General features: G+C 62.1%; 56 protein-coding genes (1 of these 56 cut by a window edge). 17 read left to right on the top strand and 39 right to left on the bottom strand.

What is annotated here, in order from left to right:
* Positions 1-81: the final stretch of a hypothetical protein gene (locus AQS8620_RS15585; protein ID WP_085837946.1), read on the top strand. The gene continues 951 nt to the left of window position 1, outside the view; 81 of the gene's 1,032 nt are visible here — the last part of the coding sequence; the start codon falls outside the window, past its left edge; it ends in the stop codon at positions 79-81.
* A 75-nt stretch (positions 82-156) separates the two neighbouring features.
* Here AQS8620_RS15585 and AQS8620_RS16950 read toward each other — a convergent pair whose 3' ends face one another.
* The 5 genes from AQS8620_RS16950 to AQS8620_RS15555 all read right to left on the bottom strand — a co-directional run bounded on the left by AQS8620_RS16950 (position 157) and on the right by AQS8620_RS15555 (position 5,296).
* Positions 157-1,524: an SPOR domain-containing protein gene (locus AQS8620_RS16950; RefSeq protein WP_143267560.1), complete on the bottom strand. Its 1,368-nt coding sequence runs from the start codon at positions 1,522-1,524 to the stop codon at positions 157-159.
* A gap of 110 nt (positions 1,525-1,634) precedes the next feature.
* Positions 1,635-2,267 (bottom strand): uracil phosphoribosyltransferase, encoded by a 633-nt coding sequence (gene upp / locus AQS8620_RS15570; RefSeq protein ID WP_085837943.1) that lies wholly within the window; start codon positions 2,265-2,267, stop codon positions 1,635-1,637.
* Positions 2,268-2,286: 19 nt separating this feature from the next.
* Positions 2,287-3,531, bottom strand: coding sequence for a phosphopentomutase (locus AQS8620_RS15565; protein ID WP_085837942.1), 1,245 nt, complete (start codon positions 3,529-3,531; stop codon positions 2,287-2,289).
* Positions 3,528-4,865, bottom strand: coding sequence for a thymidine phosphorylase (locus AQS8620_RS15560; RefSeq protein ID WP_085837941.1), 1,338 nt, complete (start codon positions 4,863-4,865; stop codon positions 3,528-3,530). The genes AQS8620_RS15565 and AQS8620_RS15560 overlap by 4 nt, the downstream gene beginning before the upstream one ends.
* A gap of 2 nt (positions 4,866-4,867) precedes the next feature.
* A complete protein-coding gene (locus AQS8620_RS15555) occupies positions 4,868-5,296 on the bottom strand; it encodes a cytidine deaminase (protein ID WP_085837940.1) in 429 nt (142 codons plus the stop codon).
* A 359-nt stretch (positions 5,297-5,655) separates the two neighbouring features.
* Here AQS8620_RS15555 and AQS8620_RS15550 point away from each other — a divergent pair, with 359 nt between their 5' ends.
* The 3 genes from AQS8620_RS15550 to AQS8620_RS15540 all read left to right on the top strand — a co-directional run bounded on the left by AQS8620_RS15550 (position 5,656) and on the right by AQS8620_RS15540 (position 11,270).
* Complete coding sequence (locus tag AQS8620_RS15550) at positions 5,656-7,920, top strand: NADP-dependent malic enzyme (protein WP_306345912.1); 2,265 nt, start codon at positions 5,656-5,658, stop codon at positions 7,918-7,920.
* A gap of 402 nt (positions 7,921-8,322) precedes the next feature.
* Positions 8,323-9,882, top strand: coding sequence for a hybrid sensor histidine kinase/response regulator (locus tag AQS8620_RS15545; RefSeq protein ID WP_159453266.1), 1,560 nt, complete (start codon positions 8,323-8,325; stop codon positions 9,880-9,882).
* On the top strand, positions 9,879-11,270 hold the full coding sequence (locus tag AQS8620_RS15540; protein WP_085837937.1) for a sigma-54-dependent transcriptional regulator: 1,392 nt from the start codon (positions 9,879-9,881) through the stop codon (positions 11,268-11,270). The genes AQS8620_RS15545 and AQS8620_RS15540 overlap by 4 nt, the downstream gene beginning before the upstream one ends.
* A gap of 70 nt (positions 11,271-11,340) precedes the next feature.
* On the opposite strand, the gene AQS8620_RS15535 is transcribed toward AQS8620_RS15540, so the two are convergent.
* Positions 11,341-12,105: an NAD kinase gene (locus AQS8620_RS15535; RefSeq protein ID WP_085837936.1), complete on the bottom strand. Its 765-nt coding sequence runs from the start codon at positions 12,103-12,105 to the stop codon at positions 11,341-11,343.
* Positions 12,106-12,318: 213 nt separating this feature from the next.
* On the opposite strand from AQS8620_RS15535, the gene glyA reads away from it, so the two are divergent.
* From glyA to AQS8620_RS15520, 3 genes are all read left to right on the top strand, one after another.
* Entirely contained in the window at positions 12,319-13,611 is a 1,293-nt protein-coding gene (glyA, locus tag AQS8620_RS15530) for a serine hydroxymethyltransferase (RefSeq protein WP_085837935.1), read from the top strand.
* An 81-nt stretch (positions 13,612-13,692) separates the two neighbouring features.
* Positions 13,693-14,487, top strand: a complete 795-nt coding sequence (locus AQS8620_RS15525; protein ID WP_085837934.1) for an alpha/beta fold hydrolase — start codon at positions 13,693-13,695, stop codon at positions 14,485-14,487.
* Positions 14,488-14,549: 62 nt separating this feature from the next.
* A complete protein-coding gene (locus AQS8620_RS15520) occupies positions 14,550-14,687 on the top strand; it encodes an entericidin A/B family lipoprotein (RefSeq protein ID WP_085837933.1) in 138 nt (45 codons plus the stop codon).
* 117 nt (positions 14,688-14,804) lie between these two features.
* Here AQS8620_RS15520 and lepA read toward each other — a convergent pair whose 3' ends face one another.
* Complete coding sequence (lepA, locus tag AQS8620_RS15515) at positions 14,805-16,604, bottom strand: translation elongation factor 4 (protein WP_085837932.1); 1,800 nt, start codon at positions 16,602-16,604, stop codon at positions 14,805-14,807.
* A gap of 341 nt (positions 16,605-16,945) precedes the next feature.
* Between lepA and AQS8620_RS15510 the strand changes: the two genes are divergently transcribed.
* Positions 16,946-17,272, top strand: coding sequence for a hypothetical protein (locus tag AQS8620_RS15510; protein WP_234990520.1), 327 nt, complete (start codon positions 16,946-16,948; stop codon positions 17,270-17,272).
* On the opposite strand, the gene AQS8620_RS15505 is transcribed toward AQS8620_RS15510, so the two are convergent.
* Positions 17,273-17,734: a low molecular weight protein-tyrosine-phosphatase gene (locus tag AQS8620_RS15505; protein ID WP_085837931.1), complete on the bottom strand. Its 462-nt coding sequence runs from the start codon at positions 17,732-17,734 to the stop codon at positions 17,273-17,275.
* Between the two features lie 232 nt (positions 17,735-17,966).
* On the opposite strand from AQS8620_RS15505, the gene AQS8620_RS15500 reads away from it, so the two are divergent.
* Entirely contained in the window at positions 17,967-18,671 is a 705-nt protein-coding gene (locus AQS8620_RS15500; RefSeq protein WP_085837989.1) for an NAD-dependent deacylase, read from the top strand.
* Here AQS8620_RS15500 and AQS8620_RS15495 read toward each other — a convergent pair.
* The 5 genes from AQS8620_RS15495 to meaB all read right to left on the bottom strand — a co-directional run bounded on the left by AQS8620_RS15495 (position 18,668) and on the right by meaB (position 21,971).
* The gene (locus AQS8620_RS15495) at positions 18,668-19,219 is read right to left on the bottom strand and encodes a 2OG-Fe(II) oxygenase (protein ID WP_085837988.1); all 552 of its coding nucleotides are present in this window, start codon (positions 19,217-19,219) and stop codon (positions 18,668-18,670) included. The two genes, AQS8620_RS15500 and AQS8620_RS15495, sit on opposite strands and share 4 nt — an antisense overlap.
* A 142-nt stretch (positions 19,220-19,361) precedes the next feature.
* A complete protein-coding gene (locus AQS8620_RS15490) occupies positions 19,362-19,925 on the bottom strand; it encodes a copper chaperone PCu(A)C (RefSeq protein ID WP_085837930.1) in 564 nt (187 codons plus the stop codon).
* A 44-nt stretch (positions 19,926-19,969) separates the two neighbouring features.
* Complete coding sequence (locus AQS8620_RS15485) at positions 19,970-20,392, bottom strand: hypothetical protein (RefSeq protein WP_234990519.1); 423 nt, start codon at positions 20,390-20,392, stop codon at positions 19,970-19,972.
* 75 nt (positions 20,393-20,467) lie between these two features.
* Complete coding sequence (gene rpmB, locus AQS8620_RS15480) at positions 20,468-20,758, bottom strand: 50S ribosomal protein L28 (protein ID WP_085837929.1); 291 nt, start codon at positions 20,756-20,758, stop codon at positions 20,468-20,470.
* A gap of 148 nt (positions 20,759-20,906) precedes the next feature.
* On the bottom strand, positions 20,907-21,971 hold the full coding sequence (gene meaB / locus AQS8620_RS15475) for a methylmalonyl Co-A mutase-associated GTPase MeaB (RefSeq protein WP_085837928.1): 1,065 nt from the start codon (positions 21,969-21,971) through the stop codon (positions 20,907-20,909).
* Positions 21,972-22,134: 163 nt separating this feature from the next.
* Between meaB and hrpB the strand changes: the two genes are divergently transcribed.
* The gene (hrpB, locus tag AQS8620_RS15470; RefSeq protein ID WP_085837986.1) at positions 22,135-24,549 is read left to right on the top strand and encodes an ATP-dependent helicase HrpB; all 2,415 of its coding nucleotides are present in this window, start codon (positions 22,135-22,137) and stop codon (positions 24,547-24,549) included.
* A gap of 81 nt (positions 24,550-24,630) precedes the next feature.
* Here hrpB and gnd read toward each other — a convergent pair whose 3' ends face one another.
* Positions 24,631-26,055: an NADP-dependent phosphogluconate dehydrogenase gene (gnd, locus tag AQS8620_RS15465; protein WP_085837927.1), complete on the bottom strand. Its 1,425-nt coding sequence runs from the start codon at positions 26,053-26,055 to the stop codon at positions 24,631-24,633.
* A 159-nt stretch (positions 26,056-26,214) separates the two neighbouring features.
* On the opposite strand from gnd, the gene AQS8620_RS15460 reads away from it, so the two are divergent.
* Both AQS8620_RS15460 and AQS8620_RS15455 read left to right on the top strand, forming a co-directional pair.
* The gene (locus tag AQS8620_RS15460) at positions 26,215-26,694 is read left to right on the top strand and encodes an NUDIX hydrolase (RefSeq protein WP_085837926.1); all 480 of its coding nucleotides are present in this window, start codon (positions 26,215-26,217) and stop codon (positions 26,692-26,694) included.
* 279 nt (positions 26,695-26,973) lie between these two features.
* The gene (locus tag AQS8620_RS15455) at positions 26,974-28,449 is read left to right on the top strand and encodes an inorganic phosphate transporter (protein ID WP_085837925.1); all 1,476 of its coding nucleotides are present in this window, start codon (positions 26,974-26,976) and stop codon (positions 28,447-28,449) included.
* An 87-nt stretch (positions 28,450-28,536) separates the two neighbouring features.
* Here AQS8620_RS15455 and argF read toward each other — a convergent pair whose 3' ends face one another.
* The 4 genes from argF to AQS8620_RS15435 all read right to left on the bottom strand — a co-directional run bounded on the left by argF (position 28,537) and on the right by AQS8620_RS15435 (position 32,818).
* Positions 28,537-29,463: an ornithine carbamoyltransferase gene (gene argF / locus AQS8620_RS15450; protein ID WP_085837924.1), complete on the bottom strand. Its 927-nt coding sequence runs from the start codon at positions 29,461-29,463 to the stop codon at positions 28,537-28,539.
* A gap of 65 nt (positions 29,464-29,528) precedes the next feature.
* Positions 29,529-30,710: an aspartate aminotransferase family protein gene (locus tag AQS8620_RS15445; protein ID WP_085837923.1), complete on the bottom strand. Its 1,182-nt coding sequence runs from the start codon at positions 30,708-30,710 to the stop codon at positions 29,529-29,531.
* A gap of 262 nt (positions 30,711-30,972) precedes the next feature.
* On the bottom strand, positions 30,973-31,914 hold the full coding sequence (locus AQS8620_RS15440; RefSeq protein ID WP_085837922.1) for an AEC family transporter: 942 nt from the start codon (positions 31,912-31,914) through the stop codon (positions 30,973-30,975).
* 118 nt (positions 31,915-32,032) lie between these two features.
* Positions 32,033-32,818 carry an ABC transporter permease gene (locus AQS8620_RS15435; protein ID WP_085837985.1) on the bottom strand — a complete coding sequence of 262 codons (786 nt, stop codon included), beginning with the start codon at positions 32,816-32,818 and terminating at the stop codon, positions 32,033-32,035.
* A 301-nt stretch (positions 32,819-33,119) separates the two neighbouring features.
* Here AQS8620_RS15435 and AQS8620_RS15430 point away from each other — a divergent pair, with 301 nt between their 5' ends.
* The 3 genes from AQS8620_RS15430 to AQS8620_RS15420 all read left to right on the top strand — a co-directional run bounded on the left by AQS8620_RS15430 (position 33,120) and on the right by AQS8620_RS15420 (position 35,581).
* Entirely contained in the window at positions 33,120-33,737 is a 618-nt protein-coding gene (locus tag AQS8620_RS15430) for a GcrA family cell cycle regulator (RefSeq protein WP_085837921.1), read from the top strand.
* A gap of 159 nt (positions 33,738-33,896) precedes the next feature.
* Positions 33,897-34,823: an ABC transporter ATP-binding protein gene (locus AQS8620_RS15425; RefSeq protein ID WP_085837984.1), complete on the top strand. Its 927-nt coding sequence runs from the start codon at positions 33,897-33,899 to the stop codon at positions 34,821-34,823.
* Positions 34,820-35,581: an ABC transporter permease gene (locus AQS8620_RS15420; RefSeq protein ID WP_085837920.1), complete on the top strand. Its 762-nt coding sequence runs from the start codon at positions 34,820-34,822 to the stop codon at positions 35,579-35,581. The genes AQS8620_RS15425 and AQS8620_RS15420 overlap by 4 nt, the downstream gene beginning before the upstream one ends.
* Here the strand turns inward: AQS8620_RS15420 and AQS8620_RS15415 are convergent, their stop codons facing one another.
* The 15 genes from AQS8620_RS15415 to hemP all read right to left on the bottom strand — a co-directional run bounded on the left by AQS8620_RS15415 (position 35,582) and on the right by hemP (position 48,295).
* Positions 35,582-36,019, bottom strand: coding sequence for a molybdenum cofactor biosynthesis protein MoaE (locus AQS8620_RS15415; protein ID WP_085837919.1), 438 nt, complete (start codon positions 36,017-36,019; stop codon positions 35,582-35,584).
* A gap of 1 nt (position 36,020) precedes the next feature.
* Positions 36,021-36,266, bottom strand: a complete 246-nt coding sequence (gene moaD / locus AQS8620_RS15410; RefSeq protein ID WP_085837983.1) for a molybdopterin converting factor subunit 1 — start codon at positions 36,264-36,266, stop codon at positions 36,021-36,023.
* Positions 36,267-36,268: 2 nt separating this feature from the next.
* Complete coding sequence (pgsA, locus tag AQS8620_RS15405; protein ID WP_085837918.1) at positions 36,269-36,829, bottom strand: CDP-diacylglycerol--glycerol-3-phosphate 3-phosphatidyltransferase; 561 nt, start codon at positions 36,827-36,829, stop codon at positions 36,269-36,271.
* Between the two features lie 9 nt (positions 36,830-36,838).
* On the bottom strand, positions 36,839-38,767 hold the full coding sequence (gene uvrC, locus AQS8620_RS15400; protein WP_234990518.1) for an excinuclease ABC subunit UvrC: 1,929 nt from the start codon (positions 38,765-38,767) through the stop codon (positions 36,839-36,841).
* A gap of 325 nt (positions 38,768-39,092) precedes the next feature.
* On the bottom strand, positions 39,093-39,893 hold the full coding sequence (locus tag AQS8620_RS15395) for an SDR family oxidoreductase (protein WP_085837916.1): 801 nt from the start codon (positions 39,891-39,893) through the stop codon (positions 39,093-39,095).
* A gap of 10 nt (positions 39,894-39,903) precedes the next feature.
* Positions 39,904-40,869, bottom strand: a complete 966-nt coding sequence (locus tag AQS8620_RS15390) for a calcium/sodium antiporter (RefSeq protein ID WP_085837915.1) — start codon at positions 40,867-40,869, stop codon at positions 39,904-39,906.
* A gap of 185 nt (positions 40,870-41,054) precedes the next feature.
* Positions 41,055-41,891: a S49 family peptidase gene (locus tag AQS8620_RS15385; RefSeq protein WP_085837914.1), complete on the bottom strand. Its 837-nt coding sequence runs from the start codon at positions 41,889-41,891 to the stop codon at positions 41,055-41,057.
* A gap of 100 nt (positions 41,892-41,991) precedes the next feature.
* Positions 41,992-43,074 (bottom strand): DUF1513 domain-containing protein, encoded by a 1,083-nt coding sequence (locus AQS8620_RS15380; protein ID WP_085837982.1) that lies wholly within the window; start codon positions 43,072-43,074, stop codon positions 41,992-41,994.
* A 10-nt stretch (positions 43,075-43,084) separates the two neighbouring features.
* Entirely contained in the window at positions 43,085-44,095 is a 1,011-nt protein-coding gene (locus AQS8620_RS15375; RefSeq protein ID WP_085837913.1) for an imelysin family protein, read from the bottom strand.
* Positions 44,092-45,603, bottom strand: coding sequence for a di-heme oxidoreductase family protein (locus AQS8620_RS15370; RefSeq protein WP_370737898.1), 1,512 nt, complete (start codon positions 45,601-45,603; stop codon positions 44,092-44,094). Before AQS8620_RS15370 ends, AQS8620_RS15375 begins: the two co-directional genes overlap by 4 nt.
* Before the next feature lie 22 nt (positions 45,604-45,625).
* Positions 45,626-46,111, bottom strand: coding sequence for a bacterioferritin (gene bfr, locus AQS8620_RS15365; RefSeq protein ID WP_085837912.1), 486 nt, complete (start codon positions 46,109-46,111; stop codon positions 45,626-45,628).
* Entirely contained in the window at positions 46,086-46,355 is a 270-nt protein-coding gene (locus AQS8620_RS15360; RefSeq protein WP_085837911.1) for a (2Fe-2S)-binding protein, read from the bottom strand. Before AQS8620_RS15360 ends, bfr begins: the two co-directional genes overlap by 26 nt.
* A 21-nt stretch (positions 46,356-46,376) precedes the next feature.
* Positions 46,377-47,636 (bottom strand): imelysin family protein, encoded by a 1,260-nt coding sequence (locus AQS8620_RS15355; protein WP_085837910.1) that lies wholly within the window; start codon positions 47,634-47,636, stop codon positions 46,377-46,379.
* Positions 47,637-47,675: 39 nt separating this feature from the next.
* Complete coding sequence (locus AQS8620_RS15350) at positions 47,676-48,137, bottom strand: hypothetical protein (protein WP_085837909.1); 462 nt, start codon at positions 48,135-48,137, stop codon at positions 47,676-47,678.
* Positions 48,134-48,295: a hemin uptake protein HemP gene (gene hemP / locus AQS8620_RS15345; RefSeq protein WP_085837908.1), complete on the bottom strand. Its 162-nt coding sequence runs from the start codon at positions 48,293-48,295 to the stop codon at positions 48,134-48,136. The genes AQS8620_RS15350 and hemP overlap by 4 nt, the downstream gene beginning before the upstream one ends.
* Before the next feature lie 286 nt (positions 48,296-48,581).
* Here hemP and acuR point away from each other — a divergent pair, with 286 nt between their 5' ends.
* Together acuR and acuI are read left to right on the top strand one after the other, a co-directional pair.
* Positions 48,582-49,226 carry an acrylate utilization transcriptional regulator AcuR gene (gene acuR / locus AQS8620_RS15340; protein ID WP_085837907.1) on the top strand — a complete coding sequence of 215 codons (645 nt, stop codon included), beginning with the start codon at positions 48,582-48,584 and terminating at the stop codon, positions 49,224-49,226.
* 1 nt (position 49,227) lies between these two features.
* Positions 49,228-50,220 (top strand): acrylyl-CoA reductase (NADPH), encoded by a 993-nt coding sequence (gene acuI / locus AQS8620_RS15335; protein ID WP_085837906.1) that lies wholly within the window; start codon positions 49,228-49,230, stop codon positions 50,218-50,220.
* Here acuI and AQS8620_RS15330 read toward each other — a convergent pair.
* The 6 genes from AQS8620_RS15330 to AQS8620_RS15305 all read right to left on the bottom strand — a co-directional run bounded on the left by AQS8620_RS15330 (position 50,217) and on the right by AQS8620_RS15305 (position 55,369).
* Positions 50,217-50,966, bottom strand: coding sequence for an anti-sigma factor (locus AQS8620_RS15330; RefSeq protein WP_085837905.1), 750 nt, complete (start codon positions 50,964-50,966; stop codon positions 50,217-50,219). The genes acuI and AQS8620_RS15330 overlap by 4 nt on opposite strands.
* A complete protein-coding gene (locus tag AQS8620_RS15325) occupies positions 50,963-51,427 on the bottom strand; it encodes a sigma-70 family RNA polymerase sigma factor (protein ID WP_085837980.1) in 465 nt (154 codons plus the stop codon). The genes AQS8620_RS15330 and AQS8620_RS15325 overlap by 4 nt, the downstream gene beginning before the upstream one ends.
* A 287-nt stretch (positions 51,428-51,714) precedes the next feature.
* Positions 51,715-52,515, bottom strand: a complete 801-nt coding sequence (locus tag AQS8620_RS15320) for a DUF4394 domain-containing protein (protein WP_085837904.1) — start codon at positions 52,513-52,515, stop codon at positions 51,715-51,717.
* 341 nt (positions 52,516-52,856) lie between these two features.
* Positions 52,857-53,864, bottom strand: coding sequence for a Hint domain-containing protein (locus AQS8620_RS15315; protein ID WP_159453265.1), 1,008 nt, complete (start codon positions 53,862-53,864; stop codon positions 52,857-52,859).
* Positions 53,865-54,396: 532 nt separating this feature from the next.
* Entirely contained in the window at positions 54,397-54,876 is a 480-nt protein-coding gene (locus tag AQS8620_RS15310; protein WP_143267558.1) for a hypothetical protein, read from the bottom strand.
* Positions 54,877-54,928: 52 nt separating this feature from the next.
* Complete coding sequence (locus AQS8620_RS15305) at positions 54,929-55,369, bottom strand: SMI1/KNR4 family protein (RefSeq protein ID WP_085837901.1); 441 nt, start codon at positions 55,367-55,369, stop codon at positions 54,929-54,931.
* Positions 55,370-55,792: the final 423 nt, after the last annotated feature.

The raw sequence follows: 55,792 nt of genomic DNA, 5'->3' as shown, positions 1-55,792 counted from the left end.
GACCCGATGCAGGGCAAAGACACAACCCCCTTGCTGGCCGATGGCGATTGGGTCGCGTTGCAAGGGATCTGTGGCGGCTAAGCCAGAGCTGCGCTGCGCATTAAAAAAGCCCCGCACAGGTTTCTGGCGGGGCTTTTTTGTGAGTAAACTCGGCTGTCAGCGCCGCGTGAAAGCGTCCGAAAACCCGGCGGCGCGCGCGCGGGCCAAAGCCGATTGGACCGCTACGGGGTCCGCAAACGGCCCCGCGAGCACAACTTTCAACGCGCGCCCCTTGCCCGTCGACGATGCGGTCGACACCGGCAGGCCCATGGCTTGCAGGCGGGCAACCGTCGCACTGGCGTTTTGCGGCACACCGAAGGTGCCAACCTGAACAAAACGGTGTCCCGCCCCAAGCGCAGGCGTTGCTGCAATCGCAGCGCGCGGCGCAGTCACCCGCACGGGCGCAACGCTTTTGCTCGAGACAGTCACCGAGGCAAGCGTCTGCTCTTCGTAGCTGGTGTAGGGAAAGGTGAGGCCCGGATAGAGGTTGCCCACCACCTGCCCCGTGGCACGGTCGATCAGCTGATGGGGCACATCATTGGTCCAGCGCAACGCCATTTGCGCATCCCCCGCCGCCGTGCGGGGGCCACGCGCAGGGTTCAACCGGTCGTCATCAAAGGTCGGGCGGTAGCCTGCGGGAATTTTCGGCTTTTGGACGGCGGGCGCGCGATAGGCGCTGGCCCCGTTTGCGACTGTCGCAACCGTTGTGCCCTGCGGCACAGCGACCACTGTGGGCTGCTGGCTGGTGGTGACGACGCCGCGATTGGCGGTCTGCAAAGTCCGCCCCGCTGGCATGGTTTGGCGTCCGTAATCCGACGGGTGTACCGCTTGCGGGCCACAGCGCACCGCGAGGCGCGAGGTCATGTATTGGGCCGACTCCGCCGACAATCCGCTACAGCTTGCGCTGGCCGCAGGCGCCGCAAGGCGCGTCGGAACGCTTACCTGCGGGGTGCGCACCGGTGCGGGCGTGGTCACGGGCGCAGGCACAACGCGCGGGGACAAGGCCACGTCGCGCGGCGGGGCCGTCACGGCAATGGGCGCAGGCACAGCAGCAGGCGCAACCGCAGGCGCGAAGGGCGTCACAGCGATGGGCGCGATCTTGGCGGTTTGAACGGGCGCAGGCGCGGCCACCACGGGTACGGGCGCCGCGGTTGCGGGCGCATCCGCGATCACCGGCAAAGTTTCCGCGACGGGGGCATCGAAGGTTGGCACGAAATTGCACAGCAAACTGCGGTCGCGGCTGACGCGCGGCACCCAGTTTACAGTCGTCCCATAGCCTGCCCGCACAAAGGCGCAGCCGCGGCTGTCGACGTATTGTGTTCCCTTGTAGGAACTGGGCGGGAATTCCGCCGGCTCGCCGCCGCTGGACAACTTCCCAGCGGCCAAAGCCGGGGCCGGCGCGCCGAACGACGCGCAAACTGCGATGGTCACCGCCGCGAAAACGGATTTCCAGCCCTGTTTTCGGGCCAGTTCTACTGCCTGCATTTCGTGCCTCTACACAAATTATTGTGTCCGAGGATAACGCAGCTACCCTCGGTTGCAAAGAACAATGTGGCAGGAATGGGGCAGCAAAGCGGCCTGCGCAGGGCAGTTGGCTATTTTGTGCCGAACATCCGATCCCCCGCGTCGCCCAATCCGGGCACGATGTATCCCTTTTCGTTGAGGCAATCGTCGAGCGCCGCCGTCACGATGGGCACATCGGGATGCACCTCTTTCATCTTTGCCACCCCCTCGGGCGAGGCGAGCAGGCAGAGAAAGCGGATGTTGGTCGCCCCTGCCTCCTTGAGTTTGGTGATGGCTGCCGCCGAGGAATTTCCGGTCGCCAGCATCGGGTCCACGGCGATGACAAGGCGGTCTTCAAGCGCCTCGGGGACTTTGAAATAATATTCCACCGGTTCCAGCGTTTCTTCATCGCGGTAAAGGCCGACAAATCCGACGCGCGCCGAAGGGATCAGTTCCAACACCCCGTCAAGCAACCCGTTGCCCGCGCGCAGGATCGAAATCAGCGCCAGTTTCTTGCCCGCCAGCGTCGGGGCATCCATCGGCTGCATCGGCGTCTCGATCCGTTTGGTGGTCATGTCGAGACCACGGGTGATCTCATAGGCAAGCAACTGGGAAATCTCGCGCAAGAGTTGGCGAAACACCGCCGTCGGCGTGTCACGGTCGCGCATGATGGTCAGTTTGTGCTGCACAAGCGGGTGTTTCACCACAGTCAGATGGTCAAGCATGTCGGGGCCTCTTGGGTCATTATTTTGCATTTTCGGGGGATGGCGCGGACAGAAACGAGCGCCCGTTGCCCTGCGCCGGCACGTTGAGATGCGCCGCGATCGACGCGGCAATATCGACGAAGGCCACGGGACCGACCGCCTGCGCCCCGACGCCAAAGCCCAAAACCGGCACCCGCTCGCGGGTGTGATCCGTGCCGTGCCACGTCGGGTCGTTGCCGTGATCGGCGGTGAACAGGAACAAATCGTCAGGGCGGGCGTGCTGGAACAGGCGCGGCAGCGCCGCGTCGAACCATTCCAGATGCCGCGCATAGCCGGACACATCGCGCCGGTGCCCGTACAGGCTGTCAAATTCAACGAAATTGGCAAAGACCAGCGCGCCGTCTTGCGCGGTGCGCGCCGCTTGCACAAGATGATCGAACAATTGCGCATCGCTGCCTTTGACGCAGTCGTCAATTCCCTGCATCGAGAAAATATCGCCAATCTTGCCAATGGCATGCACAGCTCGGCCCGCCCCATGCACCCAGTCGCACAGCGTCGGACTGGGCGGCATCATCGCGTAGTCGTGACGATTGGCCGTGCGCTTGAAGCCGCGCTGCGCATCGCCCACAAAGGGGCGCGCGATCACCCGCCCGATGTTGCGCGCGTGCAATTCGGGGGCGAGGTCTTCACAAAGCGTCAACAGGCGCGCAAGGCCAAAGGTTTCCTCATGTGCCGCGATCTGGAACACGCTGTCCACCGAGGTATAGCAGATCGGCCAACCGCAGCGCATGTGCTCCTCGGCGAGGCTTTCGATGATATTCGTCCCCGACGCATGGCAATTGCCCAAAGTCCCGCCCGCGCCGCACAGCTGCGCAACCCGCGCCTGCAACTCCGGCGAAAACGCGGGGTCTTCTTTGGGAAAATACCCCCAGTCAAAGGGCACCGGCACACCGGCGAGTTCCCAATGGCCCGAGGGGGTATCCTTGCCGTTGGACACTTCTTGTGCGACGCCGAACAGACCCGCAGGCGCCGCCCCGCGCGCGCCCAGATCCGGCGCGCTGCCCGTGGTCAGGGCGATCGCCGCACCCAGGCCCAGCGCATCCAGATTCGGCATGTGCAGCGGGCCGCTGCGCCCCGCGTTGGCGCCCCCCGTAGCGCAGGCCTGCGCGATATGCGCCAGGGTATTGGCCCCCGTATCGGGGCGTCCGTCGTTGAAAAAAGCGGCCGCATCCGGCGCACCGCCAAGACCGACAGAATCCAGAACGATCAAAAATGCGCGGCTCATGCGGTGATCCGTTCGTAAACCAGCGGCGGTTCGTTGACGGGGCGCTCGCCGATCACCACCGCCCTGCGGATCGCGGCTTCGGCAGCATCTGCCTGAGCGTCACTGCGCGCGTGAATGAGGCACATCGGCACATCGGGATTCACAGAATCGCCTAACATACAGACCTGCGACAGCCCCACAGCGGGGTCGATTTTATCGCCGTCCTTCAGGCGGCCGCCCCCCAGATGCACGACGACATTCCCCAGGGCTTCGCAATCCATTTCAACGACATAGCCATTTTTGGGCGCGCAGACATCGCGCACGACCGGAGCCGAAGGCAAGCGGTCGCGCCAGCGATCCACGAAATCCACAGGACCACCCAAAGCGCCCACCATGACGCCGAACCGTTCGGCTGCCCGCCCGTCGGCCAGCACATCGCGAATGTCCCATGCCGCCTCATCTGCCGTGGGCGCAAGCCCCGCCGAGACCATCAATTCGCCGCCCAGCGCGCAGGTCAGATCGCACAGCGCGGAGTCCACTTCGCCGCTGGTCAGCGCTTCCATCACTTCCATGATCTCAAGCGCATTGCCCAGCGCGCCGCAGCACGGCTGGTTCATATCGGTGATCAGCGCGGAGGTTTTGCACCCCGCTCCCTGCGCCGTGCGCACCAGAGCGCGCGCCAGAGCGCGGGCGTCGTCCTTGGTCTTCATGAAGGCACCCGAACCGCATTTTACATCCAGCACCAACGCTTCCAAACCGGCAGCGAGCTTTTTGGACAGGATCGACGCGGTGATCAGATCGAGGCTTTCAACCGTCCCCGTCACGTCGCGGATCGCATAGAGCCGCTTGTCCGCAGGGGCGATGCGCCCTGTCGCCGAAACGATGGCGCAGCCGGCGCGGGTGGTGATGTCGCGAAATTTATGGGCATCCACTTCGGTGCGCAGACCGGGAATGGATTCGAGTTTGTCCAATGTGCCGCCCGTGTGACCCAGCCCGCGCCCCGAGACCATCGGCACGTAACAGCCCAGCGCCGCCAGCGCCGGAGCCAGCAGCAAGGACACGCTGTCACCGACGCCGCCGGTGGAATGTTTGTCGATGGCCGGTCCGGGCAGATCCCAATGCAACACATCGCCGCTGTCGCGCATTGCCGTGGTCAAATCGACCCGCGCGCTTTCCGACAGCCCGTTCAAAAACACCGCCATGGCAAAGGCCGCAGCCTGGGCGTCACTGACGCCGCCATCCGCAAGGCCCTGCGAAAACTGCGCCAGCGCGCCTGCGTCGGGTTCGACACTGTCGCGCAGTTTGGCAATCAACGCGCGCGGGTCAAAGCCCGCCGATGATGCGCCCCCCGCCATGGTCACAGCTCCAGGTGGTCGGCGGTAAAGGCGCCGGGCAACAACTCGCCCATCGTCATCACCAGATCGCGGCCCTGCGTCGTGGTCATGGTGACTTTGACATCGGGCGTGGAAAACTCTTTGAGTTTCTGGCGACAGCCGCCACAGGGCGTGACCGGAAGCGGGCTTTGGGCGATCACGCAGACTTCGGCAATCTGCGTTTCGCCGGCGGCAATCATTGCAGCAATCGCCCCCGCTTCGGCGCAGGTGCCTTCGGGGTAGGCAACGTTTTCGACATTCACGCCGGTGAACACCGCGCCGCTGGTCGTGCGCAAGGCCGCACCGACCTGAAACCTGGAATAGGGCGCATAGGCCCGGGGACGGATGGCCGTGGCGGCCTCGCGCAGGTAGCGCGTCAGATCTTCGGGGGAGGGATCGGCGGAGTGGCTCATCGTTTGGCGCGGTCTCGCTAGAATTTTATCATTCGGTCCAGATTGCGCCGCAGGCCCTGCGGTTGCAAGCGCCTTGCGCGGATAGCAGCCGGTCCTTGGCCTTTGGCAGGAGCATTTGGGACAGCTTTGCCTCCGAACGCTGTCGAAAAGGGCAGATGCTGCATTGCAGAGGGCGATATCACTTGAAATCCAGCCCCAGAAGGGCTTGAACCCCAGAAGGAGAGACCCGACCGCAATAAGTAGTTTAACGCTGAACAATCTCCAAGGAGACAGCCGTGCCCACCGACCGGACAGACGAGACCACCACCGCTTCCGCCACGCATTCGACCGAAGACCGGTCCGAGGACCGTCAGGCCCAACTGCGCCGCGCTGCGCTGCGCTATCACGAGGAGCCCAAGCCGGGCAAACTCGAGATCCGCGCGACCAAGCCGCTGGCCAACGGGCGCGACCTCAGCCTTGCCTATTCTCCCGGCGTTGCCGAGGCCTGTCTGGAAATCAAGGCCGACCCTGCCACCGCCTCGCGCTACACCTCGCGCGGCAATCTGGTCGCCGTGGTATCGAACGGCTCGGCCGTTCTGGGGCTTGGCAACATCGGGGCGATTGCCTCCAAACCGGTGATGGAAGGCAAAGCCGTCCTGTTCAAGAAATTCGCCAATATCGACTGTTTTGACATCGAGGTGAACGAAGCCGACCCCTACAAGCTGGCCGATATCGTCTGCGCGCTGGAACCGACCTTTGGCGCGATCAACCTGGAAGACATCAAAGCGCCCGAATGCTTTATCGTTGAACAACTGTGCCGCGAACGGATGAATATCCCTGTTTTCCATGACGATCAGCACGGTACGGCCATCGTTGTGGGGGCTGCCGCCACCAATGCGCTGCGGGTCGCGGGCAAGAATTTTGCGGATATCAAAGTGGTCTCGACCGGTGGCGGGGCTGCTGGCATCGCCTGCCTCAACATGCTTCTAAAGCTGGGCGTCAAACGTGAAAATGTGTGGCTTTGTGATATCGAGGGGCTCGTGCACAGCGAGCGCACCGACCTCAACCCGCAAAAGGCCGATTACGCACAGGTGTCCGATCTGCGCACCGTGGGCGACGTGATCGCGGGCGCTGACCTGTTCCTCGGCCTCTCCGGTCCCGGCGTGCTCAAGCCCGAAATGGTCGCCAAGATGGCGCCGCAGCCGATCATTTTTGCACTGGCCAACCCCACGCCGGAAATCACCCCCGAAGAGGTCAAAAAGGTCTCGCCCGACGCGATCATGGCCACGGGGCGCTCGGATTACCCCAACCAGGTCAACAACGTGCTGTGTTTCCCCTTCATCTTTCGCGGGGCGCTCGACGTGGGGGCGACCGAGATCAACGACGAGATGAAAATCGCCTGCATCGAAGGCATCGCGGCCCTCGCACGCGCCACGACCTCTGCCGAAGCCGCCGCGGCCTATCAGGGCGAGCAGCTTACCTTTGGCGCGGAATATCTGATCCCCAAACCCTTTGATCCGCGGCTCATGGGGGTCGTTGCGACCGCCGTGGCCAAAGCGGCGATGGCAAGCGGGGTCGCCACCCGCCCCCTCGACGACATCGCGGGCTACAAAGCCAAGCTCGACGGCTCGGTGTTCAAATCCGCCCTGCTGATGAAACCGGTTTTTGCCGCCGCCAACCAGGCCGAACGGCGCATCGTCTTTGCCGAAGGCGAGGACGAGCGCGTGCTGCGTGCAGCCTCCGCGATGATCGAGGAAACCACCGACAAGCCGATCCTGATCGGCCGCCCCGAGGTGATCGCGGTGCGCGCCGAGCGCTCGGGTCTGCAAATCCGCCCCGGTGTGGACTTTGAAATCGTGAACCCCGAAAGCGATGCGCGCTATCGTCAATATTGGTCCGAATACCATAAAATCATGGCGCGCCGCGGTGTGACGCCGGATCTGGCAAAGGCCATCCTGCGCACCAACACGACAGCCATTGCGGCAATCATGGTGCATCTGGGCCATGCCGACAGCATGATCTGTGGCACATTCGGTCAGTATCTGTGGCACCTCAACTACATCAGCCAGGTGCTGGGCGCACCGCAGGGCACGCAGGGGCTACACCCGATCGGCGCGCTGTCGTTGATGATCCTCGAAGACGGGCCGCTGTTCATCGCAGACACCCATGTGCACCCCGAACCCACGGCACAGCAAATCGCCGAAAGCTGCATCGCGGCGGCGCGCCACGTGCGGCGCTTTGGGCTGGAGCCGCAGGTGGCGATCTGTTCGCATTCGCAGTTCGGCAACCTCGATTGCGCGTCGGGGCGCGTCACCCGCGCAGCGATGGAGATTCTCGACAGCGCCCCGCGCAACTTTGCCTATGAAGGCGAAATGCACATCGACAGCGCGCTTTCGGTGGACACCCGCGAGCGGATTTTCCCCGACTCGCGCCTTGCGGGTCCCGCGAATGTTCTGGTGTTCGCCAATTCCGACGCGGCCTCTGGCGTGCGCAACATCCTCAAGACCAAAGGCATGGGGCTTGAGGTCGGTCCGATCCTGATGGGCATGGGCAACCGGGCCCATATCGTGACGCCCTCGATCACGTCGCGTGGATTGTTGAACATGTCGGCCATCGCGGGAACCCCCGTCGCGCATTACGGATAAGCGCAGCGATCTGAAACGATCTTTTCCAAGCGGGCGGCAGGACACTGTCGCCCGTTGTCATATTTGCGGCATGTCCCGACAGCAGGCTCGACGACTGGACCCTAAGGACTGGCCTCTAAAGGCTGGCCCCTAACGACTGGCCATACCGTCAAACCCTGCCATTACCCCAAGATCGCGCAACAGTCCCAAGATCACATTCCCACTCATGCATGACAAACGATGGACAGCCCGCGCCCCATACGACAGCATCGGCTAAAGTTTTAGGCATCTTGGCCTGTTGCCTTAATTTTGGTGCGATAAAAGGTAAACATATAGTTAAGACCAGCCGCCCTGCGCGGCGTGATGCCCGTACGCGCGCGCAGAGCCCCTGCGTGCGCAGAAGACAGAGTAGTAGGATTACCATTGACCCAAGGCGAGGATATCGGCGCAGCTCTGCAGACCACGGACACAGGCCGCTTCACATTGTTGGCGCATGACATTCGCTCGGCGATGACGGATGTCATCATGGGCCTGCGGTTTTTCCATAGCGAAGACACAACCGTCCGCGGCATGAGCGAGGTTACCCGCCTGCGCATGACATCGGAACATCTGGCGCGGTTGCTTGAGGAAGCCCTGTTTCTCGTGGTCGGGGAAAAACTTGACGGCCCGGAACTGAGCGACCCGATCCCCTTGCGCGAAATGGTTGAAAACATGGGGCTTCGGTGGCGAAAACTGGCCAAATCGGCGGGCTGCTGCCTGACTGTTGCCATTGCCGATGACCTACCCGAACACGCGGTGATCGACCGTCTGGAGGTCGAACGCATTCTGTCCAATTTCCTCGCCAATGCGATCCGCCACGGCGGCCCGGGTCAGGTGACCCTCTTTGCGCAGGCCTCGCCGGAGGGGATCGAACTGGGCGTGCGCGACAAAGGTCCAGGCTTTCCCAAGGACCTGATGTCGCGCCTCGCCGCCCTGCCCGAGCCGATTGCACTTGGCGTCGGTGAGCCCGGGTCGGGATTTGGCTTGCGGATCGTGCGCGAAATGGCGGCGCGGATGGGTGCGAAACTGGACCTGTTCAACCGCCCCGAAGGCGGCGGTGAGGCCCGTCTGACCGTGCCAAACCGAATCCCTGCCTCGACGGAGTCGGAACAATCCGCCGATCCTTCGCAGCATCGTCTTGACGGGCTGCGCATTCTGATTGCCGATGATATCGAAACAAACCGTTTCATGATGGCCGAGATCATTCGCGAATTGGGGGGGGATTGTGTCCTTGTTGGCGACGGTCTGGCGGCGCTTGAAGCGCTGGAAGACGAAAAATTCGACCTCGCCATTCTCGATATGGAAATGCCTCTGTTCACCGGACTCGAGGTTATTCGCTTTTTGCGAGGCCGCGAGGGGCCGGTTGCCCAGACACCGATCATTGCCCTGTCGGCCTATATTTTTGCGCCCAACCGGCAGGCGATCATGCAGGCAGGCGCGCAAGCCATTCTTTCCAAACCGATCCTCTCGACGCTGCGGCTGTGGGAAACCATTCAGGCCGCGCTTGGGCGGGGGTATCAGTCCGACCCCCAAGGCCGTCCCTCGCCCCTGCCCTTTCCGGAAAAACCGGTTAAAATCGACGATCCGATGACCGCCCAGCGCCGCGCGCGCCTCAACAAGCTGGCCAGCCGCCTCACGCCCGAAAGCCGCGCAACCTTTCTCGAACGCCTCGAAAGTGATCTCTCCAGCGCCGCTGAAGCCCTCAACGAAGCCCTCGCGCGCGGCGACAACAAAGCGGTCGCGCGCGTCGCGCATGTCCTCTCGAGCCTGTTTGGCACCTGCGCAACCGATGCAGAACGCGAAAACGCGCAGCGACTTTTGCAAGACGCAAATGTCAGAAATATCACGGAAATTATTGCTCTCGGTCGTTCTGTGGGACAGAATACACAGGCGCTGGTTGAATTTGTTAAAGCCATTCGCCTCGAGAATAGTGACTGCATATGATTGCCAACCAGATCCTCGTCGTTGAAGACACAGCCTCTCTCCAGACGCTCTATTGCGCGCTTCTCGAGAGCGTCGGTCACCACCCCGTGGCTGTTGGTTCCCTGTCGCAAGCGCGCGCGGTTTTGCAAAACGGCGCACCGCCGATCGTTTTGTTGGATCTGCTGTTGCCTGACGGTGACGGGCTTGATCTTTTGGCCGAGTTGGTCGCACAGGCGCCGGCGACGAAGGTTATCGTGATCACGGCCAACGGGTCTGTCGACAAGGCGGTCGAGGCGATGCGCATCGGGGCCTTCGACTTTCTGCTCAAGCCGATTGATCCGGCGAACCTTGTCAAGGCCGTGACCAATGCCCGCTCGGAACGCCACCAACATCTGCGCGCCACCCCCACGGCTTTGCCGCTGGGCGGGTTCATCGGCTCCTCACCGGTGATGCAGCAGGTCTACAGCACGATCCGCGCGGTTGCGGGGTCGATGGCGACCGTGTTTGTCACCGGCGAAAGCGGTGCGGGCAAAGAAATCGCCGCCGAGGCGATCCACGCCCTGTCCAGCCAGTCCGACGGCCCGTTTGTGCCGCTCAATTGCGGCGCGATCCCCTCGGGGTTTCTGGAATCCGAAGTGTTCGGCCATGTGGCGGGGGCCTTTCCCGCGGCCATCAGCGACAAACGCGGGGCCGCCGAAGACGCCGATGGCGGCACCCTGTTCCTCGATGAGGTCTGTGAGATGGACCTTGGCCTGCAGGCGCGGTTCTTGCGGTTTTTGCAGACCTCGACCGTGACGCCGCTGGGGGCCGCCGAGGGCAAGCGCATCACGACGCGCATCATCTGCGCCACCTCGCGCGACCCGCTGGAAGAGGTCCGCGCAGGGCGGTTGCGCGCCGATCTGTACTACCGGCTTCACGTCGTGCCTCTGCATCTGCCGCCCCTGCGCGACCGCGGCCACGATGTGGTCGAGATCGCCGAGGCAATGCTGTCACGGTTTGCGACCCGCGAAGGGCGGTCTTTTCGCGCCCTCGACGACGAGGTCAAGCAGCTGTTCTTGAACTACAGCTGGCCCGGGAATGTGCGCCAACTGCTCAATGTTCTGTGGAATGTCGTGGTGCTGAACGACGGCCCTGTGGTGACCCGCGCCACCTTGCCGCCGAATTTTCTGGATACGGGCGGTGACATGACCTTTGGCGGCACGGGTCAGGTTGCGACCCACCAACCGCTGGCCGATATCGAAGCCTTTGCGGGCATGACGCTGGCCGAAATCGAACGCATTGCAATTGAAGCGACCATCGAGCGCGAGGGTGGATCGGTTCCCCAGGCAGCGCGGGTTTTGGACGTGTCGCCCTCGACGCTGTATCGTAAACTCGAAGCTTGGGGTCGGCCTGCAAGGCCGCGCAAATAAGCCCCTGCAAGGCCGCGAAAGTAACCCCCCGCAAGGCCGCGCCAATACCTGCAAGGCCGCGCGGCCCGCGTTAGACAAATTGTTCGCGGATCAGCCGTTCCTCAAGCCCGTGGCCGGGGTCGAACAAAATGCGATGGCGCACATTTTCATCCGATGACACCTCCACCGCCGCGACGGCGGGCACGGAGTTGCGGCTGTCCGCATCCGCCATCACGGGGCGCTTTTCTGCGTCGAGCACATCAAAGCGTACCGTTGCCGCTTTGGGCAACAAGGCCCCGCGCCAGCGTCGGGGGCGAAACGCCGCCATCGCCGTCAGCGCCAACACGTCCGAGCCGATCGGTAAAATCGGGCCGTGCGAGGAATAGTTGTAGGCGGTCGATCCCGCAGGTGTCGCCACCAGCGCCCCGTCACAGACCAATTCATCCATCCGCACCCGCCCGTCGACGGACACGCGCAGCTTGGCCGCCTGAGATCCCGCACGCAGCAGGGCGACTTCGTTGATGGCCAGCGCTTCGTGCTGGACACCGTGAATGTCGATCGCACGCATCACCAGCGGGTTGATGACTTCTTCCTCTGCGTCAGACAGACGCGCGTCCAGATCATATTCGGAAAACTCGTTCATCAAAAAACCGATGGTGCCACAGTTCATCCCGTAGACCGGCGCGCTCAGCCCTTGGGTCGCATGCAGCGCCTGCAACATAAAGCCGTCCCCGCCAAGGGCGACGATCACATCGGCTTGGCCCTGTTCGACCTGTCCGTAGCGTTCCACCAAGCGCTCCAGCGCGCGCTGCGCGATCTCGCTTTCGCTGGCCGCAAATGAAATCCTGACGCTCACAGAGATGCCTCCCAAACTGTCGATTTTTCGACCTTCACCTTGCCTAACAAAGCGCGGCGCGAAGTTCACGCGGTTTATCCCCGCTTGGCGATGCGATTTTGTGCGATTGCGCCTGCGTTCAAGATGATTATGCAGCGAAATAGGGTTTTGCGCGCCCGTCACATTGGGTAAACAGCGCGCAAGACTTCACCCCTGCTGCCAAGGGAGCACACCATGACCGACGTCCGCGATTCCGGCTTTTTCACCCAAGCGCTGTCCGAGCGCGACCCCGAGCTGTACGGCTCGATCACCCAAGAACTCGGCCGCCAGCGCCACGAGATCGAATTGATCGCCTCCGAGAACATCGTCTCGGCCGCCGTCATGCAAGCCCAAGGGTCGGTTCTGACCAACAAATATGCCGAAGGCTATCCGGGCAAGCGCTACTACGGCGGCTGCCAATTCGTCGATATCGCGGAAAATTTGGCGATTGAGCGCGCCAAGGAATTGTTCGGTTGCGCGTTTGCCAACGTCCAGCCCAACTCCGGCTCGCAGGCCAACCAGGGCGTGTTCCAGGCGCTGATCCAGCCCGGTGACACCATTTTGGGCATGTCGCTGGATGCCGGCGGCCACCTCACCCATGGTGCCAAACCCAACCAGTCGGGAAAATGGTTCAACGCCGTGCAATACGGTGTGCGCAAGCAAGACAGCCGTATCGACTACGACCAGATCCAGGAACTCGCGACCGAGCATCAGCCCAAGCTGATCGTCGCCGGTGGCTCCGCGATCCCGCGTCAGGTGGATTTCGCCAAAATGCGCGAAATCGCGGACTCCGTGGGCGCGTACCTCATGGTCGATATGGCGCATTTTGCCGGTCTCGTGGCGGGCGGCGAACATCCCTCGCCCTTCCCGCACGCGGATGTGGTGACCACCACCACCCACAAAACCCTGCGCGGCCCGCGCGGCGGCATGATCCTGACCAACCGCGAAGACATCGCGAAAAAGGTCAATTCCGCGATCTTCCCCGGCATTCAGGGCGGCCCCCTGATGCATGTGATCGCCGCCAAAGCCGTTGCCTTCGGCGAGGCCCTGCGCCCCGAATTCAAAGCCTACGCCAAACAGGTGATCCTCAACGCCCAGGCGCTTGCGGACCAGTTGATGAAAGGCGGGCTTGATATCGTGACCGGCGGCACCGACACCCACGTCATGCTGGTTGACCTGCGCCCCAAAGGCGTCAAAGGCAATGCCACCGAAAAGGCGCTGGAACGCGCGCAGATCACCTGCAACAAAAACGGCATCCCCTTTGACCCCGAAAAGCCCTTTGTGACCTCCGGTGTGCGCCTTGGTACCCCTGCGGGCACCACCCGTGGCTTTAGCGAAGCCGAATTCCGCCAGATCGGCGACTGGATCGTCGAAGTGGTCGATGGCCTTGCCGCCAACGGTGAAGAGGGTAACGCCGAGGTCGAAGCCGCCGTCGCCAAAAAGGTCGACGCGCTGTGCGAAAAATTCCCGCTTTACCCGAACCTGTAATCGGGCTTTCCTAAGACAAGGGAAGGGGCCTGCGGGCCCCTTTCGTGTTTTTCGATTTCGTTCCAACAGGATACCGCGCGCATGCTGAATTTCGTGACCTATGGCACCGACACGGGCGAGCCACCGCTTTTGATCGTCCACGGGCTGTTCGGCTCGGCGCGCAACCTGGGTGTGGTGGCCAAACGTCTGTCGGACGAGCGGCTGGTGATCGCGGTCGACCAACGCAACCACGGCGACAGTTTCCGCGCGCCGACCCAAAGCTACGCCGATATGGCGGGCGATGTGGCCGAGGTGCTGGAAGCCCAGGGCGCGGCCGCGCGCCCCTTTCACGTGATGGGCCACTCAATGGGCGGCAAAGCGGCGATGATGCTGGCGCTGACGCGACCTGACCTGTTGAAATCACTGGTCGTCGCCGATATCGCCCCCGTCGCCTATGAGCACTCCAACGTGCCGCTGGTCGATGCAATGAAAAAGCTGGACCTATCCAAAATCACCCGCCGCTCGCAAGCCGACGAGATGCTGGCCGAGGATGTTCTGGACGATGGCGTGCGGGCATTTTTGCTGCAAAGTCTGGATATCAAGGGGCAGAAATGGCTCCTGAACCTCGACGTTCTGCGCGCCGAGATGCCCAAGATCGTCGGCTGGCCCGAGGACGTCCGCGGCACGTTTGACGGCCCCGCTTTCTTTCTCTCCGGCGCACAGAGTACCTATGTGCTGCCCGAATATCGCCCCGTGATCAAAGGGCTGTTCCCCAAGGCCCGTTTTGCCAAGATCGAGGGCACGGGGCATTGGCTGCATGCCGAAAAGCCGCGTGAATTCGAGGGGGCGATCAGGGCCTACATCGGCGCGGTAGACGAGCTGCGCCACAGCCTCTAACGAGGCGGGAACCGCTTGCGATGCGCTGCGTTGATCTTCCAACGCACCACGGAGGATTTCCCATGACCCGTTTGATCATTCTTTGCACCGCCCTTCTGGGCCTCGCCGCCTGCGAAACCATCGAGGGCGCCGGACAAGACCTGTCCAATGCCGGCCAGACCATCAGCCAGGAAAGCCGCGAAGTCCAATCGGGCATGTGAGTTTGAACGGCTGCGAGAAACAGAAAAAAAACGGGGCCTGCGTGGCCCCGCTTTTGGTCCTAGAACATTCCGGCTGTCGAGCCTCGCTCAGCGCCATGATACCCCGTCTATACGGGATCAATCATCCATCTTCAGCGCGTTGATGAAGGCTTCTTGCGGGATTTCGACTTTCCCGAATTGGCGCATCTTTTTCTTACCCGCTTTCTGCTTTTCAAGCAGTTTCTTCTTACGGGTCGCATCGCCGCCGTAGCATTTGGCTGTCACGTCCTTGCGCAGGGCGGCCAGTGTTTCGCGGGCGATCACCTTGCCGCCGATGGCCGCCTGGATCGGAATTTTGAACATGTGGCGCGGGATCAGGTCCTTGAGCTTTTCGCACATGGCGCGCCCGCGCGACTCGGCGCGTTCGCGGTGGACCATGGTTGACAGCGCATCGACCGGCTCGTCGTTCACAAGGATCTGCATTTTCACGAGGTTATCCTCGCGGTAGCCGATCATCTGGTAATCGAAAGAGGCATAGCCCTTGGTCACCGATTTCAACCGGTCGTAGAAATCGAACACCACTTCGTTGAGCGGCAGGTCATAGACCACCATCGCGCGCGAACCGGCGTAGGTGAGGTCCATCTGGATGCCGCGACGGTCCTGGCACAGCTTCAAAACGTCACCGAGATAATCGTCGGGCACCATGATCGTGGCCTTGATGCGCGGCTCTTCGATGTGGTCGACATAGGTCAGATCGGGCATATCCGCAGGGTTGTGCAGATCCTCGACCGAGCCGTCTTTCATGTGCAATTTGTAGATCACCGAGGGCGCGGTGGTGATCAGATCGATGTCATATTCGCGCTCAAGGCGATCGCGGATCACCTCGAGGTGCAACAGCCCAAGGAAGCCGCAGCGAAAGCCAAAGCCCAGCGCGGCGGAGGTTTCCATTTCCGAACTGAAGGAGGCATCGTTGAGCGACAGTTTTTCGATCGCCGTGCGCAGGTCTTCAAAATCGGCGGCATCGACGGGGAACAGCCCGCAAAACACCACCGGAATCGAGGGTTTAAAGCCCGGCAGGGCCTCTGCGCAGGGCTTTTTCTCGTGGGTGATCGTGTCCCCCACTTTCGTATCGCGCACCTGTTTGATCGAGGCGGTGAAGATCCCGATCTCCCCCGGGCCCAATTCCGCGATATCGACCATTTGCGGTTTGAGGACGGACAATTTATCGACGCCGTAAGCCGCGCCGGTCTTCATCATCTTGATCTTGTCGCCTTTTTTGATCACGCCATCCATGACGCGGATCAAAACGACAACGCCGAGATAGCTGTCATACCAGCTGTCGACCAGCATCGCCTTAAGCGGCTTGTCGCGATCGCCCGTGGGCGCGGGCAGGCGTTTGACAATGGCTTCCAGCACATCGGGAATGCCAAGGCCGGTCTTGGCCGAAATTTCGATGGATTCCGACGCGTCGATGCCGATCACGTCTTCGATATTGGCTTTGACCTGCTCCGGTTCGGATGCAGGCAGGTCGATCTTGTTCAGCACAGGGACGATTTCGTGATCCGCGTCAATCGCCTGATACACGTTGGCCAGCGTCTGCGCCTCGACGCCCTGGGTGGCGTCCACGACCAACAAGGACCCCTCGACCGCGCGCATGGAGCGCGAGACCTCATAGGCGAAATCGACGTGGCCGGGGGTGTCGATGAGGTTCAGAATATAGGTTTGACCATCCTGCGCAGGATATTCGATGCGCACGGAGTTGGCCTTGATGGTGATGCCGCGCTCGCGTTCGATATCCATCGAATCGAGCATCTGCGCCTTCATATCCCGCTCGGCCACGGTGCCGGTCAATTGGATCAACCGGTCGGCAAGCGTGGATTTCCCGTGGTCGATATGCGCCACGATGGAAAAATTGCGGATATTTTTGAGGTCGGTCATCTGGCTCGGCCCATCTGCTGAATGAGCCTGTGTCTATGGGGCGGAATGCGCGGTTTTGCAAGAGGGAGCGGGGGTTGAGCCCCCTGCGCGACGGGCAACGCGCACCGCATTTCGGGGTCAGCGGCGCGGGCATGTGGCAAAAAACGGCGCAAGCGGGCGTTCTGCCTCGCTGCTATGTGATCTTTAATTGATCATTTACCCTCTTTTTGTCATCCTAGCCCTGTTTTGACCCTGCGCAGCGAAGAGTGCGATGGCAAAAAACACGGGGTGGCAACGTCCGCCCCTGAACGGATGGGACCCGAGATAAAAACAACCGGCAGAGCACCGGAACGAGGCAAAACATGATCAAAACTTTCGTAAAATCCACCCTGATCGCAGGCGTTCTTGTCAGCGGCATCGGGTTTTCTCCGATTGCCACAGCAGAGGCTGGCGCCATTGAACGCGCCTGCATGAGCTCGGGACGCTCCAAAGCGTCCAACGCCTTGTGCGGCTGCATCCAGCGCGTCGCCGATCAGCATCTGACCAATTCCGATCAGCGCATGGCAGCGAAATTTTTTCGCAACCCGCAAAAAGCCCAAGACATTCGCCAATCCGACCGCAGCTCGCATGAGACCTTCTGGCGCAAATACAAGGTCTTTGGCACGGCAGCGCAAAACTCCTGCGGCTGATCAGGCACAGTCGCGGCCCAGCGCCGCGATAAGCCCCGTCACGGCGGTTTCGATCAAGGTGATCGCCTCGTCAAAGCGGCGTGTGTAATAGGGGTCCGGAACGGCGCGCACGCCCAGTTGCGGCGCGTAGGCCATCAGCAATTGTAGCTCTGCGCGACAGGCCGCAGGGCGCATCCCTTCCAGCGCGCGCAGGTTTTCGTCATCCATCGCGAGGATCAGGTCGAAGTGATCGAAATCGTCGCGGCGAAACTGGCGCGCGCGCAGATCGTCCATCAGGTAGCCCCGCGCACTGGCCGCTGCGCGCATCGGTGCATAGGGGCGCTCGCCCACATGCCAGCTTCCGGTGCCCGCGCTCGCGACGGTCATCGTCAGACCGCGTGCCTGTATCGCCTGCTCGAACACGACCTGCGCCGTGGGCGAGCGGCAAATATTGCCCAGACAGACGAAAAGAACCGCCCTCATGCCGGACCTCCACAGCGGGCAACGCAGGTCCCGTATCCCCGTCCACATCGGGCACTCCTGCCCCGAACTGTCTGCTTCATACGCTGTGCCCCCAGTGACACCGATGCGGGAATTTGACACGACGCCCCGCGCATTCTCTGGCTGAATGTTCAAAGCGCTGGCGCGCAATGGCGATTTCAAGGCAGTCTTGCAGCAAGAAAAAGGTGCGCAGGCGGCGCAAATGAGGCTTTTCATGGTTAATCATCGACGCATTGTTGCGCTTACCGGCGCTGGTATCTCCGCTGAAAGCGGATTGTCCACGTTTCGCGCCGCCGATGGCCTGTGGGAGGACCATCGCATCGAAGATGTGGCGACTCCGGCCGCATTTGCCCGCGATCCCGCCCTGGTCCACCGCTTTTACAACGCCCGCCGCGCGGCCAGCGATGCAGCAAAGCCAAACCCGGCACATGTCGCCTTGGCCGCGCTGCAAACTGCGCTGGCACGCGCGGGCGGCGCCCTGACGCTTGTGACCCAAAACGTCGATGACCTGCACCGGCGGGCGGGGGCTGAGGTAATCCACATGCACGGCAGTCTGGGTCGGTTGAAATGCGCGGCCTGTGAAACGACATGGCCTCACAGCGGACCAAGTGACCCCAAGGCCCCCTGCCCGAACTGTGCCCGGCCCGCCACGCGCCCCGACATCGTCTGGTTCGGGGAAATGCCCTATCACATGGAGGCGATTTTTGCCGCGATCGGGCAGGCCGATCTTTTCGTGTCCATCGGCACCTCCGGCACGGTCTATCCGGCGGCGGGCTTTGTGGCGATGGCGCGCGAGGCCGGGGCCGCGACACTGGAATTGAACCTCGCGCGCTCACACGGGGTCTTCGAGACCTGCCGCCAAGGCCCTGCAAGTGTTCTGGTGCCCGAGTGGTGCGCGCAGATCAACGCCCAGCTTTAGCGAAACAGCGGCCCATGCGCCCAGGTCGTCAGCGAATAGCGCTCGCCCTGCGTCACGGGCGTCACCCGGTGCAACACAAAGGACGGAAATAACGTCGCCGTGCCACGCGCCGTCTGCGCGGTTTGCGTATGGCTGGCAGGCCAGAGTTCCAACGCGCCGCCCGCATAGCTGTCAGGGTCGGACAGTTGCACCACCAGCGTCAGCTTGCGCTTGGCGGCAAACGCCCCGTCACCGATGTCGCTATGCCAGATGAAATGCCCCTCGCGGTCGGCGCCGTAGCGCGCGATCTGCGGGCTTTCGCCGAACTCGGTGAGGGCAAAGTCGAAATGGCTGCGGTTGGCTTGAGCCACCACGTCGATGATCCGCGTCATCACCCAGTCAGTGCCCGCGCGTTCGTCAAGCCATGCCAGATCGGCCCGCCGGTAATTGTGGTCTGTCTGGCCTTTGGTGAGGCCGGCATCGCGCAGCTCATCCTCATGCGCGAGGGCGATGATGGCATCGCATTCGGCGGACGAAAAGGCGGCAGGGAACGTGAAGACGCTGTGCATCAGGGACTCGATTGTCTGAAAGGGGCAGCGCGTGTCAGGCGCCGAATACGGGTTGCTTTGCGCAGCAAATTGCCCCTTTGGCAAGAAAAAAGGCGAGTAGGCTCTTGCCCCTCGCCTTTTCATATCCCGAGCAACAGGGCGTTTAGTGCGTGTGCCCTGCCCCGCCCTGTTCCGTGTCGCTGTGATCCATCGCGCCATCATCCATCGCCCCGTGATCCATCGCCCCGTGATCCATCGCGCCGTGGCCCATGTCAGCCGCCGGTGCGCTGCCCACAGGCGCATCAAGCCTGACGGGAACCTCGACGACCACATCGCCCGCCTGCTCGAAGGTCAAGGTTACGGTGACGATGTCGCCCTCTGCCACGCGGCGATCAAGGCCAAGGAACATGACGTGATCGCCGCCACGGGCCAGTTCGTGGCGCGCTTGTGGCGCAACGGCAAAGCCGTCTTCGACCTCCAGCATCCGCATGACGCCATTGTCACCCGCAAGATGGGTGTGCAGTTCGACGCGGCTCGACAGATCGGAGCGCGCGGCGATCAGCCGGTCCGCTGTCTCGCCGGTGTTGTGCAAGACCATAAAGGCAGCGCCGGAGGTCGCCATCGCACCGGAGGTCCGGAAATAGGGGTTTTCAACGACGATATCGGCAAAAGCGGGCAAGGCGATGCAGGCCAGAGCCGCCGCCAGAAGGGGAAATTTGAGGGACATCTGTCCTCTCCTTTTAGGTGATTTCAACAAAGGGTCGCTGGAAATCACGCAAAAGGTGGCGCGCGGGCCGCGGGGATCGGCAGGGCACGCGGCGTTGCGTGCAGCGCCATGTCGATCGCCACAAGCCTCTGCGCGCGCGCCGCTTTTTGAGGCAATTGCCAGAGAGGCAAAAGCCCCGCGATCAGGCTTAGGGCGCAGTCAGGGCAGATGTGAATCCGCCCCAGCGGCGCACCGTTTTCATCAACGACGACCGTCACCGGCCCCGTGCCGGTACACAGCACAATCGCACCGGAGGCCGCGCGCATCTGGCCACGCGCCTGCGCCATCGCACTGGCGGTCAACACCAGAGTGAAACAGAGGGCCAAAGCCGAAAGGGGGCGCAGGATGCGGATCATGGGGCGAAGAATTAGCGCAAGCCAGCGCAACGCAAAAGAGGCAATCGGCCCGCGCGCAAGAATGGCGGGCACGGACGACAAAACCCCGCATGCAAAGGCAAGCGGGGTTCTATCCGTCGAAAGAGGCGCAAAGCCCCGCAGTGTGGCTTAGGCCGCTGCGGTTTGAGCTTTGGCGATGTCTTTCTTGATTTTCAGCGCGTTCGCCGACAGCTCTTCGTCTTTCGCTTTCGCGAGGAAGGCGTCGAGGCCACCGCGGTGATCCACGGTGCGCAGAGCGGATGCGGAGATCTTCAGTTTGAAGGTCCGGCCGAGCGCGTCGGAAATCAGGGACACATCGTTCAGGTTCGGCAAGAACCGACGACGGGTTTTGTTGTTAGCATGGCTGACATTGTTGCCAGTCATCGGACCTTTACCGGTCAATTCGCAACGGCGCGACATGGTCTCGCTCCTTGTTTCAAGATCATCGTAGGGTGTGCCCGAATGGCGTTCCCTAGAGGATGGGCTAAAAAGATGAAGGGCGCGGCGAGGCCGAGCCCTGAATTTCGTCCGCTGTCCATAGGGGGGATTCAGCAAGCCGTCAAGCGATTCACCCGATACCCGTCGTAAAATCGTCATTCTTGGGGCCATCGTGCTGCGGTGTCGGCCCATCCTGCGCCCGATGGACCGCCGGATGCAGCAGCGCCAAGGCGGATTGGACCGCAAGCGCGGGTGTGGTCGTCCCGCTTGCCACAGAATCGCCCAGCCGCGCCACCGCATCGCGCACCGGCCCTGCCTGCGTCAGCTGCGCCAAAAGCGCAAGGCGCAGCTCCTCCATAAACCAGTGGCGGTTCTGGTTGGCGCGGGTCCGTGCCCAATGCCCCTGCGCGCGCCGCCAGTCGGCAAGCGTCCCCATCTCGGCCCAGGCCTGCGCCAGCCCGTCCTCTTGCAGCGCCGAAATCGCCAGCGCCTTGGGAAATCCGTCAGGATCTTGCGGGCGTTTGCGCAGCAATCGCAGCGCCGCGGCATAATCGGCGCGGGTCCGGTTCGCCGCCGCTTTCAGATCGCCATCCGCCTTGTTGACCAAAATGAGGTCCGCCATCTCCATAATGCCGCGCTTGACGCCCTGAAGTTCGTCTCCCCCCGCCGGCGCAAGCAACAGAACGAACAGGTCCGACATTTCGGACACCACGGTTTCGGATTGCCCCACCCCAACGGTTTCGATCAACACAACATCAAACCCCGCCGCTTCACAGAGCGCCACGGCTTCGCGCGTGCGCCGCGCCACACCGCCCAGTTCGGTTTGCGACGGCGAGGGCCGGATGAACGCGCCAGCTTCGCGGCTCAGCAACTCCATGCGCGTCTTGTCGCCCAAAATCGAGCCGCCCGACCGCGCCGACGAAGGATCGACCGCCAGCACCGCCACCTTCAGCCCCTCGCGCACCAACGCCATGCCGAAACTTTCGATGAAGGTCGATTTCCCGACCCCCGGCGTGCCCGAAAGCCCGATGCGCAACGCCTCACGCGGCGAGGCTTGCGCGGCTTTTAGCGCCTCCAGCAGCGCGGCGGCCTGCACACGATGATCGGCGCGCGCGCTTTCGACCAACGTGATCGCCTTGGACAAAGCGCGGCGCTGACCGTCCAGAATGCCATCGCAGAGGGTCTTGGTATCCATAAGTCATCCTTTGGCTGCGGGATGTGCCCTTGATGCCTGATCCGCGCGCACCCTGTCCAGCGCGGCTTTGGGCGCACGGAATGCTGCGTGTTTTCTTGCAAAAAACCTGCATCACACCGCGCAGGCGCTTTTCAGCATCGCCGCCCTGCGCGATAAGACAGCCATGAGATTACCGATCGAAGCCGTGCTGGACGATGTCGTTGCAGCCGTCAAAACCCACGGGCGCTGCGTGCTCATGGCGCCCCCCGGTGCGGGCAAGACCACCCGCGTGCCACTGGCGCTTTTGCCAGCCGTACAGGGGCGCATCCTGATGCTCGAGCCGCGCCGTCTGGCCGCGCGCGCCGCCGCCGAACGCATGGCCGCCACCTTGGGCGAACCTGTGGGCCAAACGGTTGGCTACCGGATGCGCGGCGCGGCCAAAGTGTCCAAAGACACGCGGATCGAGGTCGTGACCGAGGGGATCCTCACGCGCATAATCCAGTCTGACCCCGAACTGGCGGGCATCGGCTGCGTGATTTTCGACGAATTTCACGAACGCTCGCTCAATGCCGATCTGGGCCTTGCGCTGGTCTGGGAGGTGCGCGGCGCGCTGCGCGACGATCTGGCCGTCGTGGTGATGTCGGCAACGCTCGACGCCGGACCTGTGTCGGCGCTACTCGACGCGGCCCCCGTTGTCATCAGCGAGGGCCGCGCCTTTGATGTCGAAACCCGCTGGCTCGACACCCCGACCCCCAAAACCACGCGCCTCGAACAGGCGGTGGCCGATCTGGTGCTCTGCGCGCTTGACGAGGCCGGAGGCTCCGCTTTGGTCTTTCTTCCCGGAGAGGGAGAAATCCGGCGCACCCAAGCCCTGCTCAGCGGACGCCTGCCCGCCGACTGCGTGCTGCGCCCCCTTTTCGGCGCCATGGACTTTGCCGCGCAGCGCGCCGCGATTGCCCCCTGCGAAACGGGACGCAAAGTCGTCCTGGCCACCGCCATCGCAGAAACCTCCCTGACCATCGAAGACGTGCGCATCGTCGTCGACGCGGGCCGCGCACGTCGCGCGCGCTTTGACGCAGGCTCGGGCATGTCGCGTCTGGTCACAGAAAGAGTGTCCAAAGCCGAAGCCGAACAACGCCGCGGCCGCGCAGGTCGCGTCGCCGCTGGCACCTGCTTTCGCCTCTGGACCAAAGGCGAGGAAGGCGCGCTCGCGGGTTTCCCGCCCGTGGAAATCGAAACCGCCGACCTGACCGGATTCGCGCTGGACCTCGCGCAGTGGGGCGCGCGCGAAGACGAACTGGCACTGCTGACCCCGCCCCACGCGGGGGCCCTCGCCGAAGCCCGCAGCCTGCTTGTCAGTCTCGGTGCCCTCACGCCAGAAGGGCGGATCAGCGATCACGGCAGAGCGCTCGCCGCGCTCCCCACCCACCCGCGACTGGGCCACATGCTGAGCGTGGCAGGCGCGCAAGCGGCCCCCCTCGCCGCCCTGCTCGGCGAACGCGACATCCTGCGCGGCGCGGGCAGTGACCTGGACCTGCGCCTGCGTGCGGTGCACACGCAGGACCGCGCGGCAGATCGCGCCGGACTCGAGCGCATTCGCCAGGAGGCAAAACGCCTGCGCAAAGGGCTGGCGCAAACCGCACCGCTGTCAACGGGCGCGATGCTGGCGCTGGCCTATCCCGACCGCATCGGCTTGCGCCGCAAAGGCGATGATCCGCGCTATATTCTGTCGGGCGGCAAAGGCGCCGCTCTTGACGCCCAAGACGCGCTGGCGGGACAGCGCCTGATCGTCGTCGCCGACACCGACGGCCATCCGCGCGAAGCCCGTGTGCGCATGGCCGCGCCAATCACCGAGGCCGAAATCCGAACGCTTTTCGAGTCGCAGATCGCATGGCAACCGGTCTGCGAATGGTCCAAACGCGAGGGCCGCGTGGTCGCGCGCAAACGTGAAACCTTCGGCGCGCTGGTGCTGGATGACCGCACCTGGCCGGATGCGCCGAAAACCGAAATCGCGCGCGCCGCCCTCGACGGCATTCGCCAGATCGGCCTGCCCTGGTCGGAGAGCGCCCGCCGCTTTGCCGCCCGCGTCACCCTGATGCGCGGCACAGGCATAGCCTTTCCCGACATGAGCGACACCGCCCTCATGGCCGATCTGGACTGGCTTCTTCCCTACCTCAAAGGCGCAAAATCCGAAGCCGCCCTACGGGCCCTCGACATCACCCAAGCGCTGCACAGCCTTCTCGACTGGTCCCAAACCCAAACGCTGGAGCGCGACGTCCCCGCGCAATTCACCACCCCGATGGGGCGCCAAGTGCCCATCGATTACTCCGGCGACGCCCCCGAAATCACCGTCCGCCTGCAAGAAATGTTCGGCACCACCCGTCACCCAAGCGTGGGCCCCAACCGCGTGCCGCTGAAAGTCACCCTGACCTCTCCGGCCCAAAAGCCGCTTCAGGTGACAATGGATATTCCCACCTTCTGGAAAACCTCCTACACCGACGTGCGCAAGGATATGCGCGGGCGCTATCCCCGCCACCCCTGGCCCGAAGACCCGAGCGTCGCCGACCCGACCCTGCGCGCAAAACCGCGCGGCACCTGAGGGTTTCTTTCGGATAAAAATACCCAAAAGAAAACGGCCCGCAGATTTCGCTGCGGGCCGTTTTGGTGATGATGATCCGGATCAGAAGCTTTTCAGACCGGAGCCCCACGGGCCGTGGTGGTGGTCTTTGCCGTCCACACGATCAAACCCGTGCGCCCCGAAGAAATCGCGCTGCGCTTGCACCAGATCGGTCGTGCCACGGCCTTTGCGCATCGTGTCAAAAAACGCCAGCGCCGCAGAGAACGCCGGCATCGGCTGACCTTTGAGCGCCGCCGCCGCCACAACGCGGCGCAACGCGCCCGAGGCGTCTTTCATCTTTTCGGCAAAGCCATCGGCAAAGATCAACTGGCCGTTTGGCAGACCTGCGCGCGCCGCAGAGGCCATTTCATCCAGCATCGACGAGCGGATGATGCAGCCCGCGCGCCATACTTCGGCGCAGCGGCCCAGATCGAGGTTCCAGTCATATTCTTTGGAGGCGGCATCAAGCAGCGCGAACCCTTGGGAATAGGCGATGATTTTTGCCGCCAGAAGCGCCTGTTCGAGATCGGCGTCGAGAATGGCATGGGCACCGCCCTGCACCTCGAGACCCGCATAGATCTTTTCGCCCGCCTCGCGCGCCTCTTTCGCCGCAGACCAACCGCGCGCACCAACGGCCGCTTCGATGGTCATCGGGCTTTCGCCCAGCGTCAGCGCCTCGATCGCTGTCCAGCGACCCGTGCCCTTTTGCCCGGCCTTATCGACGATCATATCGACCATCGGCCCACCGGAAATCGGATCGCTCGCCTGCAGCACATGGGCGGAAATCTCGACAAGGTAGGAGGCCAGCGGCCCTGCGTTCCATTCCTCGAACAGCTTGCCAATGTCGCCCGCCGAGCGGCCATCCATGTCGCGCAGGATGCCGTAGACTTCGGCAATCATCTGCATGTCAGCATATTCGATGCCGTTATGCACGGTCTTGACGAAATGACCCGCGCCATCGGTGCCAAGGTGATCGGCGCAGGGGCTATCTTGATACTTTGCCGAGATCGCTTCAATGATGTCGCGAATGACCTCGAAAGACGCCGGATCGCCGCCGACCATGATGGCCGGACCGTGGCGCGCGCCTTCTTCACCGCCCGAGACACCCATGCCGATAAAGTTCAGCCCTTCTTCTTTCAGGGCAGCTTCGCGACGACGGGTGTCGTGGAAATTCGCGTTGCCCGCGTCGATGATCATGTCGCCTTTTTCAAGGTAGGGCTTGAGGCTGTCGATCACGCTGTCTACCGGCGCACCGGCCTGGACCATGATGATGATCGCGCGCGGCGTTGTCAGCGAAGCACAGAGCGTCTCGACCTCGTGGCAGGGCGTCAGCTGGTCGGCCAGCGCGCCCGCATCGGCCATAAAGTCGTCCGTATGCGACGTTGTACGGTTGTAAACCGCAATCGGAAACCCGTTTTCCGCAATATTCAGGGCAAGGTTCGCCCCCATGACACCAAGGCCGACAAGGCCGATACGTGCTTTGCTCATGCAACTTCCCCTTTGCAATGTTAGCGCCATAGGTGCCTTCAAATTGACCGATGTTCAACCCGTGAGCGCATGCTGCTGTTGAAAACTTGATTTTAACGATTAGTTAAGTCATTAAGGTTTACCTAAAAACAAGAAACGATTTAGACAGGTTCCGGTTCGATGTCACCGCTTCTCAAAGCCGCGTGGAATGACGTGGTCACCCCGCTCTTTCGCCGCCCGCCCATGGTGCAGGTGGCTGCGCTGTGCTGGCGCGAACGCAAGGGCGGGATCGAAGTGGACGGCGACAGCCGCGAGATTCTGCTGATCACCTCGCGCGAAACCAAACGCTGGATTCTGCCCAAAGGCTGGCCGATCGACGGCAAGAACCTTGCGCAGGCCGCCGCTCAGGAAGCCTGGGAAGAGGGCGGCGTGCGCCCCGCGAAAGTCGCCACCCGTCCTGCGGGGCAGTTTCGCTATTTCAAAACCCTGGGGTCCGGCGCGCAGGCCCAGGTGGACACGATGGTGTTTCTGATCGAAGTGGACGAGGTCCATCGCGACTTCCCCGAAGCCCTCGAGCGCAGCAGCAAATGGGTCTCGCCCGCCCGCGCCGCCCAGATGGTCGGCGAAGCGGATCTCAAAGACATCCTGCGCGACTTTTGAGCCGCCCGAAGGCGCAACGGCCTGAACCGACCTGCACCGGCCTGCGCATTTCACAAAATCTTTACCGCGTTTTCATCTGCCTGGCGCAGAGTGTCCGCCTGCACAGCTCACGCAATGTCAGACTTGAATGCGTCGGTCTGATCCGGTAGCTGGCTGGGTAAATGTAACAATTTGATGACGTTTTTGTAACACACCCTGTCGCGCGCCGCTGGATGGCACGCGGCCTGCCGTTTCAAAAACATCCCGCTCGGGCGGACAGGACGGCAGGAGAGACCGACGGTGCAACAATCCGACGACTACAAATGGAAGACGCTTGATCGCGATCTGGGCCGGATTTCGCAAGTGGAATACGCCACGCAATATGTTGCGCGCCCGATGGTCGGGCTTGGCATCGCGCTGGCGTTTATCGTGCTGGCCGCCTTGGGCGCGATGCTGGTATTCGGCTCGGAACCCGGATCGCTGGTAGTTGTCGCTGCGGCCGCCTTTGGCGCCTATATGGCCATCAACATCGGTGCCAATGACGTGGCCAACAACATGGGGCCCGCGGTGGGCGCCAAAGCGCTGACCATGGGCGGGGCGATTGTCATCGCCGCTCTGTGCGAAAGTGCGGGCGCGCTTTTGGCCGGTGGCGATGTTGTGTCCACCATTTCCAAGGGCATCATCGACCCTGCGGCCATGGCCGACACCCAAACCTTTATCTGGGCGATGATGGCCGCTCTGGTGTCCTCGGCGCTTTGGGTGAACCTTGCGACCTGGGTCGGCGCGCCGGTTTCCACCACCCATTCGGTGGTGGGCGGCGTCATGGGCGCGGGGATCGCCGCGGCCGGGTTTGCCGCCGTGAACTGGGTGTCGATGGGGCAGATTGCGCTAAGCTGGATCGTCTCGCCGGTGCTGGGCGGGCTGGTGGCAGCCGGTTTTCTCGCCTTTATCAAATGGCGCGTGATCTATGTTCCCGATAAAATCGAAGCCGCCCGTTTCTGGGTTCCGGTGCTGACCGGCGTGATGATGGGCGTTTTTGCGGTCTATCTGTCGGTGAAGGGCCTCAAGAAAATCATCTCGATTGACCTGCCCTTTGCCCTGCTGATCGGGGTGATCGTGGGCATTGTCGTCTTTGCCGCCTCGACCCCGCTGGTGCGCCGCCAATCGGAAGGACTGGAAAACCGCAACCGCTCCCTCAAAGTGCTGTTCGGCCTGCCTTTGGTCATTTCCGCCGGACTTTTGTCCTTTGCCCATGGCGCAAATGACGTGGCCAATGCGGTCGGCCCGCTCGCCGCCATCGTCCATGCCGAAGGCGTTGGCGCCTTTGCAGGCGAGGTCCAGATCCCGCTCTGGGTGATGATCATTGGCGCCTGTGGCATCTCCTTTGGTCTGGTGCTTTTTGGTCCCAAGTTGATCAAAATGGTGGGCAGCCAGATTACCAAATTGAACCCCATGCGCGCCTATTGCGTGGCGCTTTCGGCGGCGATCACGGTGATCGTGGCAAGCTGGCTGGGCCTGCCGGTCTCCTCGACCCATATCGCCGTGGGCGGCGTATTCGGCGTGGGATTCTTTCGTGAATGGCACGCCGAGCGGCGCGTGCGGCAATTGTCAAAGAACCGCCCCGAACGCATGATCGCCAAGGAAGAGCGTCGTCGTCGCAAGCTGGTGCGCCGGTCGCATTTCATGACAATCGTTGCCGCCTGGGTCTTTACGGTGCCCGCCGCCGCCGTTTTGTCCGGGGTGATTTTTCTGGCGCTGACCGGCCTGTTTGGCTGAGCATCCGCCCCTTCCGACCAACATAAAAAACGGCGCGCAAGACCTCCTTGCGCGCCGTTTTTCAGTCCCGCCTGTCGCGTGGCGAGGTCAGTTTTCGACGCAATATTTCATGATCGCCTTTTGCGCATGAAGCCGGTTTTCCGCCTCGTCGAAAATCACCGAAGCCGGACCATCCATCACCGAATTGGTCACTTCTTCGCCGCGGTGCGCCGGCAGACAGTGCATGAACAGCGCGTCGGGCTTGGCAAAGCCCATCAGCTTGCGATCCACGCGGTAGGGGCGCAGCATATTGAACCGCCGCTCGCGGGTGGATTGGGCGTCATGCATCGACAGCCACGTATCGGTGACGATCAGGTCGGCATCGGCAAAGGCCTTTTCGGCGTTGCGCTCGACCTCGACCTTCACGCCCTTCTTGCGCGCATCGTCCATAAAGCCGCGTTCAGGATCAAGCGCTTCAGGACCGGCAAAGGTGAAATCAAAGCCGAACTGCCCCGCAGCGTGGATGAAGCTGGCGCAAACGTTGTTGCCATCGCCCGACCACACGACCTTCTTGCCCCTGATCGGCCCGCGATGTTCCTCATAGGTGAGGATATCGGCCATGATCTGGCAGGGATGCGTGCGGTTGGTCAGCCCGTTGATCACCGGCACCGACGCATGTTCGGCCATCTCCAGCAGCGTCTGCTCCTCGAATGTGCGGATCATGATCATATCGACATAGCGCGACAGCACGCGGGCGGTGTCGGCAATGGTTTCGCCGTGGCCAAGCTGCATATCCGCGCCCGACAGGACCAGCGTTTGGCCGCCCATCTGGCGCACACCGACATCAAAAGACACACGGGTCCGCGTTGACGGTTTTTCAAAAATCAGCGCAACCATCTTGTCCTTGAGGGGCAGGTCAGCGTCGGGCGCGGCTTTGGGCAGGCCCTTGCGCGCCTCTTTCGTGGCGCGCGCCGTGTCGATCATCGCCCGCAAGTCATCAGGGGCCGTGGAATGGATATCAAGAAAATGGGTCATCGTTTACATCTTTGTCTTATGCCCTGCAGCGCATCCGGCGCCGGTCAGGGGAAATGGGAAAAACCTCACGAGGCCAGCGCGGTGGTCGCCTTGGCAGCCGCATCCAGGCGGGCCACGGCCTCGGTCAGGTCTTCGTCGGGAATGTTGAGCGCGGGCAACAAGCGCACCACGTTGTCGGCAGCGGGCACCACCAGCAGGTTCTGCGCATAGGCCTGCGCAACCAAACCGGCGGGCGCAGTTTTCAGTTTCAGCCCCAGCATCAGGCCCTGCCCGCGCACGCCCTCGAACAGATCGGGATAGGAGGCCACGAGACCTTCCAGCTTTTGGCGCAACAACCCGCCCTTGCGGTTCACTTCGGCCAAAAAGGCCGGATCGGATACGATTTCGAGCACTTTCAACCCGATGGCACAGCCCAGCGGGTTGCCCCCATAGGTCGAGCCATGGGTGCCTGCGACCATGCCGCTGGCGGCCTCCTGCGTGGCCAGAACCGCGCCCAGCGGAAAGCCCCCGCCGATGCCCTTGGCCGACATCATGATGTCGGGCGTCACACCCGCCCATTCATGGGCAAACAGCCGGCCGGTCCGTGCCACACCGCATTGCACCTCGTCGAAAATCAACAGGATGCCGTGTTCGTTGCAGATTTCGCGCAGCGCCTTGAGGTCTTGGTCGGGCACCGGACGGATGCCACCCTCGCCCTGGATGGGCTCGATCAGGATCGCGCCGGTGGTCGGCGTGACAGCCGCTTTCAACGCCTCGGGGTCGCCCCATTTCACCTGTTTGAACCCCGGCAACAGCGGCCCGAAGCCGCCGACCATCTTTTCGGACCCCGAGGCGGCAATCGCCGCAGAGGAGCGGCCATGAAAACAGCCCTCGAAGGTGATAATGTCGGTCTTTTCGGGGTGGCCTTTGTCATGCTGGTATTTGCGCGCCATTTTGATCGCAAGCTCGCAGGCCTCTGTGCCGGAGTTGGTAAAAAACACCGTATCGGCAAAGCTGCCCGCAACCAGTTTATCGGCGAGCGCCTTTTGCTGGGGAATCTGGTAGAGGTTGGACACATGCCACAGCGTATCGGCCTGTTCTTTCAGAACAGCGGCCAGTTCGGGGCTGGCGTGGCCCAGAATATTCACGGCAATGCCCGCACCCATGTCGAGGAATCGGCGGCCGTCCGCTTCGATCAGCCAGGAGCCTTCGCCTTTCACAAAAGAAAGCGGTGCCCGGTTGTAGGTCGGAAGAACGGACGAAATCATGGGTGTGGTCCTTTGAGGAATGCAGATCCAATGGGTGCCGTGGCACGCAGGATCTGTCAACGATATCAGGGTTATTTTCGAAGGTTGCGTGCCGATTTGGCACATTTGAACAGGAAAAGGCGCGCCAGGGACGGAGTCCGATGGCGGGATCAGGCGCTTTGGCGTCGCGATGCGGTCAAAGAGGCGGATGTGCTGTTCATGCCCCAAGCTCTAGCGAAGCGCCCGCGCGCTGTCAAAGACATTTGCGCATAAAGCGCACGCCTCAGACCAGCACCAAAACCGCCGTCAGCGACACGAAAGACAACATCGTCATCAGCGAATGCGCCAGAGCTGCCTCTTGGGGACGGCCATAGCTGCGCGCAAACAGCGGATAAAGCGTAAAGGCCGGCACAGCGGCCGCCAGAACGGCAGCCCGCGACAGAGTGGCCTCGTGAAACTCGAACCCGACAGAGGTCACGGCCAGCGCCGCGACCATCACCACCAGCGGATGCAGCAACAGTTTTCCAGCAACCGCCGCGACCACATAGGCGTTGATCCCGCGAAACGACAGGCCCACCAGCGTGCCGCCAATCACCAGCAAGGCCGGTGCGGCGGCGGCCTGCGCGATCAGGCTGACGGGGTTGAGGATGGCGTGCGGCACGGTGAGCCCCGAGAGCGAAACCGCCAAAGAGACCACCAGTGATATCATGATCGGGTTGGTCGCCATCCGGCGAAAAATCTTGCGCGCAAAGCTGCGCGCGCTTTCGCCCCGCCCCTGCGCTTGTTCAAGCATCGCGATTCCGAGCGGCATGATGATCAGGTTTTCCACCAACATGCAGAGCGCCAGAATCCGCCCGGCCACATCGGGAAAGGCCACCAGAACCACAGGGTAGCCGACGAACCCGGTGTTGCAGGCGCTGGTGCCGATACCGATCAGCGTTCCGTCCAGCGCGTCGCGGCGAAAGAGCCTGCGCGCAACCGAAAGCATGACAAAAAAGGTGAGGACCGAGCCGCCCCCATAGGCCAGCAAAAAGGCCGGGTCGAAAATTTCGCTGACCGAACGGGTGGAAACGGAGCGAAAAATCAGCGCCGGAAGCGCGAGGCGCATGACAAATTTCGTCAGGACTTCGTGGTCCGTGGCCGTGAAGAACCGCGCGCGGGTGGCAAAATAGCCGATAGCAATCAGCGCGAAAACGGTTCCGGTAACAGAGAGAACTTCGAACATGGGCACTCGGTTTTGCAAGGAGGAGGCGCGCCGTCACATCGTAACGCCCGCGCCGCAGAAAAGAGGCTTGGCCCCAAAGCGGGCCAACACGCGATGTCGATCCTTGGGGCGGGCCGTTTCAGGACTTCAAGCGCGTGCCAAGTGTGAACATCCGCCAGCAGGCGAAAACGATCGCCGCCGTGGTGGCGCCCACCACCGCAAGCCCCAAAAGCGGCGCACTGTCGGATTGACCGATGACGCCAAAGCGCACCCCGTCGATGAGGTAGAACACCGGATTCACATGGGTCAGGGCGCGAAACCACGCCGGAAGGGTTTCAACGGAATAGAACGTCCCCGACAAAAACGACAGTGGTGTGATCACAAAGTTGGTGATCGCCGCCATCTGGTCGAACTTTTGCGAATAGATCCCCGCGATGACCCCGATACCGCCCAACATCAAGGCCCCCAGCACCACAAAGGTCAGCGTGGCAAGCGGGTGCACCATCGGCAGGCCCACCGTGATCGCCAGCGCAACCCAGATGACGCTGGCCACCACCAGACCGCGCGCCACACCGCCGACCATATAACCGACCGTCAATTCGAGCGGCGAGAGCGGCGGCATCAGCGTGTCCACGATATTGCCCTGCACTTTGGACACCATGATCGAGGACGACGTGTTCGTGAAAGCGTTCTGGATCACCGTCATCGTCAGGATGCCGGGCGCCAGAAAATGCAAGAACGGCACGCCCATCACATCGCCGCGCGTTGGCCCGATGGCCAGCGCAAAAATGGTCAGGAACAGCGCCGCCGTGGCGAGCGGGGCCAAAAGCGTCTGGGTCCAGACCACGGTAAAGCGCAAAACCTCGCGCCGGATCAGCGACACAAGCCCCAGCCAGTTCCAGCGTCCAAAGCGGCGCACACCCATGGCAAGGCCCTGTTGGTCCCCCCCAAAGCCTCCGCCCGTCGGCTCTTGCGGGGCGGAAGAAGCGGAAGTGGTTTGCATCGGCGCTGTCATCTGGTAAATCCTTTTGGTCGCTGCTCCCTGTCTGGCGCGCGGACCGCTGCCCTCGGGTGCGGTGCGCTTGTAACTCGGGTTGCAGTGCTTAGAATAGAGTGTATCCGAATTTTCCCGAATACTGCGGTATTGCAGCAGTGCACGGGTCGCGAATGTGCCGGCAGGACAGGATCGTTCCTGCCGTGGAACCCAAAGATAATCTGGAGACGACATGTCCTGGACCGATGAACGCGTCGAGTTGCTGAAGAAAATGTGGGGCGAAGGCCAGTCGGCGTCGCAGATCGCCAAGGAGCTTGGCGGAGTCACCCGCAATGCGGTCATCGGCAAGGTGCACCGTCTGGGCCTGTCCAACCGCGCAGGCGGTGCTGCCCCTGCTGCGGCCGCCCCTGCTGCGCCCAAAGCTGCGCCTGCCGCCCCTGCTGCGGCACCAAAGCCCAAACCCAAGGCGGAGGCAAAACCCCGCCCGGCGCCCGAACCCGAAACCGCCAAGGCCGAGGACGACGACAACACGCCGCGCACCATGCCCGCCGTGCCTGCCGTGTCGACCCGCCGCCAGATCATTCCCGCAGGGCAACCTTTGCCGCCCCAACCCTCGGCCAATGAAATCAGCCCCGAAGCCCTCGCCAAGGTCAATGAAGTCGAGAAGAAAGCCAAGCGCATCAGCTTGATGGAACTCACCGAAAAGACCTGCAAATGGCCCATCGGTGACCCCGCGACCGAGGATTTCTGGTTCTGCGGTTTGGGCACACAGACTGGCAAGCCCTATTGCGAGGCACATGTTGGCGTGGCCTTCCAGCCGATGTCGAGCCGGCGCGACCGCCGCCGCTAAACGATCGCAGGTCCGGCAACGACCGGCCCTTTTTCACCGTTTCAAAACGCCGGGGCAATTGCTTCGGCGTTTTACAATTGCGCATTATTTGTTCGTCATGCGGTTGTTTTCATCCGCATCACCCTTAGGTTCCTCTCGCACATGAGAAAGGCGGCCTTCATGTCCCCCATCATTTCAATCAAAAATTTAACCAAGACCTACGACAGCGGCCATAACGCTCTGAGCGATGTGTCACTCGATATCAATGCGGGCGAAATCATTGCCCTGCTTGGCCCCAATGGTGCCGGCAAGACCACGCTGATCGGCGCGACCTGCGGGTTGGTGCGCATCAGTTCCGGCAGCATCACCGTGGGTGGCTTTGATGTCGAACGCCAGTCGCGTCAGGCGCGCCAGATGATCGGCCTTGTCCCTCAGGAAATCGCGTTGGAAATGTGGACGACCGTGTTTGACACGGTGCGCTTCACCCGCGGGTTATTCGGTCGCGCGCCCGACGATGCCTATCTTGAAAAAATCCTGCGTTCCCTGTCGCTTTGGGACAAAAAGGACACCAAATGCATGGAGCTGTCGGGCGGCATGAAACGGCGCGTGCTGATTGCCAAGGCCCTGTCCCATCAGCCCAAAGTGCTGTTTCTGGACGAACCGACCGCCGGTGTCGATGTCGGTCTGCGCCGCGAAATGTGGGATGTGGTGCGCGACCTCAAGGCCGAGGGCGTCACCGTCATCCTCACCACCCACTACATCGAGGAGGCCGAAGAAATGGCCGACCGGATCGGGGTGATCGCCAAGGGGCGCATCCTGCTGGTGCAGGACAAGGTGGAACTGATGTCCAGCTTCGGGCGCAAAGTGCTGACCCTGCAGCTACAGGACCCGCTGGAACAGGTGCCCGCCGCACTCGCCGACTATGATCTGGAACTGGGCGCAGGCGGGCACTCCCTGCGCTACAGCTACGACACCCGCGCCGAACGCACGGGCATCACGCGGCTGATCTCCGACCTCGCGCAGGCCGGAATTTCGGTGCGCGACCTTGAAAGCAAAGCCTCCTCCCTCGAAGAGGTCTTTTTGGAACTCGTGGAGGAAACCGCATGAACTGGCGCGCTGTCTGGTCCATCTACCGCTCGGAAATGGCGCGATTTTTCCGCACGTTAAGCCAATCCATCATCTCCCCCGTCATCTCGACGGTCCTCTATTTCGTCGTCTTTGGCGCGGCCATCGGCGGGCGGATCGACCAGGTCGAGGGCATCCCCTACGGGGCCTTCATCGTCCCGGGTCTGGTGATGCTGACCGTGCTGCAACAATCCCTGTCCAACGCCAGTTTCGGCATCTATTTCCCCAAATTTGTCGGCACCGTCTACGAACTGTTTTCCGCACCGGTGTCCTTTCTTGAAATCGTGCTCGGTTTTGTCGGCGCTGCGGCCACCAAATCACTGTCGATTGCGGTGATCATCATTGCCACGGCGGCGTTTTTCGTAGACCTCACCATCCTGCATCCGGTCTGGGCCATCGCCTTTCTGGTGCTGACAGGGCTGTCGTTTTCGCTGCTTGGGTTCATCATCGGCATCTGGGCGAAGAATTTCGAACAGTTGAACCTGATCCCGATGCTGGTCGTCACACCGCTCGTCTTTTTGGGGGGGGCCTTCTATTCCGCCTCCATGCTGCCGGGGGTGTGGCAGGTCGTGGTGAAATTCAACCCCGTACTCTACCTGATTTCGGGCTTTCGCTGGTCGTTTTTCGGCGTCGCGGATGTGCCCGTGGCGGTGTCGCTCGGCGCGATTTCGCTGTTCCTGGCCCTGTGCCTTGGCGTGATCTGGTGGATCTTTAAAACCGGCTGGCGTCTGCGCAGCTAGTCACCAGCGGTCAAGCGCGTCCTGATCGGCGTGTTTGGCCGCAACCCATTGAGCGCCTTCGCTGCGCACCTCTTTTTTCCAGAAGGGCGCGCGGGATTTGAGATAGTCCATCAGGTATTCCGCCGCCTCAAACGCCGCCGCGCGATGGGCCGAGGCCGTGGCCACCATCATGATCGGCGCGCCAACGCCCAAAACGCCGTAGCGGTGGATCACCAACACATCGCTCAAATCCCAGCGCGCTTGCGCTTTTTGCGCGATCTCGGTGATGGCGCGCGTGGTCATTCCGGCGTAATGCTCGATTTCCAGCGCCTCGAGAGTGCCCGTCTCGTCGCGCACCACGCCGGTAAAAGTCACAACCGCGCCGGTGCTGCCTGCGCTGCCGAAACCCGCAAGTTCCGTTCCCAGATCGAAGGCCTCGGCTTGGACAGAGACGCGCATCTCAGCCCCCTGTCATGGGCGGGAAAAATGCCACCTCGCGCACCCCGCAAAGCGGTGCATCAAAATCGGCGAGGTCCTGATCCAGCGCCACGCGCAGCGCGCTGATATCGGCAAAGGCCGCCTCATACCGCGCCTCGCGCGCGATGAGTTCTGCCACAAGATCAGCAACCGTTGCCGCCTGCGTTTCAACCTGCTCGCGCGGCAGCCCGATGCGTTCGCGCACCCAAGCGAAATACAAAACCTCCAGAGTCATGCGTCCTCTCGCAGATAGGGCATGGCCTTGCGCAGATAGTCGATGCCCGTGATCACGGTCAGCACCCCGGCAATCCACCAGATCAGACCGCCCAGATAGAACACAACCGCCACATCACAAGCGCGATAGAGCAGCAACAAGGCAATGGCGACCATCTGCGCGGTGGTTTTCCATTTGGCCAATTTTGTGACCTTCAACAGCCCCGCTGTCTCGCCCAGAAACTCGCGCAAGCCCGACACAAAGGTCTCGCGCAGCAGGATGAAGGCCGCAGGGACAATGATCACCGCCGCCATGCCATAGGTCATGGCCAGCACCGCAATCGCCGTCACGACCATCGCCTTGTCGGCAATCGGGTCCAGCATCGTGCCGAATTTGCTCATCTGGTTCCACTTGCGTGCCAGATAGCCGTCAAACCAATCGGTAACAGAGGCAAAGGCAAACAGGATCACCGCCGCCCAAGCCGCCGCCTCGGCGGGCAGGATAAAGAAAACCAGCGCCACCAGCGGAGCCGCGATCAGGCGCAAGACCGTGAGAATATTGGGAAGGTTCCATGTCATGCCCGAAGCTTAGCCTTTTTCGTGAAAGAAGTCATAGATGGTTTGCGCCAGCTGGTCGGAAATTCCCGCCACCGCTGTGAGGTCCGACAGATTGGCGCGTGCGACGGCCTTGGCCGAGCCGAAATGCGCCAGAAGCGCGCGCTTGCGGGTTGCGCCCACGCCCGGAACATCGTCAAGCGGCGTGGCCGAAATCGCTTTGGACCGTTTGGCGCGGTGCGTGCCGATGGCAAAGCGGTGCGCCTCGTCGCGCAGCCGCTGGATGAAATAGAGCACCGGATCGTTGCGCCGCAACGCAAAGGGGCGTTGGCCCATGCGGTAGAATTCTTCCTTACCGTGATCACGGTCGATGCCCTTGGCCACACCGATCATCGCGATGTCCTCGACACCCTGTTCGGCAAGGATTTGCGCCACGGCAGACACCTGCCCTGCGCCGCCGTCGATCAGCAACAGATCCGGCCACATGTCGGTCTTGCGATCGGGGTCTTCCTTTTGCAGGCGGGCAAAGCGGCGCGTCAGCACCTCTTTCATCATGCCAAAGTCATCGCCCGGCGTCAGGTTGTCGCCGCGAATATCAAACTTGCGATACTGGCTTTTGACAAAGCCCTCCGGTCCCGACACGATCATGCCGCCCACCGCATGGGCGCCTTGAATATGCGAGTTGTCATAGACCTCGATACGCTGGGGCGGGCCGTCCAGATCAAAGGCAGCGGCCAGACCTTCGAGCAGCCGCGTCTGGTTCACGCTTTCCGACATCCGCCGCGCAAGGCTTTCGCGCGCGTTGCGCAGGGCGCCGGCCACCAGTTCGTATTTCTCCGCGCGCTGGGGCACGAGGATCTCGACCTTGCGCCCGGCTTTCTCGCTCAGCGCCTGCGCCATGAGGTCCTCGTCCTCGATGCCGTGACTGAGGATGATCTGGCGCGGCGGTTCCTTACCGTCATAGAACTGACCCAGAAAGGCTTCGAGCACCTCGGCCTCCTCGGCTCCGTTGGGCTTGGGGTAGAAATCGCGGTTGCCCCAGTTCTGGTTCGCGCGGATGAAAAACACCTGCACACAGGCCTGCCCGCCTTCCATGTGGAGACCGATAATATCGGCTTCGGCTACACCGCGCGGGTTGATGCCTTGCGCGGACTGAACCTGGGTCAGCGCACGGATGCGGTCGCGCAGGGCGGCGGCGCGTTCGAATTCCATCGCTTCGGAGGCCGCTCCCATATCCTTGGCCAATCCGGCCTGAATGCTGGTGTTCTTGCCCTGCAAAAACTTGATCGCATCCTCGACCAGCCGCCCGTATTCGGCCTCGCTGACCTTGCCCACACAGGGCGCGGCGCAGCGTTTGATCTGATACTGCAGACAGGGGCGCGTGCGACCGGCAAACATCGTGTCGCTGCAATTGCGCAGCAAGAACACCTTTTGCAACTGGTTGAGCGTCCGATTGACCGATCCGGCACTGGCAAACGGGCCGAAATAGGCGCCTTTGCGCGTCTTTGCGCCGCGATGTTTGGTCAGCTCGGGATAGGGATGATCTTTGGTGATCAGAATGTTGGGAAAGCTTTTATCGTCGCGCAGCAACACGTTGTAGCGCGGCTTGAGCTGTTTGATGAGGTTCTGTTCAAGCAGCAGTGCCTCGGTTTCGGTGCGCGTGGTGAGAAACATCATCTGGCTGGTTTCGGAAATCATCCGCGAAATCCGCGCCGAATGGCCGTTGGGATTGGCGTAATTGGACACGCGTTTCTTGAGGTTGCGCGCCTTGCCCACGTAGAGGACGTTATGTTCGGGATCGAGCATCCGGTAAACACCGGGCGAGCCGTCGAGCGTGCGCAAATAGGCGGCGATCACCTTGTGACCGCGCGCGATATCCCCGGCGAGCGAAGGGTCGATCCGGTCCTGTTCAACGGCGGGCTTATCGCCCTCCTGCGCCTCGTCCATCTTTACCTCTCTCATGGCGGCTTTCGTGCGATTCTGCCGCTCGATTCGCGGCCACTTGCGTGATGTGCTGCAATCATACGGGCGGCGGTTCAAGGGCAAACAAATCCACGGATTCTGTGGATAACCCTGTCGACAACTTCTGGAGTAGTGCCGTTTCTCCCTATAAATTAAGGTTTCCCTCAAGGTGCCAAAAAATTGGGCGTAAATTTAAGTATTTGTTTTTAAAGGGTAAAAAATAGTGAACACCAACAAGCACTTGATAACATTAAGGTTTTAGTAACCCTTTTGTGACAGCCTGACCGCAAGTGCACAAGTCAAGCGCGCCGGCAATGTCATTTCCCTAGTCCCGATCACCCAATTCCGGTGTTTGCCACGCCAGATGTTGCCCGCCATCGGTGCACAAAAGCTGCCCTGTGACCGCGGGCGCGTCGATAAAATACATCAGCGCGGCGACGATATCGGCGGGGTTCGACCCGCGCTGCAACACCGTTTTGGCCCGTTGATTGGCAAAGGCGTCGGAGGTCTGGTTCGCCCCTTGAAGCGTCGGCCCCGGCCCGATGGCATTGATCCGCACTTTGGGCGCAAGCGCGCGCGCGCCCGTTTGCGTGAAGGCCCACAGGCCCATTTTTGCCAAAGTATAGGACATGAATTCCGGCGTCAGCTTGCGCACCCGCTGGTCGAGCATATTGACCACCAAAGCCCGCGCGACCGGCTCGCCCGCCTCGTCCTGCACGGGGGCCTGCGCTTGGGCGGCAAAATCCTGCGTCAGCACAAAGGGCGCGCGCAGGTTGCTTTCCATCGCGCGGTCCCAACTGTCGCGGGTAGCGCTGTTGATATCGTCATGCTCGAAAATCGAGGCGTTGTTCACCAACAGCGTCAGCGCCCCGCCCAGCGTTTCTTGCGCGCGCGCGACGAGCGTCTGGGTCTCGCGTTCGGACAAAAGGTCCGCCTGCAAGGCACCGGCGCGCACACCCATCGCCTGCAACGCGCGCACGACCTCCTCGGCGGCCGCCTCAGAGTGGCCATAGTGCACCGCGACATCAAAGCCGCGCTGCCCCAAAGCCAATGCCATCGCGCGGCCCAATCGGGTTCCGGCGCCCGTGATCAGGGCCTTGCCCTGATGTGCGATTTGCGATGCCATTTTACGCTCCTCAGGTCAGCAACATCCCGACATATAGACCATAGAGCGCCAAAAGCACGATCCCTGCCGAGCGTTTCACGTCAATGCGCCCCAGCACGAAGACACCCAACACCAGCGAGGATCCCAGCATCACCCACAGATCAAAACGGATCAGATCCTGGCTCAGCGGCAGCGGGCCGACCAGCGCAGTGATCCCCAGAATGCCCAAAAGGTTGAACATATTCGACCCGATAACGTTGCCAAGCGCCACATCCGCCTGTTTGCGCATCGCCGCGATGGCCGAGGTCGCCAGTTCAGGCAGGGAGGTGCCAACAGCCACCAATGTCAGCCCGATCACCGTATCCGACACGCCGTAAGCCTTGGCAATATGGGTCGCGCCCTCAACCAAAAGATTTGCGCCCAAGGGCAGGCCGATCAGCCCCCCGATCAAGAAGGCCGCGATTTTCCAGGGGGCCAGCGACGGATCGGCGCCCTCGACCTCGGTGTCATCGGCCTCACACACCCGTTCGCGTTCGCGTTTGCGGTGACAGCGCGCGGTCCAGAGCGCATAGCCGATCATCGCCAGCAACGCGCCCACCAGAACGATGCCCTCGGGCCAGCGCAGCACATGCCCCGTCAACGCCAGCGCCAGGAACAGCACCGTTGCGCCGATCATCTGCAGGTAGCTCGCGCGGTATTCGTTCGTGGTGATGTGGATCGTCGAAATGATTGCCGGAATGCCGATCACCAGCAACACATTGGCGGTGTTCGAGCCGATGACATTGCCCAAGGCCAGACCGGGCGCATTGTCCAGAACCGCCGAGACCGACACCAGCAACTCCGGCGCGGAGGTGCCGAATGCAACCACCGTAAGGCTGACCACCAGCGCCGGAATACCGAGGCGCAGCGCAAGGTTAACGGCACCTTTGACCAGCGCGTCACCCGCGACCAGCAGCAAGAGGATGCCCGCTGCAACCATGAGAAAATCGAAGGCCATGCGTGGCGCTCCCTATTTGCGTTTTGCGCCGCAGGGGCAGCTGCCCCGACCGATTTCCGGCCGTCCACAAGCGGGACATTTGGCAGTTTTCTTGAACTTCGACAGGGGCGCGTTCGGAAAGCGGAACCGCCCGAACAGCGCGATGACCATCATGGCAATCAGAAACAGGGTGACGATTTTGACCATCACAGCCCGAACCGCGCCCAATGGCTGCGCTCTTGCACGCCCGCCTGCGCGCCCGACAAGGCGGCCTGCGCCACCTCAAGTCCGAAGCGCGCAAAGACCGAGCGTTTGACCCCAAAGCGCGTAAAGCGCACCTTATCGCCGTAAATCGACTGCATCACCGGCACCAGATGGCCGATGCCATCCACCAGCCCCAGATCCAGCGCGCGCTTGCCCGTCCAATAGGCCCCCGTGAACAGCGCCGGATCATCGCCAAGCCGCGTCCCGCGGCTCTCGCGCACATGGTCCTTGAACGCGTCATGGATATCCGATTGCAACAGCTTGAGCCGTTCGATGTCTTCGGGGTTTTCCGGTTTGAACGGGTCCAGCTGGGACTTGCTGTCGCCCGACGTATAGACGCGCCGCTCGATCCCGTGGCTTTCGATCAGCCGATCAAAGCCAAAGCTCGACGAAATCACCCCGATGGAGCCGACAATCGACGCGGCATCGACATGGATTTCTTCCGCCGCGCAGGCCAGCCAATAGCCCCCCGAGGCCGCTACATCTTCCACAAACGCATAGACCGGCAGGCTGTGTTTTTTGGCAAGCCGCGAAATCCGCGCCGCGATCAGGGCCGATTGCACCGGCGAGCCCCCCGGAGAGTTGATCAAAAGGGCGACCGCTTTGGGCGCGCCCTTGGCAAAGGCGCGCTCGATCACGGGGCCGATCGTGGCATCGTTGAGCGTGGCCCGCCCGCTCGTCGAAATCACGCCCGACAGGCGCACAACAGCGACGCGCGGCGGCCTATCAAGCCATTTGTTCAGGACCGGAATGCGGTGGAGGGGGATGCGATGCTTCATGCCCTTGCATGTAAAACGCCCCTGCCCCGCAAACAAGGGCACCCCCCGTCAAAGCGCGCAAACTCTGCGCACAGGTCCCGATTTCACGCCGCTGTCGCGTTCAGATGCGCAAAAGCGGCACGATGTGGTTGTCCCACGCCTCAGTGGGGTGATCTGCCAGCACGCGCACCGCCGTATCAAGGCGGCACAGTTTTCCCGTGCCATCCGTCGTGATAAAATCGCTCTCAAGCGCTGCAAGCCCGCAAACATCCGCAATCTCGCGCTCCAGCAGGAAGGCACCGCTGGTCGCGTCGAACACCTGCACCCGCGACCCTTTGGGCGAGGAAATTGCCACCCGTGTCCCGTCGCCCGAAAACGCGATTGATCCCGCGTAGCCTTGCATTTTGCGGTGCAGCGCATCCGGCGCGGCAACAAAACGGGCCGCGTCACCGCGACGATGCAGCCCCAAAAGCGCAGGGGCGGTCAGCATGTCCTCTTGCCACTGCATCGCAAAGCCGACCTGCCCGTCAGGGGCTTGGGCCAGATGGCGGATCGAATTGGAATGGATCGCGGCAGGCAGCATCACCTGCTCGCCGATCGCGCCCTTGGCATCGAGATAGGTCAGATTGGGCTGCATCGTCGCAAGATTGAGGATCACGCGGTCGCTGTCGGGATGGGTGTCGAGCGCCCCGTTGGCGACCGCAAAGCCGCCGTCACGCAGACGCAGAATTTCATGCGGGCCGATGCCGCCCGAGGGCAGATCGTCGATGCGCGCATAGCCTTCGGCGCGATCCCACACCCCAATGCGCCCCTCGCCCTTCTCGAAATCGTTTTCGGTGGTCAGCAGGTAGCGCCCATCGGCGGTAAAGGCGCCGTGGCCGTAGAAATGCCGCCCCTCGGGGCTGGCCAGCTCGGCAATCTGCGCGCCGTCGCGACAGTCCAGCACGATGGCAAAAGTTCCCGGACGCCGTGCAAATGCCACGGCCTCGGCCACCTGCGGGTGGGCGGCGGCGGCATGGCCCCGATCGGGAAGCGGCAGCGAGAAAATCTCGATCCCGCCCTCGTCCAACCCGTAGAGGCGAAAGCCCTCGCCCGTGGCAGCCGCCGCCAGATAGGCAGGGTCGCCCGCCGCGGCCCATCCGGTGCGGGGCAACAGGCTGGCCGCCGCGGCAGAGGCCAGAAAGGCCCGGCGTGTGGTCTGCATTTCGACCTCCTCAGTCGCCATCTAGCGAGTTGAAACCGGCCTTCACGCCCAGCTTGTCGCCCACATCCGCGGCCGCCACGCGGCGCAGGGTCTGGATGGTTTGTTGCAACACCTCGACGCGAAAGCGCCCCGCCGGATCGGCCACGAGAGACAGGTCGGGGCTGTCCTGAACGCTGTCCAATGCCGCCTCGACGCGATCGAATTCTGTGCGGGTGTCCTCGTCCAGCGCCCCACCCGACAGGCTGGTCGCCAGATCGCGCAGGGACGCAATCGAGACGGACAACGCGGGCAGGCTCAGCCCCGCCCGCCAGGCTTCAGCGCGCGCTGGTTTGGGCGCATCGAAGGTTCCCAGAGGGCGGCCAAGGCGCAGGTCCGCGTCCACTTCCAGGCCCGCATCGAGCGCCGTCAGGAACTGGCGGTACACTTCGGCGTCGGATTTGTAGGTCGCATTTTCCGCGCCACGCTCGATCATCGTCAGCGCGTAATCGGTCCAGCCGGCACGGATTTCGCGCACGGTCTGTTCGACATCCTCTGTGATCGCACGGGTCAGGGCGCAGGTGTAGTCGCTCGCGGGGTATTCATCACCAAAGAGCAGCAATTCCAGCGCGCTCAGGCCCCGCCCTGCCACCGAGGACTGGCGAAAGGCCATCGGGTCGTTGACGATCGGGTTCGCCTCGCCAATCAGCGGACGCAGCGCACGGTTCACCGCATTGCGCGCATCGGGCCAGAACACCATCGCGAAATAGCGGTTGTCCTTTTGCACGGGGCCAAAGTTGAGGTGCTGTACCGCGACCCAGTCGAGATAGGCCTGATCGAAGGCGACCCGCAGGCTCTCGCTGTCGGGGCGGCAGTCCTTGGTCGCGGCATCGTCAAGCGCCGCCGCCGAGGCCACAACGCGGTCCAGTCGAGGCAGCACGTAGGATTTGACGGTATCGCTGACCACATCGGCGCGCGCGCCAAGCGGCACAAGGGTCAAACTGGCGGTCAGGGCTAGCGAAAAAAGGCACGAAAAACGGGTCATAGGCTCTCCAGAAAACGGATGAGGTCATCGCGATCACTCGCGGGCATATCCACGACGCGGTCGCGCGCGGCCTCAGCTTCGCCGCCATGCCACAGCACAGCCTCAAGCAGGTTGCGCGCCCGCCCGTCGTGCAGGAACTCGCTGTGCCCCGACACGACCTGAGTGAGGCCGATGCCCCACAGCGGCGCGGTGCGCCATTCAGTGCCGGTGGCGCGGGCTTCGGGGCGGTGATCGGCCAGCCCCTCGCCCATGTCGTGCAACAGCAGGTCGGAATAGGGCCAGATCAGCTGGAACGACTGTTCGGGGCGATCCTCAAGCCGGGCGGTCACGAATTTGGGCGTGTGACAGGCGGCACAGCCGCTGTCGTAAAACACTTCTTTGCCGCGCAGCACCGCTGGGTCGTCAGTGTCGCGGCGCGCCGGCACGGCGAGGTTGCGCGAATAGAAGGTCACAAGGTCCAGACCGACCGTGTCGATTTCCAAACCCTCGCGCACATCGGGTTCACCGCCATGCGGGGCATTCATGCAATCGGCCTCGGCAAACTGGCAATCGCCGGAATGGGCAGGAAAGATCGGGTTGGAAATACCGATATCGCCGGAAAACGCCGCCGCCGACTGTTCGCGAATGGTCGGCATGCCTGCCTTAAGCCCGAAACGTCCCAGCATCGGCTGGTCGAATTCCTCGGACCACACGACATTGGCGCGTCCCGAAATTCCGTCGCCATCGGCATCGGCCTCATCCACATGGGCAAGGATATCTTTCGCGGGGATTGCCTCAAGCAGGCCAAGGCCGATCATCTGGGGGGCCACGCGCGGGCTGAGCATCGCGTCAGGCGCAAGGGGGCCGTACCCCAGATCGCTCACGCTGTAGCTGGGCTTGCGCAACGTGGCGACCTCACCCTCCGACAGCGCCACTTCGATTTCGGTGTAGGCGATCTGCATCTGACCCTCGGCGGGAATGCCCGGCAGGGCAAAGTCCTGGATCTGGCCGCCGTAGCTGGGATCAGGCCGCGTTGCGATGTAATCGGCGATTTCGGCCGGGGCGTCCTCGGCCGTGCCGGGAACGGAAATGCGCAAGAACATCGAGATGGCATTTTCCGCCTGCGCGTCGGGCACATGTCCGCGCCCGTCCTTGAGGTGGCAGCGTTGGCACGAACGCGCGTTGTACAGCGGCCCCAAACCATCCGACGCCAGCGTGGAGGAAGGCGAAGACACCCAGAGTTTCTTGAACAAGCCATTGCCGACTTTGAAGGTCAGCTCGTCCTCGAACCGCAGGTTTTCAGAAAACTGGGAAAACGCATCGGTGCTGTCGCGCGCGCGCACCGTGGCCGCACCGGCGGGCTTGTCCTCGAACCGTTCGGGGGTCGAGAACTGGCTGGCCGGTTTCGTCACTTTGGCGATTCGCGCGGCTTCTGCGTCGGTGCGGGGCACGACGTTCAGATGGATGTCCGCAAGCGAGGCGGTTACATCCGCCGCCTGCCCGACGCCTGCGCACAAAAGCGCAGGCAGAAGGGCCGCAATCAGGCGGCTGTTAGTCTGCCGTATCCATCGGGGCTGCGTTAAGCAGCGCGTACCCTGGCGCTCCGAGACGGTCGAAGAGATCAAGCTGGGTTTCGAGAAAATCAATATGGCCTTCCTCGTCGGTGATCAGCTCCTCGAACAGGTTCTTGGACACGTAATCCCCGACACTTTCGCAGTGGTCGCGCGCTTCTTTGTAAAGTTTGACCGCGTCATGCTCTCCTGCGAGATCGCATTCAAGTGTTTCTTTCGGTCCCTCGCCGATGCGCAAGGGGTCGAGTTTTTGCAAATTGGGGTGACCTTCGAGGAACAGGATACGCGCGATCAGTTTGTCGGCGTGATTCATTTCCTCGATGCTTTCGGCGCGGCTTTTCTTGGCCATCTTGTCCAGACCCCAGTCCTCTTGCAGACGGAAGTGGACCCAGTATTGCGAGATGGCAGTCAGTTCGCTGCGCAGAGCTGCGTTCAGGTATTCAATAACCTTGGCGTCGCCTTTCATTGGCGTTTTCCTTTGTTTTACCGTGGTCTCGCAGACCACGCAGTTCCATGGGTACGCCAAGGTTATCATTTGTACGCATGGTGGAAAGGAAAAGCGACATGCAGTCGCCACAATCGGGCGCCTTTCCAAGCGCCCGATAGATTTTGCCCGGTGTGATGATCGCCATGCCATCCGCCGCACGCATCCAGTCGATGGCCGCGTTGATGTCGCGATCGGTGATGTGTTGGCAGTGACAGACGATCATGGCGATGCTCCGATGTGGGTTTTACTCGAAAACGGCGTCGGGGTTGTCGAGGCTGTCGGAGCCTTCGATCATGACGTCCTGCGCGCCAAGGCTGGCAACCGCGCGTTCGATCACACGGGTTTGCGCGATCAGACCCTCGATTCCGGCAGTGATATAGGCTTCGCCCTCGGCATTGCCTGCGGCAAGCATCTGGTCATAGGCCATGCCGTTCTCGGCGGCTGTTTTCATCTCGCCCAAGGCCACCATCGTGTCGTCGATCGCCGTTGCAAGATCTTCAGCCGTTTGCGCGTCGGTCTCTGCCAGCAGGTCTTCCAGCGACGGACCGCTGACCTCGGTGCCATCCACACGGGTGTAGGACCCGAGATAGACGTTCTGCACGCCTTTGCCATCGTAGTAATGCGAGTTGTAGGTGTTGTCGGAGAAGCAATCATGCTCTTCCTCGGGATCGTTCAGCATCAGGCCAAGGCGCATCCGCTCGCCGGCTTGCTCGCCATAAGACAGCGACCCCATGCCCGTCAGCATCGCCGTGATCGCCGCATCCGGATCGTCGCTCAGGGTCACAGCGGCTTCACCGTCGTCTTCCCACTGGGCGACCATATATTCCAGATCGAACACAAGCAGGTCCGTGGCCGCTTGCAGGTAGTCGCCACGCCGGTCGCAATTGCCGTTGGTACAGTCCGCGCCCGTCGCATAGTCGGTGTAGGGGCGATCGCCCGCACCCGCATCGGTGCCGTTCAGATCCTGCCCCCAGAGCAGGAATTCAATGGCGTGATACCCGGAGGCCACGTTGGCCTCGACGCCATCGGCCTCTTGCAGGGTGTTGGCGATCAGGTCGGGGGTGATGTCGGTTGCGTCAACTTCGGTGCCCGAAAGGGTGAAGGTCGGCGTTGCGATCACGTTGAGGGCCGCAAAGCTGTTTTCATCCGTGGCGCCGCCATAAGACGCATCGACATAGTCGATCAGACCCTCATCGAGGGGCCATGCGTTCACCTTGCCTTCCCAGTCATCCACAACAGGGTTGCCAAACCGGAACACTTCGGACTGCTGGTAAGGCACGCGCGCGGCAAGCCATGCGCTGCGCGCAGCCTCCAGCGTGTCTTGCGAGGGGTTGGCGATCAGATCGGCAACGGCAGCGTCAAGCGTTTGCGCCGTGGTCAGCGCATCGCCGTAAGTCGCCTGAGCGATGTCGATGTAAGTCGCCACCACGTCTGTTTTCTCGACCGCGAACGCAGGCGCAGCGCTAAGAGCAAGAACGGAGAGGCTGGTCAGTGTACGTTTCATAAAGATCCCGTGTTGGCTTTGGTAAGTTGCTAGGTTGGGTTAATGGCGGGTGTGATCGCGCAGGCTGCGGCTTTTGCGCTCGATCAGATCAAGCCCGATGCCGAAATCACCGGCGAGCGCCGAGAGGCCGTGGGCAATATCGGGGCGCACGATCAGCGAGGCCAGCAGCATTGCATCCTCGCGGGCCCCTTCGCGGGCCGCACCGATCAGATGGGCGAGTGCGCATTCATCCGCGCCAAGGCAGGAACAATTCACCTGATGGCACATCAACGCGCGACGCCCGTAATGCACCGTCACATCGTGCAGATCGCGCAGGCAGCGGCAAAAGCTCAGGCCTTCGTTCGTGCCCATGATCGCGGTGACTTCTTCGCGCAGCCGCGTGCGGGTCGTCGCGCCGTGGCACCACATCCGGAAATAGGTGACAGCGCGCGCATCCACCGGATCAAGATCGGCCAGAGCCCCAACAGGCGCACCGCCGCGTATGTTGGTGTGTACGCTCATTTCGTCAGGATCAACTTGCCCGCGCGGGTGATGCGCAGCGTGTAGATTTGGCCATCAAGCAGGATATTCGCACGCCCGTCATCGCCGGTCAGGCGGCGGGCATCATGGGACGGAAGGGCAAAGCCCGCGTCACTCTCGGGGCGGTCTTCAAAAGGCATGTCACTCTTCTCCGCTGGCATGTGGAAGTCCGGTTTTCTCGTTTCACTTCGGGCTTCCTCATCACCCACTGTGCGGCGGGTCTGCGCGTGCCTGCAAAGGACAGGGTTGCGCGAGGTGGCTGGATCTTCCTCTTTACTGATTATTTTAGTCGGAAATGTCAATCCGACTTTTTCACTCGGAATTAAATCCGCCTGAATTGGCAGGTTTTCGCGGGGTCTCATGCGCTAGGGTGCCACTGCATGCGGCGGGTTTGATTTATTAGACCCAATAGTCTACTTATTTTTCATGCATGACATATCCCACAGCGACTCGCTCCCGAAACGGCGCGGCCGCCCCCCAAAGCCCCCCGCAGACCAAACGGCACGCCAAGCGCTGCTGCGCGCAGGGCTTGCGCAGATGACGCAAACGGGCTTTGCCAGCCTGCGTCTGGAGGACATCCTCGTGCAGGCCAAGGTCCCCAAGGGCAGCTTTTATTACCATTTCCCCTCCAAAGCGGCCTTTACCAGCACGCTCATCACAGCCTATCAGGACTATCTTTCGGCCAAGCTTGCGCGCCATTTCACCAACCCTGCCCTGCCCCCGCTTGCGCGTTTGCGCGCCTTCACCCAAGAGGCACAGACCTCAATGGCGCGCTTTGAGTTTCGGCGCGGCTGTCTGGTCGGCAATCTCGGTCAGGAGGTCGTGACCCTGCCAAGCGGCATGCGCGCCCAACTGCAAGCCGCCCTTGCGCAGTGGCAAACCCAGACCGCCGGTTTGTTGCGCGCGGCCATCGGCGCAGGCGACCTGCCCGCAGACACCGACCCCGATGCGCTTGCCGCCTATTTCTGGATCGGCTGGGAGGGGGCGGTGTTGCGGGCGAAACTGGATCAAAGCCCACGGCCCCTGATCCAGTTTCGCGATATGTTTTTCAACAGCCTGAAAGGGACCTAACATGACCCGAGCGATTGTGATCGAAAAAACCGGCGAGGGCCAAAGCGCCTCTCTGAGCGACATCACCCTGCCTGCGCTCGCGGCGGGCGATGTTTGCGTGGATATCGCCTATTCGACGCTGAACTACAAAGACGGGCTGGCGCTGACCGGGGCCGCGCCCGTTGTGCGCCGCTTTCCGATGGTGCCCGGCGTGGATTTTTCCGGCGTGGTACGCGAGAGCCGGCACCCCGACTACAAGGCAGGCGAGCGCGTGGTGCTCAATGGCTGGAGCGTTGGCGAAAAATACTGGGGGGGACTGGCCGAGAGCGCCGTCGTGCGCGGTGATTTTTTGGTGCCCCTTCCCGAGGGTCTCAGCCTGCGCCAGACGATGATCTTGGGCACGGCCGGCTATACGGCCATGCTGTGCGTGCAGGCGCTTGCGGGGGTCGATCCGGCAAGCGGCACGGTGGTCGTCACCGGCGCGACGGGCGGCGTCGGCTCGGTCGCGGTGGCGCTTTTGGCGGCGCGCGGCTACAGGGTCGCGGCCGTCACGGGGCGCGCAAGCGAAACCGACTACCTGACCCGATTGGGCGCAAGGGAGATCGTCGATCGCGCCGACCTGAGCGCAAAACCCCGCCCGCTCGCCACCGAGCGCTGGGTGGCGGGCGTAGATGTGGTGGGCGGAGAGGTGTTGGCGAATGTGCTCTCGATGACGGCCTATGGCGGCACAGTTGCGGCCTGCGGACTCGCGGGGTCGATGGACCTGCCGACCAGCGTTGCGCCCTTTATCCTGCGCGGCGTGACCCTGCGCGGGATCGATTCCGTGATGTGCCCGCTGCCGGCGCGCCGCGCCGCATGGCAGGCTCTAGCCCGCGAAATCGACGCGGCGCAATTGGACACGATCGCGCGGGAGGTGCCCCTTGCGGATGTCATCGACACCGCTGCGGATTTTCTTGGCGGCAAGGTGCGCGGGCGCATCGTCGTGCCGATCCACCCCGAGCTTGAAACGGGTTAGCGGATCGGCGCTTTGGCAAACCCTTTGGCAAGGATCGGACCGGTCGGCAGATTGGTCGGCGACCCGCCCAGCGGCTCGAAGGTGATTTCGTACAGCTGGTCGGCGCGCGGCCTTGGCAGGCCCGACACGCTGAGACTGCGCGAACGGGCCGCCGCCAGAAGACCCAGCGACACGGGCACCCCCAGATCGTCGGGCTTGGTCCAGACCTGCATCACCCGATCCTGCGGTACGCGCGCAGCCTCCAGCATCGTGATCAAGGTGGTGTTGTCGGGCGCGCCCTCGACCAGTGCCACCGGCTGTCCGTCGCTGTCGAGCAGCACGGCAACCACCGTTGGCTGCGGCGTCCCCAACAGCGACCACCCCAAAGCAATCGCCAGCAAAAGCGAGGCCGCAAGCCCGCCCAGCGCCCCAAGACGCCAATGGCGCACAGAGGGTTTGGGCCGCAGCGGCAGGATCTGTGCGCTCTGGTCTGCAGGGCTGTCCTGAGCGTCTGTGCGGGGGGAGGCACCGTCGTCCACCGCGTCAAGGGCGCTCGAAATGCGTGCCCAAAGGCCGGCGGGCACCGCCTCGACATCCGCAGTCTCGTCCAGCGCGAGAAAACGCAGGCGGCTGCGCTCAAGCTGGCGTGCAATGCTTGGATCGCGCGCACAAAGCGCCTCGATTTGCGCGACCTCGGCCTCGCAGGCAAGGCCAAGGACCACTTCGTCAAGACGCTCGCGCAGGCTGCGCTCGGATTGATCCGTCATCCCAAGCACTCCCGCAGCACCAGCAATCCACGCCGCACCCAGGCCTTGACCGTGCCCAGCGGCGCGCCCATGCGTCCGGCGATTTCGCCGTGGCTGTAGCCCAGAATGTAAGACGACAGGATGGCCATGCGTTTTTCCGGTTCCAAAGTTTCAAGGCAAACACGCAGATCATTGGCGCGTTCAAGGCGGTTGTAAGCAATGTCGAGCATGGCCTCTTCTGAAGCCGTTTCCCTCTGGCTCGGGTCCAGCGCCGTTTCACGATCCGCCGAGCGCAACAAGGTCAGGCAGCGGTTGCGCAAGATCGTGTAGAGCCAGGCCTTGGCCTGACCGCGCGTTGCGTCGAACTGGTGGGCTTTGCGCCAGATCAGCACAAAACTGTCCTGTACAGCATCTTCGGCCAGATCGGACCGGCGCAACATGCGGCGCGCAACGCCCAACATGCGCCCGCCTTCGGCATCCATGATCGCCTTGAGCGCAGCGCGATCTGAGGCAGCACAGGCTTGGATCAAAACAGCAAGGTCGTCGGTCACGGGCAGGCTCTTTTACGGTTCACGGGGCAGGAGCGCGGTCTGCTCACAGGGGTAGAGAGCCACACACGCCCTGTCAAATTCCGCGCGTCGACCACGGACCTGAAGCCGCGCCCCAGCAAAGACGTCTCCCGCCGCATGCAACCCGAAATCGCCGGTGCAGGGAACACCCGCACCGGCAAAGGCCCCTCGTTTCAGGGCAATCGCACAGGCGCAGTGGCTTACATGGCCGTCATGAAGGTGATGTCACGCACCGTCGCGCCGTCGGTCCCCATCAATTCCCAGCTGTCTTGCACCGCGCCGGTTTCAAGCGACACCGTGTAGAGCATCGCGCCCGACACCAGCCACGCAGTATTCACACCGTCTGCATCCGTAGCCACATCGAAGGCATAGGTCTCCGTTCCCTCGATGCCCAGCTTGCCAATCGCGGCAAGCGTGCCGTCATTGGGGGAGGTTTGCTGGATAACGGCCACGATGGTGCTGTCGATGTCATACATCGCAGTGGTGTCGGGCATTCCGTAAGAGTTCACATAGGCTGCGGCGACAATGGCGGGTGCTTCGCCGGCGTGCATATCTGCGTCTTCATAGGCGAGGCTACCATCGACCGTCACAGCGCCGCTTTCGATATCGACACGGTGGTTGGTGGTGCCCGACATAAAGCGCAGCTTGTTGGCCATCGGGTTGAAATCAACGATCACGGCGGCATCGCCTTCGATGGGCAATTCCATGTCCATGGTGGAAATCACCGTTGCGGCGCCCGTTGCGGGGTCGATTTCGACGATCTCGAACATGTCCGACACGCCGATCAGCTGACCGGTTGCGGGACGCAGGTCAATGCCGAGCAATTTGTTCACGCCGCTCACTTCCATCGACTCTTTGACCGTTGCGGTGCCAACATCGATTTTATGCAGCATTTTGTCGCCCGACAGAGCGATGGCGGTCAGCCCGTGATCGTCGGCAACAGCAAAGGATGTGCTGGCAACAAGGGCGGTCGCGGCGAAAGCGGAGATAAATTTGGTCATCGTCAAAGTCCTCAAAGCGGTGAGGCTACAGCCAATCTGCAACCCTGATACCCTTAAGACTCGGTGACATCGGTGTTTGGATGCAGGCGGGCGGAAATTAATTTCAAAATCCGACACGTTAATTTCAAAACCCGACACGGGACGCGCGGCCAGATTGGAAAGCGCGCCACACAGAAGCGGACAAAGACGGCGTAGAATGTACGAAACCCTGCCTCGCGCCCAAGACAGGGTTTCGCTCAGGACTGCGGGGGATCAGTCCTCGGCGCGCAGCTGTGTTGCATCAGCCCCCTGACCGCAACACAGCTCGGGAATCGCGCGCATTTTCTGTGGATTCCGCGGCCCTAGTGAACCGCGGCGGGGGGTGCTTTGTGAGTGCCGCCATAGGCCTTGATCGAAGCGGCAATCAGGCGTGCCTCGAAATTCTTGACGTGACGGCGGGCGCGTTTGGTTTGCGTGGCACGCATGTGGCGCAGATCCTGATAGATTTCGCGCAATTCTTCGCGGGCTTCCTGCGCAATTGTGTCAATCGCGAGATCCCCGGAGAACAGGCTTTCAACCTCCAGCCCGTTGGCGCTGAGAATTTCGTGATTTTCGCACAGAATATGCATATATTCGACGCTGTCGCAGTCACGATCAACGCGGATCGTGGTCCCGTTGACCAGCATTTTTGCGGGCACCAAAAGCGCTTCCTCGCCAAAATACAGCTCGGCCTCCCAGCCCTCGTAGAGCACACAATGCTGGGGCGACAGGCGCAGGTCTTTCGCAGGATGCCCCGGACCCAGAGCACCGGCTTGAATGAGGATGGGCCGATGTTTGTCGAGCGCCGCATCCGCGCCGAATTCCATCACCCGCCGCCCGATCCAGCGGATCCCCTGCAGGCCATGATCCAGCGTATCCACCAAATCACCGATCGCAAGGTCGCCGATCGGGCGCATTTTGCCGTTACCACAGGCGATCATCGCATCCGCCGTCACGCACAGCGGCACGTCATATGCGCCCCCTGCAAAGAGCGGCAGCGACACGCCGGCGATCACCGTCGCCCCTTCGGGCAAATCCGGGTACATGATGAACGTACTGTCGAAAAAGCCGGACTCGATGACCACGCGCACAGGCGTCAAATTCAGACTGACCTCGATACCGTCGACGCTCGCAAGGATCACCTGCGGCCCCAAAGCTGTCGTGATCGAGTTGATCGTCACCGGATTTCCGTCCAGCGTCGCCGATTGGTTCGAGCCGGTTTCGTCGGCCGGTGTTTCGAAGAAGCGATCATCCTCATCCGACAAAACAAGTTCGCGGCCCGACGAAAGCAGGGTGATCGGATTAAAAAGCGCAAAAGTTCTTGAAGCCATAATTTCTCTCCTCACAGGCCGCATGTCGCGGCCAGCCCTCTCGCTTTCGCGAGCCCCATATCAAATGTGCTGAATGCTGCTGAGCACACCTAAAGGTTGCATCAAGTTTTCCATATCCCCTAGAAAACAATCGCCTTCGATTGGTTCCAAACTGGAAACTGCATCAAATTCACATGCAGACTCATAAATTTACGCTAAAATCATACACGTCATTGCAAAAATAAAATCAGTATTAAATTCGGTAAAATTTCCAATTTCTAACTGAAAATAAACGAATCATGACAAAGATGTGGCGAACAAACGCTAATAAGTCGGACATTTACTCAAAATGGAGCACATCAAAAGACGTCTCCATGCCCTGCCATCGTCCTTTTGCCGAAAAACAACCGCCAATTGATAGCCAAGGTCAACTATTTGCAGTGTTAATGGAAACGCGGCACGCAGGCCGCACAGGCCGGGTCGCCTCGTTCATAGAAACGAACAGTCACCGAGGCGCTGGGCGGGTCTCGCTCCGCTCCCGCTCGACCCGCCTTCATTCGGCGCGCAGATCGGCCTCTCGCGGTGCCTGTACGTCGAAGGTCAATCTGCGGCCCTTTAAAAGCTGCGCATAGGCGACAGGGCCGACCTTCGGCCCGCCTATGTTGCGAAAGAGGCGGCGCATGTGGCGAAAGAGCGTGGCCTCTATCCGCACCACCTGCTCCGCTGTCCCGTGCCCCCAGAACCGCGAGCGGATCAGCGCACCATCCGGATGTTCGCCGCCGCATTGGATGACAACGGCACTGGAAAACTCCGGCGGCCGGAGGGAGTATCGGGTTCCCTTAACATTTTGATATGCAGATGCCTGAACCTGCGTGCCCGACGGAACCAGGAAAACATCGTGGACAAAATGGTTTGGGAACAGTGTCAAAAGATCGGGAATGTCGCGCGCGTGATCATAAACGACAACATCGGGAGAACTGACATCTGGGTGGACGACATAGACAAACCGCTCCTGCGCTTCGACGAGGTCCATGAGAGCATGGAAATCGGCGGGGGTCGCATAGAAATATGTACATTTGCGCATATCAGCCTGTCGCCAACCCCGTCACAAAGGCGTCAAAGCTTGGCGCGACAAGATGCAGACCGGCGTCCAGGGGAACCTCATGGTCGAGGAAAAACACCTTCCCGTGGTGCGGCCCCTTGAGCGCGAGAACGATCTGGTTACCGCCATCGTCACAGCCGATGCTCAGATACCACGGGCGCAGTTCTTCCCCGTAGCTCGCGTGGTTGTGCCACAGGTCATCGCAGGCCCGTTCGCAATTCACCCCGTAGAGAGAGTGCAGCGTGGTGCTCGACCCGCGCCCGTTTTGCGTGAAGCTGACAAGACGGTTTTCAGGTGTCTGCCCGTTGCGCGTGGCCAGCCAGTCCCGATAGGCCGCGGGCAGTCGTGCCCCGAGCACGCGTTCGAGCAGATCGAGCGTATCGGGCGCCAGAGAGGATGGCGTCGGTTTGGCGCGTGACTTCATTTTCGCGGACCCGCATCATGCGCCATCAGCCCGCTTGCCCGCGCTTTGCACTTGGCAAAGACGCCAGTGCCGGCGGGATGCTGCACCGTGTCAAGAACACGCTGCGATGTCGTCGTCATCGGCAGTGAAAGCCGTTTCGTAAAACGAAATTTCCCCATCGCGGCGCACATCCTTTTCACCACATCTCCGCTGACATTTCTCCACAATTGAAGACACGTCAAGGGAGCTGATCGGCGCATGAAAGCGTCTGAAACGCTTATGAAAATTACGAGAGCCCGAAACGCGGGGTGATGTGGTGGGGTAATCCCCCCATTTTTAACGGGGTGCATCCGTAGAACTTACGCGGCCATTGCCAGTTTCATTGCGGGTGTGATGCCGCCGATGCCCATGTTGGGGCGGTCGTTGTTGTAAGTCCAGAGCCAT

Origin of the sequence: Aquimixticola soesokkakensis, from assembly GCF_900172375.1 — a bacterium.
In the GTDB taxonomy this organism is placed as follows: Bacteria; Pseudomonadota; Alphaproteobacteria; order Rhodobacterales; family Rhodobacteraceae; genus Aquimixticola; species Aquimixticola soesokkakensis.
Note: the sequence above shows the minus strand (reverse complement) of the source record. Positions and strands in the feature narration are given on the sequence as shown.

Excerpts from the sequence above, each read along its gene's own strand:
- AQS8620_RS15420 (WP_085837920.1), top strand. The coding sequence starts at position 34,820 with ATGAACTGGCGCGCTGTCTGGTCCATCTACCGCTCGGAAATGGCGCGA.
- AQS8620_RS15315 (WP_159453265.1), bottom strand. The coding sequence starts at position 53,864 with ATGGCTTCAAGAACTTTTGCGCTTTTTAATCCGATCACCCTGCTTTCG.
- AQS8620_RS15390 (WP_085837915.1), bottom strand. The coding sequence starts at position 40,869 with ATGGCCTTCGATTTTCTCATGGTTGCAGCGGGCATCCTCTTGCTGCTG.
- acuI (WP_085837906.1), top strand. The coding sequence starts at position 49,228 with ATGACCCGAGCGATTGTGATCGAAAAAACCGGCGAGGGCCAAAGCGCC.
- AQS8620_RS15375 (WP_085837913.1), bottom strand. The coding sequence starts at position 44,095 with ATGACCCGTTTTTCGTGCCTTTTTTCGCTAGCCCTGACCGCCAGTTTG.
- meaB (WP_085837928.1), bottom strand. The coding sequence starts at position 21,971 with ATGGATACCAAGACCCTCTGCGATGGCATTCTGGACGGTCAGCGCCGC.
- AQS8620_RS15460 (WP_085837926.1), top strand. The coding sequence starts at position 26,215 with ATGTCACCGCTTCTCAAAGCCGCGTGGAATGACGTGGTCACCCCGCTC.
- AQS8620_RS15380 (WP_085837982.1), bottom strand. The coding sequence starts at position 43,074 with ATGCAGACCACACGCCGGGCCTTTCTGGCCTCTGCCGCGGCGGCCAGC.
- AQS8620_RS15395 (WP_085837916.1), bottom strand. The coding sequence starts at position 39,893 with ATGGCATCGCAAATCGCACATCAGGGCAAGGCCCTGATCACGGGCGCC.
- upp (WP_085837943.1), bottom strand. The coding sequence starts at position 2,267 with ATGCTTGACCATCTGACTGTGGTGAAACACCCGCTTGTGCAGCACAAA.
- AQS8620_RS15425 (WP_085837984.1), top strand. The coding sequence starts at position 33,897 with ATGTCCCCCATCATTTCAATCAAAAATTTAACCAAGACCTACGACAGC.
- acuR (WP_085837907.1), top strand. The coding sequence starts at position 48,582 with ATGCATGACATATCCCACAGCGACTCGCTCCCGAAACGGCGCGGCCGC.
- AQS8620_RS15525 (WP_085837934.1), top strand. The coding sequence starts at position 13,693 with ATGCTGAATTTCGTGACCTATGGCACCGACACGGGCGAGCCACCGCTT.
- AQS8620_RS15560 (WP_085837941.1), bottom strand. The coding sequence starts at position 4,865 with ATGGCGGGGGGCGCATCATCGGCGGGCTTTGACCCGCGCGCGTTGATT.
- AQS8620_RS15565 (WP_085837942.1), bottom strand. The coding sequence starts at position 3,531 with ATGAGCCGCGCATTTTTGATCGTTCTGGATTCTGTCGGTCTTGGCGGT.
- AQS8620_RS15440 (WP_085837922.1), bottom strand. The coding sequence starts at position 31,914 with ATGTTCGAAGTTCTCTCTGTTACCGGAACCGTTTTCGCGCTGATTGCT.
- AQS8620_RS15305 (WP_085837901.1), bottom strand. The coding sequence starts at position 55,369 with ATGAAGTCACGCGCCAAACCGACGCCATCCTCTCTGGCGCCCGATACG.
- AQS8620_RS15355 (WP_085837910.1), bottom strand. The coding sequence starts at position 47,636 with ATGAAACGTACACTGACCAGCCTCTCCGTTCTTGCTCTTAGCGCTGCG.
- glyA (WP_085837935.1), top strand. The coding sequence starts at position 12,319 with ATGACCGACGTCCGCGATTCCGGCTTTTTCACCCAAGCGCTGTCCGAG.
- AQS8620_RS15325 (WP_085837980.1), bottom strand. The coding sequence starts at position 51,427 with ATGGATGCCGAAGGCGGGCGCATGTTGGGCGTTGCGCGCCGCATGTTG.
- AQS8620_RS15430 (WP_085837921.1), top strand. The coding sequence starts at position 33,120 with ATGTCCTGGACCGATGAACGCGTCGAGTTGCTGAAGAAAATGTGGGGC.
- AQS8620_RS15350 (WP_085837909.1), bottom strand. The coding sequence starts at position 48,137 with ATGAGCGTACACACCAACATACGCGGCGGTGCGCCTGTTGGGGCTCTG.
- AQS8620_RS15360 (WP_085837911.1), bottom strand. The coding sequence starts at position 46,355 with ATGATCGTCTGTCACTGCCAACACATCACCGATCGCGACATCAACGCG.
- AQS8620_RS15555 (WP_085837940.1), bottom strand. The coding sequence starts at position 5,296 with ATGAGCCACTCCGCCGATCCCTCCCCCGAAGATCTGACGCGCTACCTG.
- AQS8620_RS15320 (WP_085837904.1), bottom strand. The coding sequence starts at position 52,515 with ATGACCAAATTTATCTCCGCTTTCGCCGCGACCGCCCTTGTTGCCAGC.
- gnd (WP_085837927.1), bottom strand. The coding sequence starts at position 26,055 with ATGAGCAAAGCACGTATCGGCCTTGTCGGCCTTGGTGTCATGGGGGCG.
- pgsA (WP_085837918.1), bottom strand. The coding sequence starts at position 36,829 with ATGACATGGAACCTTCCCAATATTCTCACGGTCTTGCGCCTGATCGCG.
- uvrC (WP_234990518.1), bottom strand. The coding sequence starts at position 38,767 with ATGAGAGAGGTAAAGATGGACGAGGCGCAGGAGGGCGATAAGCCCGCC.
- AQS8620_RS15435 (WP_085837985.1), bottom strand. The coding sequence starts at position 32,818 with ATGGGTGTGCGCCGCTTTGGACGCTGGAACTGGCTGGGGCTTGTGTCG.
- hemP (WP_085837908.1), bottom strand. The coding sequence starts at position 48,295 with ATGCCTTTTGAAGACCGCCCCGAGAGTGACGCGGGCTTTGCCCTTCCG.
- AQS8620_RS15385 (WP_085837914.1), bottom strand. The coding sequence starts at position 41,891 with ATGAAGCATCGCATCCCCCTCCACCGCATTCCGGTCCTGAACAAATGG.
- AQS8620_RS16950 (WP_143267560.1), bottom strand. The coding sequence starts at position 1,524 with ATGCAGGCAGTAGAACTGGCCCGAAAACAGGGCTGGAAATCCGTTTTC.
- rpmB (WP_085837929.1), bottom strand. The coding sequence starts at position 20,758 with ATGTCGCGCCGTTGCGAATTGACCGGTAAAGGTCCGATGACTGGCAAC.
- hrpB (WP_085837986.1), top strand. The coding sequence starts at position 22,135 with ATGAGATTACCGATCGAAGCCGTGCTGGACGATGTCGTTGCAGCCGTC.
- lepA (WP_085837932.1), bottom strand. The coding sequence starts at position 16,604 with ATGACCGACCTCAAAAATATCCGCAATTTTTCCATCGTGGCGCATATC.
- AQS8620_RS15500 (WP_085837989.1), top strand. The coding sequence starts at position 17,967 with ATGGTTAATCATCGACGCATTGTTGCGCTTACCGGCGCTGGTATCTCC.
- AQS8620_RS15510 (WP_234990520.1), top strand. The coding sequence starts at position 16,946 with ATGATCAAAACTTTCGTAAAATCCACCCTGATCGCAGGCGTTCTTGTC.
- AQS8620_RS15520 (WP_085837933.1), top strand. The coding sequence starts at position 14,550 with ATGACCCGTTTGATCATTCTTTGCACCGCCCTTCTGGGCCTCGCCGCC.
- AQS8620_RS15505 (WP_085837931.1), bottom strand. The coding sequence starts at position 17,734 with ATGAGGGCGGTTCTTTTCGTCTGTCTGGGCAATATTTGCCGCTCGCCC.
- AQS8620_RS15495 (WP_085837988.1), bottom strand. The coding sequence starts at position 19,219 with ATGCACAGCGTCTTCACGTTCCCTGCCGCCTTTTCGTCCGCCGAATGC.
- AQS8620_RS15330 (WP_085837905.1), bottom strand. The coding sequence starts at position 50,966 with ATGACGGATCAATCCGAGCGCAGCCTGCGCGAGCGTCTTGACGAAGTG.
- AQS8620_RS15415 (WP_085837919.1), bottom strand. The coding sequence starts at position 36,019 with ATGCGCGTCTCTGTCCAAGCCGAGGCCTTCGATCTGGGAACGGAACTT.
- AQS8620_RS15310 (WP_143267558.1), bottom strand. The coding sequence starts at position 54,876 with ATGGACCTCGTCGAAGCGCAGGAGCGGTTTGTCTATGTCGTCCACCCA.
- AQS8620_RS15490 (WP_085837930.1), bottom strand. The coding sequence starts at position 19,925 with ATGTCCCTCAAATTTCCCCTTCTGGCGGCGGCTCTGGCCTGCATCGCC.
- bfr (WP_085837912.1), bottom strand. The coding sequence starts at position 46,111 with ATGAAAGGCGACGCCAAGGTTATTGAATACCTGAACGCAGCTCTGCGC.
- AQS8620_RS15540 (WP_085837937.1), top strand. The coding sequence starts at position 9,879 with ATGATTGCCAACCAGATCCTCGTCGTTGAAGACACAGCCTCTCTCCAG.
- argF (WP_085837924.1), bottom strand. The coding sequence starts at position 29,463 with ATGACCCATTTTCTTGATATCCATTCCACGGCCCCTGATGACTTGCGG.
- AQS8620_RS15445 (WP_085837923.1), bottom strand. The coding sequence starts at position 30,710 with ATGATTTCGTCCGTTCTTCCGACCTACAACCGGGCACCGCTTTCTTTT.